Annotated in this window: 55 protein-coding genes (1 of these 55 running past the window's edge); 28 read left to right on the top strand and 27 right to left on the bottom strand. The window is 62.7% G+C overall.

The window, feature by feature from the left end:
- Positions 1-76: 76 nt before the first annotated feature.
- The 8 genes from M1L53_RS09770 to mqo all read right to left on the bottom strand — a co-directional run bounded on the left by M1L53_RS09770 (position 77) and on the right by mqo (position 9,423).
- Positions 77-1,573: an MFS transporter gene (locus tag M1L53_RS09770; RefSeq protein WP_050656470.1), complete on the bottom strand. Its 1,497-nt coding sequence runs from the start codon at positions 1,571-1,573 to the stop codon at positions 77-79.
- Between the two features lie 11 nt (positions 1,574-1,584).
- Complete coding sequence (cobA, locus tag M1L53_RS09775; RefSeq protein WP_007735001.1) at positions 1,585-2,811, bottom strand: uroporphyrinogen-III C-methyltransferase; 1,227 nt, start codon at positions 2,809-2,811, stop codon at positions 1,585-1,587.
- Positions 2,808-3,191, bottom strand: a complete 384-nt coding sequence (locus M1L53_RS09780; protein ID WP_003942729.1) for a cobalamin biosynthesis protein — start codon at positions 3,189-3,191, stop codon at positions 2,808-2,810. Before M1L53_RS09780 ends, cobA begins: the two co-directional genes overlap by 4 nt.
- Before the next feature lie 13 nt (positions 3,192-3,204).
- Positions 3,205-4,581 (bottom strand): cobyrinate a,c-diamide synthase, encoded by a 1,377-nt coding sequence (locus tag M1L53_RS09785; RefSeq protein ID WP_030535626.1) that lies wholly within the window; start codon positions 4,579-4,581, stop codon positions 3,205-3,207.
- Positions 4,575-5,189, bottom strand: a complete 615-nt coding sequence (gene cobO, locus M1L53_RS09790) for a cob(I)yrinic acid a,c-diamide adenosyltransferase (RefSeq protein WP_003942784.1) — start codon at positions 5,187-5,189, stop codon at positions 4,575-4,577. The genes M1L53_RS09785 and cobO overlap by 7 nt, the downstream gene beginning before the upstream one ends.
- 21 nt (positions 5,190-5,210) lie before the next feature.
- On the bottom strand, positions 5,211-7,172 hold the full coding sequence (locus M1L53_RS09795; protein WP_054188596.1) for a magnesium chelatase subunit D family protein: 1,962 nt from the start codon (positions 7,170-7,172) through the stop codon (positions 5,211-5,213).
- Positions 7,173-7,396: 224 nt separating this feature from the next.
- The gene (locus M1L53_RS09800) at positions 7,397-7,873 is read right to left on the bottom strand and encodes a GNAT family N-acetyltransferase (RefSeq protein ID WP_003942808.1); all 477 of its coding nucleotides are present in this window, start codon (positions 7,871-7,873) and stop codon (positions 7,397-7,399) included.
- A gap of 11 nt (positions 7,874-7,884) precedes the next feature.
- The gene (gene mqo, locus M1L53_RS09805; RefSeq protein WP_003942820.1) at positions 7,885-9,423 is read right to left on the bottom strand and encodes a malate dehydrogenase (quinone); all 1,539 of its coding nucleotides are present in this window, start codon (positions 9,421-9,423) and stop codon (positions 7,885-7,887) included.
- Between the two features lie 146 nt (positions 9,424-9,569).
- Between mqo and M1L53_RS09810 the strand changes: the two genes are divergently transcribed.
- Both M1L53_RS09810 and mtr read left to right on the top strand, forming a co-directional pair.
- Positions 9,570-10,619 (top strand): alpha/beta hydrolase, encoded by a 1,050-nt coding sequence (locus M1L53_RS09810; protein WP_054188577.1) that lies wholly within the window; start codon positions 9,570-9,572, stop codon positions 10,617-10,619.
- Positions 10,616-11,992 carry a mycothione reductase gene (mtr, locus tag M1L53_RS09815; protein WP_042925811.1) on the top strand — a complete coding sequence of 459 codons (1,377 nt, stop codon included), beginning with the start codon at positions 10,616-10,618 and terminating at the stop codon, positions 11,990-11,992. The genes M1L53_RS09810 and mtr overlap by 4 nt, the downstream gene beginning before the upstream one ends.
- A 77-nt stretch (positions 11,993-12,069) precedes the next feature.
- On the opposite strand, the gene M1L53_RS09820 is transcribed toward mtr, so the two are convergent.
- Together M1L53_RS09820 and M1L53_RS09825 are read right to left on the bottom strand one after the other, a co-directional pair.
- The gene (locus tag M1L53_RS09820; RefSeq protein ID WP_003942671.1) at positions 12,070-12,615 is read right to left on the bottom strand and encodes an alpha/beta fold hydrolase; all 546 of its coding nucleotides are present in this window, start codon (positions 12,613-12,615) and stop codon (positions 12,070-12,072) included.
- Positions 12,616-12,824: 209 nt separating this feature from the next.
- Entirely contained in the window at positions 12,825-13,286 is a 462-nt protein-coding gene (locus tag M1L53_RS09825) for a PPOX class F420-dependent oxidoreductase (RefSeq protein ID WP_054188578.1), read from the bottom strand.
- Between the two features lie 121 nt (positions 13,287-13,407).
- Here M1L53_RS09825 and M1L53_RS09830 point away from each other — a divergent pair, with 121 nt between their 5' ends.
- Together M1L53_RS09830 and M1L53_RS09835 are read left to right on the top strand one after the other, a co-directional pair.
- Complete coding sequence (locus M1L53_RS09830) at positions 13,408-14,277, top strand: PhzF family phenazine biosynthesis protein (protein ID WP_232319098.1); 870 nt, start codon at positions 13,408-13,410, stop codon at positions 14,275-14,277.
- 88 nt (positions 14,278-14,365) lie between these two features.
- Complete coding sequence (locus tag M1L53_RS09835) at positions 14,366-14,791, top strand: DUF6069 family protein (protein ID WP_054188580.1); 426 nt, start codon at positions 14,366-14,368, stop codon at positions 14,789-14,791.
- Here M1L53_RS09835 and M1L53_RS09840 read toward each other — a convergent pair.
- The 5 genes from M1L53_RS09840 to M1L53_RS09860 all read right to left on the bottom strand — a co-directional run bounded on the left by M1L53_RS09840 (position 14,788) and on the right by M1L53_RS09860 (position 19,478).
- Positions 14,788-15,621: a GAF and ANTAR domain-containing protein gene (locus tag M1L53_RS09840; RefSeq protein WP_054188597.1), complete on the bottom strand. Its 834-nt coding sequence runs from the start codon at positions 15,619-15,621 to the stop codon at positions 14,788-14,790. The genes M1L53_RS09835 and M1L53_RS09840 overlap by 4 nt on opposite strands.
- 76 nt (positions 15,622-15,697) lie before the next feature.
- A complete protein-coding gene (locus M1L53_RS09845) occupies positions 15,698-16,267 on the bottom strand; it encodes an RNA polymerase sigma factor (protein ID WP_007734974.1) in 570 nt (189 codons plus the stop codon).
- An 84-nt stretch (positions 16,268-16,351) separates the two neighbouring features.
- Entirely contained in the window at positions 16,352-17,863 is a 1,512-nt protein-coding gene (locus M1L53_RS09850; RefSeq protein WP_003942774.1) for a cobyric acid synthase, read from the bottom strand.
- Positions 17,864-17,871: 8 nt separating this feature from the next.
- Positions 17,872-18,729, bottom strand: a complete 858-nt coding sequence (gene map, locus M1L53_RS09855; RefSeq protein ID WP_007734970.1) for a type I methionyl aminopeptidase — start codon at positions 18,727-18,729, stop codon at positions 17,872-17,874.
- Between the two features lie 29 nt (positions 18,730-18,758).
- Positions 18,759-19,478 (bottom strand): hypothetical protein, encoded by a 720-nt coding sequence (locus tag M1L53_RS09860; protein ID WP_054187744.1) that lies wholly within the window; start codon positions 19,476-19,478, stop codon positions 18,759-18,761.
- Between the two features lie 53 nt (positions 19,479-19,531).
- Here M1L53_RS09860 and M1L53_RS09865 point away from each other — a divergent pair, with 53 nt between their 5' ends.
- The 4 genes from M1L53_RS09865 (at position 19,532) to M1L53_RS09880 (ending at position 22,316) form a co-directional block, all read left to right on the top strand.
- A complete protein-coding gene (locus M1L53_RS09865; protein WP_003942817.1) occupies positions 19,532-19,882 on the top strand; it encodes a multidrug efflux SMR transporter in 351 nt (116 codons plus the stop codon).
- Complete coding sequence (locus tag M1L53_RS09870; RefSeq protein WP_003942819.1) at positions 19,879-20,205, top strand: multidrug efflux SMR transporter; 327 nt, start codon at positions 19,879-19,881, stop codon at positions 20,203-20,205. The genes M1L53_RS09865 and M1L53_RS09870 overlap by 4 nt, the downstream gene beginning before the upstream one ends.
- A 55-nt stretch (positions 20,206-20,260) precedes the next feature.
- Positions 20,261-21,097 (top strand): AraC family transcriptional regulator, encoded by an 837-nt coding sequence (locus tag M1L53_RS09875; protein WP_030535637.1) that lies wholly within the window; start codon positions 20,261-20,263, stop codon positions 21,095-21,097.
- Between the two features lie 142 nt (positions 21,098-21,239).
- Positions 21,240-22,316, top strand: coding sequence for an iron-siderophore ABC transporter substrate-binding protein (locus tag M1L53_RS09880; RefSeq protein ID WP_223304443.1), 1,077 nt, complete (start codon positions 21,240-21,242; stop codon positions 22,314-22,316).
- 17 nt (positions 22,317-22,333) lie between these two features.
- Here M1L53_RS09880 and M1L53_RS09885 read toward each other — a convergent pair whose 3' ends face one another.
- Positions 22,334-22,927 (bottom strand): GNAT family N-acetyltransferase, encoded by a 594-nt coding sequence (locus M1L53_RS09885; RefSeq protein ID WP_050656477.1) that lies wholly within the window; start codon positions 22,925-22,927, stop codon positions 22,334-22,336.
- Between the two features lie 162 nt (positions 22,928-23,089).
- Here M1L53_RS09885 and M1L53_RS09890 point away from each other — a divergent pair, with 162 nt between their 5' ends.
- Entirely contained in the window at positions 23,090-23,488 is a 399-nt protein-coding gene (locus M1L53_RS09890) for a hypothetical protein (protein WP_007734954.1), read from the top strand.
- Positions 23,489-23,563: 75 nt separating this feature from the next.
- Complete coding sequence (locus M1L53_RS09895; RefSeq protein WP_007734950.1) at positions 23,564-25,009, top strand: hypothetical protein; 1,446 nt, start codon at positions 23,564-23,566, stop codon at positions 25,007-25,009.
- Here the strand turns inward: M1L53_RS09895 and M1L53_RS09900 are convergent.
- Both M1L53_RS09900 and M1L53_RS09905 read right to left on the bottom strand, forming a co-directional pair.
- Positions 24,987-25,364, bottom strand: coding sequence for an SHOCT domain-containing protein (locus tag M1L53_RS09900; protein WP_007734948.1), 378 nt, complete (start codon positions 25,362-25,364; stop codon positions 24,987-24,989). The genes M1L53_RS09895 and M1L53_RS09900 overlap by 23 nt on opposite strands.
- A 133-nt stretch (positions 25,365-25,497) precedes the next feature.
- A complete protein-coding gene (locus M1L53_RS09905) occupies positions 25,498-25,749 on the bottom strand; it encodes a three-helix bundle dimerization domain-containing protein (protein WP_007734945.1) in 252 nt (83 codons plus the stop codon).
- 191 nt (positions 25,750-25,940) lie between these two features.
- On the opposite strand from M1L53_RS09905, the gene ppk2 reads away from it, so the two are divergent.
- From ppk2 to M1L53_RS09925, 4 genes are read left to right on the top strand one after another with little or no spacing between them, the layout of a single operon-like run.
- Positions 25,941-26,771 carry a polyphosphate kinase 2 gene (gene ppk2, locus M1L53_RS09910; RefSeq protein WP_085989950.1) on the top strand — a complete coding sequence of 277 codons (831 nt, stop codon included), beginning with the start codon at positions 25,941-25,943 and terminating at the stop codon, positions 26,769-26,771.
- Positions 26,772-26,798: 27 nt separating this feature from the next.
- Positions 26,799-29,540: a cation-translocating P-type ATPase gene (locus M1L53_RS09915; RefSeq protein WP_054187745.1), complete on the top strand. Its 2,742-nt coding sequence runs from the start codon at positions 26,799-26,801 to the stop codon at positions 29,538-29,540.
- 17 nt (positions 29,541-29,557) lie between these two features.
- Positions 29,558-31,252, top strand: coding sequence for a SulP family inorganic anion transporter (locus M1L53_RS09920; RefSeq protein ID WP_050656482.1), 1,695 nt, complete (start codon positions 29,558-29,560; stop codon positions 31,250-31,252).
- A 48-nt stretch (positions 31,253-31,300) separates the two neighbouring features.
- Positions 31,301-32,266: an endonuclease/exonuclease/phosphatase family protein gene (locus M1L53_RS09925; RefSeq protein ID WP_054187746.1), complete on the top strand. Its 966-nt coding sequence runs from the start codon at positions 31,301-31,303 to the stop codon at positions 32,264-32,266.
- Between the two features lie 36 nt (positions 32,267-32,302).
- Here the strand turns inward: M1L53_RS09925 and M1L53_RS09930 are convergent, their stop codons facing one another.
- The gene (locus M1L53_RS09930) at positions 32,303-33,301 is read right to left on the bottom strand and encodes an Lrp/AsnC family transcriptional regulator (protein ID WP_232319036.1); all 999 of its coding nucleotides are present in this window, start codon (positions 33,299-33,301) and stop codon (positions 32,303-32,305) included.
- A gap of 136 nt (positions 33,302-33,437) precedes the next feature.
- On the opposite strand from M1L53_RS09930, the gene M1L53_RS09935 reads away from it, so the two are divergent.
- The 7 genes from M1L53_RS09935 (at position 33,438) to M1L53_RS09965 (ending at position 41,869) form a co-directional block, all read left to right on the top strand.
- Positions 33,438-34,781 carry a DUF3100 domain-containing protein gene (locus M1L53_RS09935; protein ID WP_054187748.1) on the top strand — a complete coding sequence of 448 codons (1,344 nt, stop codon included), beginning with the start codon at positions 33,438-33,440 and terminating at the stop codon, positions 34,779-34,781.
- Between the two features lie 84 nt (positions 34,782-34,865).
- Entirely contained in the window at positions 34,866-36,080 is a 1,215-nt protein-coding gene (locus M1L53_RS09940) for an amidohydrolase (protein WP_054187749.1), read from the top strand.
- Positions 36,077-37,435 (top strand): L-serine ammonia-lyase, encoded by a 1,359-nt coding sequence (locus M1L53_RS09945; protein ID WP_007734915.1) that lies wholly within the window; start codon positions 36,077-36,079, stop codon positions 37,433-37,435. Before M1L53_RS09940 ends, M1L53_RS09945 begins: the two co-directional genes overlap by 4 nt.
- 126 nt (positions 37,436-37,561) lie before the next feature.
- Positions 37,562-38,467: a hypothetical protein gene (locus tag M1L53_RS09950; protein WP_232319037.1), complete on the top strand. Its 906-nt coding sequence runs from the start codon at positions 37,562-37,564 to the stop codon at positions 38,465-38,467.
- A 126-nt stretch (positions 38,468-38,593) separates the two neighbouring features.
- On the top strand, positions 38,594-39,739 hold the full coding sequence (locus M1L53_RS09955; protein ID WP_054187750.1) for a serine hydrolase: 1,146 nt from the start codon (positions 38,594-38,596) through the stop codon (positions 39,737-39,739).
- A gap of 306 nt (positions 39,740-40,045) precedes the next feature.
- Positions 40,046-40,732: a TetR/AcrR family transcriptional regulator C-terminal domain-containing protein gene (locus M1L53_RS09960; RefSeq protein ID WP_039973466.1), complete on the top strand. Its 687-nt coding sequence runs from the start codon at positions 40,046-40,048 to the stop codon at positions 40,730-40,732.
- A 9-nt stretch (positions 40,733-40,741) separates the two neighbouring features.
- The gene (locus M1L53_RS09965; RefSeq protein ID WP_007734905.1) at positions 40,742-41,869 is read left to right on the top strand and encodes an NAD(P)/FAD-dependent oxidoreductase; all 1,128 of its coding nucleotides are present in this window, start codon (positions 40,742-40,744) and stop codon (positions 41,867-41,869) included.
- Positions 41,870-41,892: 23 nt separating this feature from the next.
- Here M1L53_RS09965 and M1L53_RS09970 read toward each other — a convergent pair whose 3' ends face one another.
- Positions 41,893-42,735 (bottom strand): SDR family oxidoreductase, encoded by an 843-nt coding sequence (locus M1L53_RS09970; RefSeq protein ID WP_007734902.1) that lies wholly within the window; start codon positions 42,733-42,735, stop codon positions 41,893-41,895.
- Positions 42,736-42,837: 102 nt separating this feature from the next.
- Positions 42,838-43,581, bottom strand: a complete 744-nt coding sequence (locus M1L53_RS09975) for a GntR family transcriptional regulator (RefSeq protein ID WP_007734901.1) — start codon at positions 43,579-43,581, stop codon at positions 42,838-42,840.
- A 96-nt stretch (positions 43,582-43,677) separates the two neighbouring features.
- On the opposite strand from M1L53_RS09975, the gene M1L53_RS09980 reads away from it, so the two are divergent.
- From M1L53_RS09980 to M1L53_RS10005, 6 genes are read left to right on the top strand one after another with little or no spacing between them, the layout of a single operon-like run.
- Complete coding sequence (locus M1L53_RS09980; RefSeq protein WP_054187751.1) at positions 43,678-44,805, top strand: TIGR03364 family FAD-dependent oxidoreductase; 1,128 nt, start codon at positions 43,678-43,680, stop codon at positions 44,803-44,805.
- A gap of 25 nt (positions 44,806-44,830) precedes the next feature.
- Entirely contained in the window at positions 44,831-45,508 is a 678-nt protein-coding gene (locus M1L53_RS09985) for a phosphonatase-like hydrolase (protein WP_050656492.1), read from the top strand.
- 25 nt (positions 45,509-45,533) lie between these two features.
- Positions 45,534-46,583 carry a 2-aminoethylphosphonate ABC transporter substrate-binding protein gene (locus M1L53_RS09990; RefSeq protein ID WP_054187752.1) on the top strand — a complete coding sequence of 350 codons (1,050 nt, stop codon included), beginning with the start codon at positions 45,534-45,536 and terminating at the stop codon, positions 46,581-46,583.
- A gap of 2 nt (positions 46,584-46,585) precedes the next feature.
- A complete protein-coding gene (locus M1L53_RS09995; protein ID WP_042924411.1) occupies positions 46,586-47,761 on the top strand; it encodes an ABC transporter ATP-binding protein in 1,176 nt (391 codons plus the stop codon).
- Complete coding sequence (locus M1L53_RS10000) at positions 47,758-48,660, top strand: 2-aminoethylphosphonate ABC transporter permease subunit (RefSeq protein ID WP_042924412.1); 903 nt, start codon at positions 47,758-47,760, stop codon at positions 48,658-48,660. The genes M1L53_RS09995 and M1L53_RS10000 overlap by 4 nt, the downstream gene beginning before the upstream one ends.
- Complete coding sequence (locus M1L53_RS10005) at positions 48,635-49,420, top strand: ABC transporter permease (RefSeq protein ID WP_003942733.1); 786 nt, start codon at positions 48,635-48,637, stop codon at positions 49,418-49,420. Before M1L53_RS10000 ends, M1L53_RS10005 begins: the two co-directional genes overlap by 26 nt.
- Positions 49,421-49,475: 55 nt before the next feature.
- Here M1L53_RS10005 and M1L53_RS10010 read toward each other — a convergent pair whose 3' ends face one another.
- Complete coding sequence (locus tag M1L53_RS10010; protein ID WP_042450797.1) at positions 49,476-51,098, bottom strand: AMP-binding protein; 1,623 nt, start codon at positions 51,096-51,098, stop codon at positions 49,476-49,478.
- Between the two features lie 178 nt (positions 51,099-51,276).
- Here M1L53_RS10010 and M1L53_RS10015 point away from each other — a divergent pair, with 178 nt between their 5' ends.
- A complete protein-coding gene (locus tag M1L53_RS10015) occupies positions 51,277-52,086 on the top strand; it encodes a LuxR C-terminal-related transcriptional regulator (RefSeq protein ID WP_042450799.1) in 810 nt (269 codons plus the stop codon).
- Between the two features lie 4 nt (positions 52,087-52,090).
- On the opposite strand, the gene M1L53_RS10020 is transcribed toward M1L53_RS10015, so the two are convergent.
- From M1L53_RS10020 to dxr, 5 genes are all read right to left on the bottom strand, one after another.
- Positions 52,091-53,905: a penicillin-binding transpeptidase domain-containing protein gene (locus M1L53_RS10020; RefSeq protein WP_054187753.1), complete on the bottom strand. Its 1,815-nt coding sequence runs from the start codon at positions 53,903-53,905 to the stop codon at positions 52,091-52,093.
- 69 nt (positions 53,906-53,974) lie between these two features.
- Positions 53,975-54,811, bottom strand: coding sequence for a GNAT family N-acetyltransferase (locus M1L53_RS10025; RefSeq protein WP_003942692.1), 837 nt, complete (start codon positions 54,809-54,811; stop codon positions 53,975-53,977).
- A 111-nt stretch (positions 54,812-54,922) separates the two neighbouring features.
- Positions 54,923-56,080: a flavodoxin-dependent (E)-4-hydroxy-3-methylbut-2-enyl-diphosphate synthase gene (gene ispG, locus M1L53_RS10030; protein ID WP_007734888.1), complete on the bottom strand. Its 1,158-nt coding sequence runs from the start codon at positions 56,078-56,080 to the stop codon at positions 54,923-54,925.
- A gap of 87 nt (positions 56,081-56,167) precedes the next feature.
- Complete coding sequence (locus tag M1L53_RS10035; RefSeq protein WP_003942672.1) at positions 56,168-57,388, bottom strand: RIP metalloprotease; 1,221 nt, start codon at positions 57,386-57,388, stop codon at positions 56,168-56,170.
- A gap of 7 nt (positions 57,389-57,395) precedes the next feature.
- On the bottom strand, positions 57,396-57,671 hold the end of the coding sequence (gene dxr, locus M1L53_RS10040) for a 1-deoxy-D-xylulose-5-phosphate reductoisomerase (RefSeq protein WP_054187754.1). It continues 882 nt past the right edge of the window; the window shows 276 of its 1,158 coding nt (coding positions 883-1,158); the start codon falls outside the window, past its right edge; the stop codon is at positions 57,396-57,398.

Below are 57,671 nucleotides of genomic sequence, written 5' to 3' on the forward strand. Positions count from 1 at the left end.
GCACCCCGATCCGTCGAGACTCTCGGCACGTCCTGCAACGATCGTATCGGCTAGCGAAGCGGAAAAACAGGACTGATCAGGCGATTCCCTGAGCTGCCTTCTCCGCAGCCTGAGCCTGGGCTACCTGAGAAGGTGTGAACCTGATGCACAGCGCCGCGATACCGGCGAACACGGCGCAGACCGCGCAGCCCACAAGTGCGAAGGTGTACCCCTCTCCGAGTGCGATCAATTGCGCCGGATTCATGTCCGCTGCCTTGCCCGAAGTGCCGCCGAGCGAGAGCGTCTTGGACGTCGCCATTGCACCGATCACCGACAGCGCCAATGGTCCACCGAGCGTCTGGGCAACTTGGGAGATTGCGGTCAGCGGGCCGATCTCGGTCTCCGGGACACCGGCGATCGCGCACAGTGGCAAGGGCACCATCGCGAGGCCGATACCGAATCCGATCCCGATCACGGGCACGAACAAGTTGGCCAGGTAGGTGGAGTCGGAATCGAGAGTAGAGCCGTAGAGGAGTCCGACGATCATGATCACGACGCCGGTGAGGACCAGCCAGCGGGGTTGAACCTTCACGGCGAGCTTGGAAGCAACCGACGCGGCGGCGCCCAATCCGAACGCGAACGGAATGAACGCGATACCGGCACGCAACGGCGAATACTGCATGATGTCCTGCACGAACAGTGCGACGAAGGCCGTCATGCTGAACATCGCGCCACCGACGAAGAAGATGGCGAGGAACGTCGCGACACGGTTGCGATCGGCGAACAACGAGAAGGGCAAGAGCGGGTTGTCTGCAGTTCGCTCGACAAAGAGGAAGGCGGCGAGGGCGACCAATCCGGCCGCCAATGCACCGATGACGGCGATGCTCCCCCATCCCATTTCCGGGCCTTCGGTGAGAGCAAAAACAACACCGGTACAACCGAGGGTCGCGAGGATCGCGCCCGGGACATCCAAAGCCAGACGCGTCTGATTCGTCTCGCGAAGGGCGCGGAACGCCATGCCGACGAGCGCGATGCCGATCGGGACGTTGATGAGGAAGATCAGACGCCACGACACCTCGGTCAATGCGCCGCCGATGATCAGACCGGCGATCGATCCGACGCCCGTCATGGCGGCAAAAATCGCGATGGCCTGATTACGAGCCGGACCCGCGGCGAAAGTCGTGGCAACAAGGGCGAAGGCAGTGGGCGACGCCACGGCTGCGCCGACACCTTGAAGCGCCCGCGCTGCGATCAACATGCCCTCGTTCAGGGCGAGACCACAGAGCAACGACGCCACCGTGAACAGCGAGACTCCCGCGATGAACATCTTCTTGCGCCCGTACGCGTCACCGAGGCGACCACCGAGGAGCATGAGCCCACCGAACGCAAGCGCGTACGAGGTCAACACCCAGTTGCGACCACTGTCGCTCAGCCCGAGGTCTGCCTGCAATGGCGCCAGCGCGAGGTTCGCGACGGTGCCGTCGAGCACCACCATCATCTGCAAACCACTCAGGACGATGATGGCGAGCCCGATGACTCGAGTCGCTACCGGGGCATTCGCCGAAGCGGTTTCAGATGTTGGGGAATCAGACACAAGACTTCACGTTACCCAGCGTCGACGGAAAAGCCCGCGACCGGCCCGATCACGATGATCGCCGGAGGCTTGATCTCCTCGTCCTTGACGCGCTGAGCAACGGTCGCCAGATCGGCCCGAAGTTCACGCTGAGTGCGCAGCGTGCCCTCTTGGATGACGGTGACCGGCGTGGTTGCCGGGCGTCCACCGTCGACGAGTGCCTTCGCGAACTGATCGATGCGCTCGACCGCCATGAGCAGCACGATCGTGCCGCGCAACTTGGCCAGCGCCGACCAGTCGACCAGCGAATCCGGATGATCCGGAGCCACGTGCCCACTGACGACGACGAACTCGTGGGTGACGCCGCGGTGGGTGACCGGGATGCCTGCGGCCGACGGGACCGAGATCGCGCTCGTGATTCCGGGCACTACGGTCACCGGAACGCCGGCAGCGGCACACGCTTCGAGTTCTTCGTATCCCCGTCCGAAGACGTACGGGTCCCCGCCCTTGAGGCGGACCACGAACTTGCCTGCCTTCGCGTTGTCGATCAGCGCGGCGTTGATGGCCTCCTGAGCCATGGCACGGCCGTACGGGATCTTCGCGGCGTCGATCACCTCTACGTCCGGACCCAGTTCGGCGAGCAACTCCGGCGGAGCCAATCGGTCGGCCACGACGACGTCGGCGCGTGCGAGCAAACGGCGTCCGCGCACGGTGATCAGATCGGGATCACCGGGGCCACCACCGACGAGAGCAACACCCGCAGCGGCAGGCTCGGCCGTATCGGCTAGCACGCCCGACTGAAGACCTTCGACGACGGCGGTGCGGACTGCTGCCGAACGACGGTGATCGCCGCCCGCCAGAATTCCGATGCTCATACCGTCGTACTCGGCGCTGGCGGGAGTGACGGCGGTGCCGTGCTTCGCGTTGTCGGCGCGCACGCAGAAGATATGGCGACGCTCCGCTTCGGCGACGATCGCCGCATTGGTTTCCGGCTCGTCGGTCGAGGCGATGGCGTACCACGCACCTTCGAGGTCGCCGTCGGCGTACGGACGCTCTTCGACCGTGATCTGACCGGCAGTGGCCATACCTTCGACGGCTGGAGTGAACGCGCGACTGATGACGTGAACGCGGGCACCAGAGGCGACCAGCAGTCCGAGTCGGCGCTGAGCCACAGTGCCGCCACCGAACACGACCACGCGTCGATCGGTCAGGTTGAGGCCGACCAGGTAGTTGGTCTCGTCTGCGGTGGACTCGCTCACTCGCACTCCGTTTCGTTGTCAGAATTGGTCAAGCTGGAGGGAACTTTACGGGCCGCGGCCACGGTCACTCCATCCCTGGCAGTCTTGGCCAGCACAAGTCGGCCGCCCCCGGACGCAAGGATCGCAGCCGCTTCCGCGACGCTTGCCGTTCCGACGGCGTTCTCGACGCGAGGCGATGGTGACGGAACTTGAACTCGCGCAAGTACGTCCGGGGCGAAACTCACAATCGGGACGTTCAGTTCATGGGCCGCTGTCAGAAGAGCCGAAGACTCAGCTTTTGCCGCCACAGTGGCGAGTACCACGATCTTCCCTTGCGCCGCGGGCACAGCCTTCACCGCAGCGACGATGTCCTTCGCGGTGACACTCGTCGTGAATCCCACGCCGATACAGAGGTCATCCCCGTGCGGCATCGACGAACTTCGCGATCGATTCGGGCTGCCCCACCGGATGAGTGTGGAGATACGACGCGTGGACGCCGCCGCGAACAAATCCTTCGCGGACACTGCCGCCGTCCCAGGGCCTCCACCCCCACGCACTTCCGCAACCGTCCGCGTCTGCCGAGACGAGAGACGTTCGGTGGAACTCGTGACCGGTGACGCGGGAGCCTGCTTCGAAGAGGCTGGAGTCGCTGATCGCCACTGCTTCGCGGTACCCGAGGGTCAGGCGTTTCCCGAACGTCGCATCCACCCCGACAACACCGGCCATGCTGTGACCGTCCAAGCTGCGAGCGAGGTAGAGCAGACCGGCACACTCGGCGTGGATCGGTGCGCCGCCGTCCGCCAGGTCACGAACCTGCTGCAGCAGAACGGTATTGGCCGCGAGGTCCACCGCATGCTCTTCCGGGAACCCGCCAGGAAGGACAAGAGCGGCAGTTCCCGCAGGAAGCTCGTCCCGCAACGGGTCGAACACCTGCACGTCCGCGCCGGCGGCGGTCAACAGCTCCCGGTGCTCGGCATAGCCGAAGGTGAAGGCAGGGCCGCCCGCCATGGCAACCACAGGCCGAGACTCTGCGTGTGCGCCGACCTCGGCAACCGGATCCCATGCAGCTGCACTCACGTTCGAGGCGGCGAGTGCGCGAACAGCACCCAGATCGACGTGCGAGGCAATCAAGTCGGACATCGCGTCCACTGCGGCCACAGCGGCGGCGCCGTGCTCGGCCGCCGGAATCAGGCCGAGGTGCCGGGAGGGAACTTCGAGTTCCGTCAACCGTGGCACAACTCCGAGCACTGCGACGCCGACCTTGTCGCACGCATGACGCAACACCTGCTCGTGACGAGCGCTCCCGACGCGATTGAGAATGACGCCGCCGATGCGCACACCTGCGTCGTAGGTCGCGAAGCCGTGGAGTACGGCGGCCAGACTCTGACTGTGCCCACGGGCGTCGATCACGAGGACTACCGGCGAACCGAGGATCGACGCGACCTGCGCCGTCGATCCCTCCGCCGACGGCTGCGAGTTTGCCTCGTCGATCTTCCCGTCGAACAGACCCATGACGCCTTCGACCACGGCGATGTCGCAACCAGCGGTTCCATGCCGGTAGAGCGGTCCGATGCGATCCGGGCCCACCAGAACAGTGTCGAGGTTGCGTCCGGGCCGCCCTGCCGCGAGTCCGTGATAACCCGGGTCGATGTAGTCCGGCCCCACCTTGAAGGGTGCAACGCTGCTACCGGACCGTCGCAGCGCGCCGATCAATCCCGTTGCCACCGTGGTCTTTCCGCTACCCGAGGCAGGAGCAGCGATCACCACGGCCGGAGTGGAAGGACTTACCATTCGATGCCCCGTTGGCCCTTTCGGCCGGCATCCATCGGGTGCTTGATCTTGGTCATCTCGGTCACGAGGTCGGCGGCGTCGATCAACGCCTGCGGGGCGTCGCGTCCCGTGATGACAACGTGCTGGTTGCCCGGACGATCGCGCAGTGTCTGCACGACCTCGTCGACGTCGACCCAGCCCCACTTGAGCGGATAGGTGAACTCGTCGAGGACATAGAATCGATGTTCCTCGCTCGCAAGCCTTCTCGCGATCTCCTGCCAACCCTCCGCAGCGGCAGCAGCATGATCTTCCTCGCTACCGGCCTTGCGTGTCCATGACCAACCTTCGCCCATCTTGTGCCACTGCACCGGCCCACCGACGCCGGTTTCGTCGTGCAGGTTTCCGAGCGCGCGGAACGCGGCTTCCTCTCCGACCTTCCACTTGGCACTCTTCACGAACTGGAACACGCCGATGTCGAACCCCTGATTCCAGGCACGCAGCGCCATGCCGAAAGCGGCGGTGGACTTACCCTTTCCCGGGCCGGTGTGCACGGCAAGTACCGGCGCGTTACGACGCTGACGCGTGGTCAGACCGTCGTCGGGAACTGTCTCGGGAACACCCTTGGGCATCGTGAACTCCTGAGCTGGGATCTAGGCTGCGGCGCGGACGACACCCGCGACCTGCTGCGCTGACAATTCGGCGAGGCGGACGTATCCGCCACGTAGTTCTCGCGCCAACTCGGCCGCCAGCCCCAGACGCACGAGGCCGGTCTCGCAGTCGACGACGATGGACGCGACGGACGCGTCGGCGAGAAGATGCGCGGCGACGCGGGCGCGGTGCAGCGCGTCCTTGCCGCCGGTTGCCCGGCCGTCGGTGAGTGTGACGACGAGGGCGCGACGCTGCGGGTCACGAAGTCGTTCACGCAGAACCACTTCGCGAGCACGCAGGAATCCCTCTGCGAGTGGGGATTTGCCGCCGGTACGCATCGACTGCAAGCGACGGACAGCGATGTCCACCGAAGATGTCGGCGGCAGTACGAGCTCCGCTTCACGACCACGGACAGTGATGACGGCGACCTTGTCGCGGCGCTGATAGGCGTCGCGGAGCAACGAGACAACCGCACCGGTGACCGCGGAGAGGCGGTCGCGTGCTGCCATCGACCCCGACGCGTCGACAACGAAAACGATCAGATTGCCTTCTCGCCCTTCACGTATCGCGCCGCGGAGGTCAGCCGGTGCCAGCCGCAACCGTCCAGCAGTGCGACCACGGGCAACTTGAGACTCGGCTGCGGCAAAGACCGTGCTCGTCAGATGCAATCCGTGCCCACGCTCCCGCGTGGACCGCACAACTCGTCCACGGGACGACATGGACCGCGAGCGTCGTCCCGGTGCACCTTCACCGACTCCCGGAACTTCGAGGAGCTTGGCCTTGAATTCGCCGGCCGGTGGAGCCGAGGGACGATCGGTGGCGCGCACTCCCCCACCAGGTCCGTCAGGGTCGTCCGGGCCGTCGTCGTCAGGCCCGTCGTCGTCCGGCCCTTCGTCTCCAGGACCGCCGTCATCGGAGCCGCCATCTTCCGGGCCACGGTCTTCGGGATTCTCGGGAGGTTCGGGCTCTCCGTCGCGCGCGTCGTCCTCTACCTGCGACTGAGCATCCTGATCGGCCTGCTCGAGCGCATCGTCCAACTGCTGCTGATCCAAGCCGGGCTCGTCGAACGGATCGCGGCGGCGGCGATGCGGCAGCGTCAGTTCCGCCGCTACTCGTACGTCCTCCGCAGTGACTTCACTGTCGCCGCGCCAGGCAGCGTGGGCCGTCGCGGTGCGCGCCAGCACCAAGTCCGCGCGCATACCGTCGACGTCGAACGACGCACACAGCGAGGCGATACGACGCAGTTCGCGGTTGCTCAGCTCGACCGAGTCCAATTTCTCACGCGCCGTGAGGATTTCGGACGCCAACTCCTCATCGGCGGATACGTACCGAGCGACAAATGCCTCGGGGTCACGCTCGTAGTCGAGTCGGCGACGCACCACTTCCATGCGAATGTCGACGTCGCGGGAAGCGGCGACGTCGACAGCCAGACCGAAACGGTCCAGAAGTTGCGGACGCAGTTCTCCCTCTTCGGGATTCATCGTGCCGACGAGTACGAACTTGGCCGGATGCGAATGGGAGATGCCGTCACGCTCGATGTGAACCCGGCCCATCGCCGCGGCGTCGAGAAGCACGTCGACCAGGTGGTCGTGAAGCAGATTCACCTCGTCGACGTACAGAACACCCTGGTGAGCGGCGGCGAGCAGTCCAGGTTGGAATGCGCGCTCACCGTCACGCAGAACCTTCTCCAGGTCGATCGAACCGATCACCCGGTCTTCGGTGGCGCCCACGGGCAGTTCGACCAAGCGGGCCGGTCGTGTCGTTCCGGCGTCGTCGACCGCGGGCAGCAGCGCAGTCAGCGCGCGCACGACCGTCGACTTGGCAGTTCCCTTCTCACCGCGGACCAAGACCCCGCCGATCCCTGGATGCACCGCACACAGGATCAGCGCCAATCGCAATTGATCCTGGCCGACCACAGCACTGAACGGGAAGCCCGCCACTGGTCGATCTTCTTCACTTCGCACGTCGATATCCCTCCACCTCTCGGTTTCCTCGCCGAGAATTTGGCTGCACTCGAATGTCGCGGCAACCTGGCTGAGATCTCCCGGTTTATCGGTAGAGGAGAGATCTTTCACAGTGGCGGGACCGCGCCTGGATCGAACAGGACTTCCCCGCGAACATTCGGTATCGAAAAAACCCTAGTCGGCTCGCTTTCCCACGAGCCGACCAGGGTCAATTCTCCGACAAACTAGCTGACGGCCACGAAAGGCTCTCCCCCACCACGACGCATCGGGGTGTGCGGGATGCCGTCTTCGATGAACTCTTCGCCGTCAGCCTTGAATCCGTGCTTGGCGTACATCTCGACCAAGTAGGTCTGGGCGTTGATCCGACACGGCGCTTCGCCGACCTCGGCCAGTGCGGCCTGCAGGAGGCGGGTCGTGTGGCCCTGGCCGCGAGCCTGACGCGACGTGCACAGGCGTCCGATTCGGAAGCTCTTGTTTCCGTCGTCGTGCTCTTCGAGCAGCCGGAGCGTGCACACCACCTGGCCGTCCTGCTCGAGCCAGAAGTGGCGTGTTTCCGTCAGCAGGTCCCGCCCGTCCAACTCGGGATACGGGCAAGCCTGCTCGACGACAAAGACCTCCACTCGAAGCTTCAACAACTCGTAGAACGTCTTGTTGTCGAGATCGAGTGCCCATGAACGCTTCAAAGCTGCTGTTGCCGTCATGGGTTGGACTATCACACAGTCGCGGCGGTATCCGCGACCGGAGCCGATTCGGAAGCACCGGCGGAATCGAGCTCGAGAACCTTCGAGGACCAATCCCAGACCTGGTTGAACAGGCCTTCGTTGTCGGTGAGCTTGACGCCGATGGACGGAACCATCTCGCGGAGCTTGCCCTTCCAACCCTGGAACTCGGTCGGGAAGCAGCGCTCGAGTACGTCCAGCATCGCCGGGACGGCCGTGGACGCACCGGGCGAAGCACCGAGCAGGCCGGCGATGGAACCGTCCTCAGCGGCGACCACAGCGGTACCGAATTCGAGGACACCACCCTTGCCCTTGGCACGGCGGATCACCTGGACGCGCTGGCCCGCGGTGATGAGTTCCCAGTCCTGGGCCTGCGCCTTGGGCGCGAACTCACGCAGATCCCAGATGCGACCGGCTTCGTTCTTGGCAAGCTCGCTGACCAGGTACTTGACCAGGCCGAGCTCGCTGACACCGACACCGAGCATCGAGAGGATGTTGTTCGGCTTGACCGAGCCGGGCAGGTCCGTGACGCGACCCTGCTTGAGGAACTTCGGCGACCAACCAGCGTAGGGACCGAACAGCAGACCCGGCTTGTTGCCGATGACACGGGTGTCCAGGTGAGGCACCGACATGGGCGGGGCGCCGACGGCAGCCTTGCCGTAGACCTTGGCGCTGTGCTGGTCGATGAGTTCGGGGTTGGTGCATCGCAGGAAGGCACCGCTGACCGGGAAGCCACCGAAGCCCTTGGCTTCCTTGATGCCCGACTTCTGCAGCAGGTGCAGGGCGCCGCCACCGGCACCGACGAACACGAAGCGCGAGCGAACGGTGCGCTTTTCACCGGTGCGACGGTTGGTGACCTTGACGGTCCAGGACTTGTCCGAGTTCTGGGTCAGGTTGGTGACCTCGTGGCCGAAGTACATCTTGCCGCCGGTCTTGCCGATGTAGCCGATGAGCTGCTTGGTGAGCGCTCCGAAATCGACGTCGGTGCCGTCCTGGCTCCAGTTCAGGGCGATGGGATCGGAGAAGTCGCGTCCCTTGGCCATGAGCGGCAAACGCTTGCTGAACTCGGCCGGATCGTCGATGTACTCCATACCGCGGAAGAGCGTGTGGCCGGCAAGTGCGTCGTAACGAGCACGGAGGTACTTGGCGTTGGCCTCACCGTGAACGAAGCTCACGTGCGCGATGGGGTTGATGAATTCCTTGGGCTGTGTCAGGACGCCCTGCTCTACCGCGTGTGCCCAGAACTGGCGTGACACCTGGAACTGCTCGTTGACGTTGACGGCCTTCTTGATGTCGACCGTGCCGTCCGAGTTCTCAGGTGTGTAATTGAGCTCACACAGGGCTGAGTGACCGGTTCCCGCGTTGTTCCAGGGGTCGCTGCTCTCGGCTGCGACGGCATCGAGCCGCTCGAAGGTCGAGATCGACCAATCGGGCTGCAGCTGGCGCAGCAATGCACCCAGCGTGGCGCTCATGATGCCTGCGCCCACGAGCACTACATCCGTCTTCGTCTCTACCGCGTTCTGATTCGACACTGGAGAATCGACTTCCTTGTCATTAGCCGTGCGCGCATCCGCCTGCTGTGTTACGCCGAATAGGTTACCCGTGCGTACACGCGCGGTTCACCACCCCCAATTGTGCTCTACAACGCGCACTCGAAACGACGATTAGATTGTGATTTGTGACTACTTGGGTTCCAGACGTCCTCGGTGACGGATATCAGCAGCTGACGATCCCGCTCGGAACGGATCCGGACGGCGAAGGCGAGGTGGACGCAACACTGGTCCGCTACCAACCGCAGAAGGAGGCGGTGAAGACACACCGTGCCGTTTTGTACGTGCACGGCTTCACCGATTACTTCTTCCAGAAGCACCTCGCCGAGCACTTTGCCGAGCAGGGTTACGCCTTCTTCGCACTCGACCTGCGTAAGTGCGGCCGCTCCCTCAAACCGGGGCACACAGCTCATTACGTCTCCGACCTTGCGCTCTACGACGCCGAACTGAACGAAGCGCTGCGCATCGTCCGCAGCGAGACCGAGGGCAGCGAGGTGCTGCTCATGGCGCACTCCACCGGCGGTCTGATCGTTCCGCTCTGGCTGAACCGTTTGCAGCGCAAGCCCGGTGGCAGCGACGGCGCCGGAATCTGCGGGCTGGTACTCAACAGCCCCTGGTTCGACCTTCAGGGTCCCTCAGTGGTGCGCAACGTCGGTACTACGGCGATCGATGCGCTCGGACGGGTATCGGCGAAGACGGTGATCCCGGGAACTGGATTACCGACTTACGGTTCCAGTCTTCATGTTTCGGCCAACGGCGTCTGGGATTACAACCTCGCCTGGAAGCCACTGGCCGGCTGCCCCGTTACCTTCGGCTGGATGCGGGCCGTCCGAGCGGGTCACGCAAAACTTCACCGCGGCCTCGACATCGGAGTGCCCGCGCTGATTCTGCGCTCGAAGAAGTCACAGTTCGCGAAGGCGTACAACCCGAGCGTCGACCTCGCCGATTCCGTGCTCGACGTCAAGCAGATCGCACGTTGGGCCGGTTGCCTCGGCGATCGCACCACCATAGTCCCGATCGACGGCGCCCGTCACGACGTGTTCCTTTCGACCGAGAAGCCCTTGGCCACAGCCTTTTCCGAACTCGACCTGTGGTTGGAGTGGCTCGACGGCCACCTCACGCCGGCCGCAGAAAATTCGGCAAGCACAGCAAGCAACACACAGGAGATCGCGCAGTGACGCACTACGACCTTGCAATCATCGGCAGCGGATCCGGAAACTCGCTGCCCGACGAGCGGTTCGACGGCAAGAAGATCGCAATCCTCGAAGAGGGCACCTTCGGCGGAACGTGCCTCAATGTCGGGTGTATCCCGACCAAGATGTTCGTCTACGCCGCCGAGGTGGCACGCACCGTCACCACTGCCGAGAAGTACGGCGTCGACGCCACGCTCGACGGCGTTCGTTGGTCCGACATCGTCAAGCGCGTCTTCGGCCGCATCGATCCCATTTCTGCAGGTGGTGAGCGGTACCGCAGCGAAGACAGTCCCAACACCACCGTCTACCGCGGCCACGCCACGTTCACCGGCGACAAGACGATCGACACCGGAACCGGCGAGACGATCACCGCTGACCAGGTGGTCATCGCAGCCGGTTCGCGTCCGATCATCCCGGACGAGATCGCGTCGAGTGGTGTGAAGTACTACACCAACGAAGACATCATGCGACTGCCCGAACTTCCCGAGCACCTCGTGATCGTCGGCTCCGGATTCATCGCCACCGAGTTCGCACACGTGTTCTCCGCGTTGGGTTCTCGCGTGTCGATCATCGGTCGCAGCCAGCGACTGCTGCGGCACCTCGACGACGAGATCTCCGAGCGCTTCACCGAGTTGGCCGAACAGAAGTGGGACGTCCATCTGGGCTCCCCCCTCACGTCGGTACGCGGCGATGGCGACAACATCGCCGTCGAACTGGCAAATGGCACAGTCGTTTCCGGTGACGTTCTCCTCGTCGCGGTGGGTCGTCAGCCGAACGGTGACCTACTCGGTCTCGACAAGGCCGGCGTCGAACTCGACGACAAGGGCTCGATCGTGGTCGACGAATACCAACGCACCACCGCCGAGGGCGTCTTCGCACTCGGTGACGTCTCCTCGCCGTACCAGCTCAAGCACGTCGCCAACCATGAAGCGCGCGTTGTTCAGCACAACCTGCTCCAGGACGCGTGGAAGGACACGTCCGGGCTTCGCAGCACCGATCACCGCTTCGTACCGGCAGCCGTGTTCACCGACCCGCAGATCGCCGACGTCGGAATGACGGAGAAGCAGGCTCGCGACGCCGGGCTCGACATCACCGTCAAGGTGCAGGCTTACGGCGACGTCGCGTACGGCTGGGCGATGGAGGATCAGGAGGGCATCTGCAAGGTGATCGCCGAGCGCGGCACCGGACGCATCCTCGGCGCCCACGTCATGGGTACGCAGGCTCCGACCGTCATCCAGCCGCTCATTCAGGCGATGAGCTTCGGTTTGTCAGCTCAGGACATGGCGCGCGGCCAGTACTGGATCCACCCGGCCCTGGCCGAAGTGGTCGAGAACGCGCTGCTCGGCCTCGACATCTGAGCCCCGCAGCCCTTATGACGCCGAAAAAGCGGGCACTCCTCGCAATGGGAGTGCCCGCCTTTTCGTCGGTCAGAGTTTCACCAGGGGCTGGTACGCAGCACGATCTCGGTTGCGAGTTCGGCCGGTGCCGACTTGACGACGTCGTCGACACCCGGAAGTTCCGTCACGCGGAAGTCGGAGTACACGAAACGACCGCTGGCGTCGGCGATGGCCCGACCTCCACTGCCCACGACTACGGTGGTCGGAACCTCGACCGGCGGTACGCCGGCAATATCGCTGGCCGACGGATGTCCACGGTCCACGGCGATCAAACTCGCGAAGCGGCCGAACTGACGTGCAGCCAACAGCCACGCGAGATCGGCGCCCTCCCGGTGACCGACCAGGTTCACCCAGGCGATGTTCAACTCGTCCAGAAGTACCACTGCCGAGGTCTCGTCGAGATTCTCGATCGATTCCACCGCGACGGTCCGCAGATCCGAATGGTGCAGTCGCTCACACACATCGTCGTACAAGTCGACGGGGTCGCCCTTGCCGGGAAGCAGGAGTACCGCATGCTTGCTGACCGGCCCGTCGATCCGAACGGTGCACGAACCACTGCCCACCGCTACTCGAGTCAATTCCATGTCTGGAAACGGTACGCGATCCACACAGTGGAGGACCCTGGAGTCGACAGAAGTATGACCACTCATACATTCACGCGCCGCTACGAGCCCGAATTGTTCGCTCTTGGCCCCCTCCCTTCCGAGCGAAAGTGGCTTTCGGCGCATCTGAGGCGACGGGCGTACCGTTCGCTCGAAAGTGGGGGTGGGCCGAACTCCAGTGGGGCGCGGGTCTAGGTACCGGACGGTTTGGGGAGCCTCGTCATTCCGTAGACGTGATCAGCGCGCACCGTGAGGATCTGTCGACGCTCTGCCACCATCGCTTCGCGGTACTCCTCCCAATCGGGATGCTCCTGGCCGCTGATGTCCCGGTACAGCTCGACCAGGGCGTCCGACACTTCGTCGTGAGGATTGGCCGCTGCGGGTGTCACCACAGCAAGTCCTTCGATCACGGCGTAGCTCCAGAAGTCGGGCGCGCTGACGTGGAGGGAAACCCGCGGATCACGGATCGCATTTTTACTCTTGGCGCGATCGGCTGTGATGGACACGGAAGCCGTCTTCGACTCGTCATCCCAGCGGTAAATGATGTTGGACAACTGTGGGCGGCCGTCACGCTTGACGGTTGCCAACACACCTTGTTTTCCCTCGGCCACGAGTGCGAACAACGCGTCGTCGGTGTCTGTGTCATTGCTCATGTCTGCACCAACGACGCCGTGCGGCCGGTTTGTTCCGGAGGCAGTCCAGTTCGAAGATCGCGGACCGCAATCGCGCAATGTCTCTTCCCCCGATGGACGACAGCGGACAAAGATGGTCGACATGGCAACTTCTCGCGACATCCTCCGGCTGACTGCGTTCAGTTCGGATCCGGCCGGCGGTAATCCGGCCGGCGTAGTGCTCGACGCGCGCGGACTCGACGACTCCGAATTACAATCTGTTGCAGCCGAAATCGGGTATGCCGAGACGGCGTTCCTCATCGAACCGGTGCTCGGAGGCAACCCGCGCCACAGCCGGATCCGGTACTTCTCCCCTATCGCCGAAGTACCGTTCTGCGGTCATGCCACTATTGCGACGGCCATCGCTCTCACCGAGCGAGACGGTGAGGGAACCTTCACATTCGAAACACCGATCGGACCGGTATCCATCGACACGGCGACCGACGAGGACGGAAGGTCCACCGCGACCTTCACCAGCGTCGAACCGTCGGTCTCGCCGATCGATCACGCCGTGCTGACAGCGCTGCTCGGGCTCATCGGCGTCGATTCGTCTGCGCTCGACGCGCGGTATCCCGCAATGCTTTCGTACGCCGGCAACACTCACCCGATCGTCGTACTTCGTGATCAGTCGACATTCGACGAGTTCACCTTCGATCCATCCGCAATGCGAATTCTGATGGACGCGCAGGGGTGGGCCGGCACGGTGACGATCCTGCATCCCCTCGACGACAACACCTTCGAAGCCCGAAATCTGTTTCCGGTAGGAAACATCGTCGAGGATCCCGCAACCGGGTCCGCAGCGGCATCGACCGGCGGTTACCTGCGCAAACTCGAACCCGCGGCCACTCCGCGGCGGATCACCATCCACCAGGGCCGACACGTCGGGCGTCCCAGTGTGCTCGAAGTCGACATCCCAGTCGACGGCGGTATCTCGGTCACCGGCACCGCAGTGCCCGTCGTCGACGGGCAATAGTCAACCTCAGCGATGAGTTTCTCCCCGCCGGCGGGTCTATTCACCAGAGCGACGTCACAAGACCATCGCATCGAGCCGGGAGAACACCATGTCTGCAATCACGTCAACCGCACACAACCTCCACCTCACCAAGCCACGTGCCGTACTCGGCGCCACGGTAATTGCTCTCGTCGTCAATCTGATCCTGTGGTTGATCGGCCTCGCATTGGGCGGATCCTTCGAGATGACAGATCAGGGAAAGCCGGCGAGCGTCGCGCCTGGTGGGGTCATCACATTGACGGTGGTGCCACTGCTGGTCGGTTTGTCGCTCGCAATGTTGATCTCACTGAAGTGGGAGCCGATCATCCGCATCGCCCAGATCGTGGGTGCAGTCGTGGCGCTCGGCACCATCGCTTTGACCATTGCCGCGGACTTCGACGCCGCCAGCACGGTCACGCTCGCGCTGATGCACGTGGTTGTCGCCGCGAGCGTGGTCGTCGCGCTCGAGGCCGTACGTCGGTCTCCGTCGAACTAGACCGCGGTGGGCGGCGCGGAATACGTCTCGACGATCTCGGCTGCCACGTCACGCAACTTGGTGTTCGTGGTCTGAGACTGCCTGCGCAGCATGTGAAATGCGGTGTCGGCATCGATCCGATGGATGGCCATCAGCATGCCTTTGGCCTGTTCGATCGGCGCCCGAGTCTCGAGCGCGCGTTGCAAGGCGTCAGCTACCGCCTTGGCAGATTTGAAACGGGAGAAGTCTCCGATCGCGCGTGAGACTGTTGTCGTGAGAATCTCCATGACTTCCGCATCGACGCTGTCGAAGGCCGCTGGGGCACGTCCGTACAGGTTGAACGAACCGAGTCGCTGATCCGGCGTGAAGAGCGGCGCCGCGAGAAAGGACTTGATCCCTTCGTCCTTCGCGGCAGCCGCGAACCGCGGCCAGCGTTCTGCGCTGGTCTCGGCATCGACGACTACGGTTTCACCGGTTCGAGCCGCGTGCAGACATGGTCCGTCGCCGGCGTCGTATTGCTCGATGTCGACGCGCAGGGTCCGCGAATCGGTATGAACGGCGGTGTAGGTCTGCCCGGCAAGATCGATGGTGACGCCGATGCTGTCGGCGCCGTCGATGGCGTCGTTCGCGATTTCGACGGCGCGCTGGAGCAGAACCACGAGTTCGTCCTCGTCGCCGATACTTCCCCCGAGCGCTGCCAGCAACTCTCTGACTGCACGTGCCGTCAGCCGAGTTTCCGCAGCCTCGACGGCGACGTCAGCACCCGTTGCCGTCGCATCGTCCGGCAGTACCGACGGCACCGAATCCTCGGTTCTCGGGTCGAAGCCTCTGGGGTCGAAAGCGGTATCCACGACGAAGCATTCTTCCAGCTTCACGAGCACCAAGGAGAGTGAGTTCGGTGACAGAACCCGGCAAACCGCCGAGTCGTCATCGCCATCGATCGAGTGCGACACCGAGATTCCGCCTCGCCCGAGTGTGCTGGCCACGAACCGCGTCCGGACTCAGTTCCAGGACAACAGCGATCTGTGGATACGTCATGCCCTCCACTTCTCGCAAGACCCAGGCAGCACGCTGACGCAGTGGCAGGCGATCGAGTTCGGATTCCAGGGCGTCGAGAAATGCTGTGCCGCAGACTTCTTCGCTCGGATCACGCAAACGGGGATCAGCTTCTTCCCGGAGTTCGTCCATATCGGCGGCGCAGGAGCCGACTTTTCGATAGAAATCCGAGATCTTGCGAGAACAGATCGCGAACAACCAGGTCTTGGTGCTCGAGCGCCGCTGAAACCCCGGAAGTTGGCGCCACGCAGCGACGCAGGTTTCCTGGACGATGTCGTCGACGTCACTCTCGCTCGCGAGCAGTCGACGGGCAAATCGATACAAGTGCGGGCCGTATCGGCGGACGATGACGTCGAAGGCCGCGTGATCGCCGAGCATTGCCGAGTCGACCAGCACCTCGTCACTGAAGTCGGTCAGCAAGCCGTCGAATTGATCTGTCACCGCGCACACTCCTACTAGGGAGCCGTCGCGGGAGTGAGGCCTGGCTATTCTACCGCGTCCACGTCGACACCCGCAGGAGCGCTCTCAGGCTTCGAGTGCGGAAGCAATGACGGGGAGCCCGATAGGCGCCCCACCGTTGATCAGTTTCTCGAGTAGATCCTGATCGAGGTGCTGCTCGACGAGATCAGCGAGAAGGTCGAGTTGTTGTTCTCGCACCGCGGCAACCGCGGTGTCGGGTGCAGCAACAAAACCGGGAACCGCGAGCTCACGCAGCAGGCTGCGCCGAAAGTCGTCACTTTCCAGGAGACCGTGCCAGTGTGTCCCTCGAACAGGCCCTCGCACACTGCCTTCCGGCATACCGCTCGAGTCCGCCAGCAATGGGTGGTCCCCGTTGCGCACGACGCGTCCGTGATGAATCTCGTACCCGGACACCGAGATACCGTCTGCCGTACCGGTCATCTGCGCCAGCACCTTGTCCGGAGCGAACTCGACATCGAGGTCCAGCAGACCCAGTCCCGCGGTGGTCCCTGATCCTGATTCGACGTCGTCGACGATGGAATTACCCAGCATCTGGTAACCGCCGCAGATTCCCAGGACTGCTTGCCCGCGACCTGCTCGCGCGACGATCTCGTCGGCCAGGCCGGTACTTCGCAACCACTCGAGGTCACTCACGGTGGACTTACTACCGGGGATCACCACGAGGTCCGCGTCGCGAATTCGCGACGGATCGGTCACCCACGAAACTGCCACGCCCGGTTCACATGCCAGTGCCTCGACGTCCGTGGAGTTGGAGATGCGCGGGAGCCGAACCGCAGCAACGGTGAGCCAGGCCGAACCGACGGGTGGGCCCGGGCGCCCTACCGGGGCATTGCCGGTGACGCCAAGCGAATCCTCGGCGTCGAGCCAAAGATCGTCGGCAAACGGGATCACTCCGAGAGTGGGTCGACCGGTGAGGCTGCGCAGTTGTTCCAGTCCGGGTTCCAACAGTGCAACGTCACCGCGGAATTTGTTGATCACAAATCCCGCGATCAATGCCTGGTCGCTCGGCGAGAGCACAGCAACGGTCCCGAACAGATGGGCCAGGACGCCGCCGCGATCGATGTCACCGACGACGACGACCGGAATCCGCGCAGCCTCAGCCAATCCCATGTTGGCAAGATCCGTTGCGCGCAAGTTGATTTCGGCCGGTGAACCGGCGCCTTCACAGATCACGACGTCGAACTCGGATCGAAGCGATTCGAGATCTTCGGCCACGACGGCGCGAAGCCACTGCCGATGCTGCATGTAGTCGCGAGCACCCACTGTGGTCATCGCCTTGCCCCGAACGACCAGTTGCGAAGTGCGGTCACTTCCAGGCTTGAGCAGCACGGGATTGAATCGAACACTCGGCTCCAGACCGCATGCCCGCGCCTGAAGTGCCTGCGCACGGCCGATCTCTCCGCCGTCCAGCGTGACCACGGAGTTGTTCGACATGTTCTGCGCCTTGAACGGCGCCACTCGGACGCCTCGACGCGCCAACATGCGACACAATCCGGCCACCAGAACGCTCTTGCCTGCGTCGGACGTTGTGCCGGCTACCAGCAGAGCGCCGCGCATCTCCGAACTCAAGGCAGGGTGAGAATCTCTGCACCGGTCTCGGTGACCACCAAGGTGTGCTCGAACTGCGCCGTCCACTTACGGTCCTTGGTGACGACGGTCCAGCCGTCCTCCCAGATCTCGTAGTCGATACCACCGAGGTTGATCATCGGTTCGATCGTGAAGACCATGCCCGGTTCGATGATCGTCTCGACCGCGGGCTCGTCGTAGTGCAGGATCACGAGGCCGTTGTGGAAGGTCTCGCCGATTCCGTGTCCGGTGAAGTCCCGGACGACGCCGTACCCGAACCGATGGGCGTAGGACTCGATGACACGTCCGATCACGTTGAGCGCGCGGCCGGGCTTGACGGCTTTGATGGCCCGCATCGTTGCCTCGTGTGTGCGCTCGACGAGCAAGCGGTTCTCTTCGGACACGTCACCGGCGAGGAATGTCGCATTGGTGTCGCCGTGTACCCCGTTGATGTACGCGGTGACGTCGATATTGACGATGTCGCCGTCCTGGATCACAGTCGAGTCGGGGATTCCGTGGCAGATCACCTCATTGAGAGACGTGCAGCACGACTTGGGAAAGCTCTTGTAGCCCAACGTCGACGGGTATGCACCGTGGTCGAGCATGAACTCGTGTGCGATGCGGTCGAGTTCGTCGGTCGTGACACCGGGAGCGACAGCCTTGCCGGCTTCCTGCAGCGCGCCTGCAGCGATCTTGCTGGCGATGCGCATCGCCTCGATCGTTTCCGGCGTCTGAACCCAGGGCTCGTTGCCCTCTTTGGCGGTCGGCTTCCACGCGTACTCGGGCCGCTCGATCTTCGAGGGCACAGCGAGGACGGGAGAGACGGTTCCAGGGACCAATGGGGTACGCACAGACATGCAGAACAGCCTAGACCTCGCGTCGCGCGTCAGCCGGATGCACTCCAGTTCCGGAAAACCGGGTCGACGAGAATTCTGACGGGGGTCGACATCGTCTGTCCGAATTCCTCGAAGAGCACGTCGCGAGATTCGAAGGTGCCCAGATCGCGGTCGACGAATTCGGAGAAGTCCAAGCAATCACACGAAACAGACTTGCCCCAACTGATCGGAGCGCGTCCGATCGCGTCGAACAGTGTCTCCTCGCCGGTATTCGTGAACGGTTCGAGCGCTGAGACCACCGCAGGTGAAACGATCTCGGAGATGTCCGGCCAGCGTCCGTCGACCAGAAATTCCGGCCACGCCAGCAGCACTGACTTCGGAATCACCGCATGTAGACGCCGAAATCTCGGGTACCAGAATTCCCCGCGTAGTACGAGACCGCGTACTCGGGTGGCGATACCTCGGCGGCGAGCCAACGCTTCGACGATAGCCAGTCTCTGACTGCAGGATCCGCGCTCTCGACTCAATGTCACCGAGACGGGTTGCCGGTCGTCGAGGCCGTACACCGGCCGAATATTTGCAACGACGCTGCGATGCGCCGACACCAGGAACTCCTGCGCCGACTGGATCGCACCTTCTGCAATGTCCTCGTAGAGGCGGGCCACGTCGTCGTGGCCCCAGTCGAGGATCGGAGTTGCGGCCACATCGCCACCCGACGCGTCGTGGCGGATGTCACCTTTGCGGATTCCACCGAGCAGTACGCACGTCATGTCTCAACCGTAGTGCGCGACCGGAATCGGTGGAGCCTGACAGAATCCCAACCGTGAAGAAATGGCTGTTGTTGATCACCGCGATCCTCACCGAGGTGTCTGCGACGCTGTCGTTGCGCGCCGCCCTCGATCACCCGGCTTGGTACATCGTGGTCGTCGGCGGATATCTCGCAGCATTCACCGCCTTGTCGTTCGTCCTGCGGGAGGGCATGGGACTCGGTGTTGCATACGGAATCTGGGGCGCAACCGGAGTTGTCCTGACCGCAGTATTCGCAACGGCCCTTTTCGGAGATCCTCTGACGGCCACCATGGGCGTCGGGATTGCACTGGTCATCGGCGGAGTGCTGTGCGTCGAACTCGGCTCCCAGGCTGCCGCCGACAGCGGGCCGGCGGACCCAGCATGACCTTCGTATTTCTGATCGCTGCAATTATTTCCGAGGTCACCGCGACGTTGTCACTACGGATGGCGTCGCAGGACGGCAGCGACAAACGATGGCTCGCGGTTGTCACCGTGGGGTATCTCGCCGCGTTCGCCTTCCTGACCCTCGCGCTCGACGCGGGCCTCACCATCGGCGTCGCCTACGGAATCTGGACCGCATGTGGAGTGGCGTTGACGGCAATCGCATCCCGCATTCTCTTTCGCGAACCGCTGACCAGGCTCATGATGGTCGGGATCGGCCTCATCGCGGCAGGCGTGCTTCTCATCGAACTCGGTGCGAGTCACTGATCGCTGCACACATCAGTGTAAGGTTTACCTAACTTTGCTCTGGAGGTAGTCCACGGTGCTGATCCCTGCCCTTCGTGAAATCGCCGACGGTCCACAGCTGGACGACGATTCCCACTTACGGGAATCCGACCGCCACACTCCGATGGCGCGCGCTGTCCCGGCGCCGTTCCAACTCACGACGTACATCGTCGAGACCGACCACATCACCCGGTGGCCAGAGCACGCTCACGTCGAGCACGAACTGATCTGGTCCGACCGCGGTGTCGTCAACATGATCATCGACAATCAACTCTGGACCGTCACGCCCGGCGTCGGCCTGTGGATCCCCCGCGGGGTCCTCCACGAAGGTCAGGCAAATCCCCACGTCGCATTCCGCGCCACGCTCTTCACCCCCGAGCTGTGGACTCCCGCCTGGAACGAACCGTGCATCGTGACACTGAGTGAGGCAGCCCGGGCACTGCTGATACACCTCGCCCACACCGGAATGCCTGCAGAACAACGCCTTCGGGCACAGCAGGTTTGTGTCGATCTCCTCACCCCGGCATCGGCACCTCACTTCGACGTACCGATCCCCCGAGATCCGCGGCTACGGATGCTCGTCGACAAAGTGCTGTCGGATCCCGCCGACGATCGATCACTCGATCAGTGGGCTCACGTTCTCAATCTCAGCCGACGTACGGTCACCCGGATTTTTGCCGCGGAACTCGCCTTGAGCTTTGCGCAGTGGCGCACTCTGGTTCGTATGAGCACGGCCCTCGGCATGCTCGGAACCGGAATGAGTGTGAACGCCGTCAGCCGCCGTGTCGGTTACGGGACGTCGAGTTCCTTCATCGCCGCTTTTCGCAAGACGGTCGGCTACACCCCCGGCAATGCGCTCGCCGCTGTCAACTGACTCGAGCCTGACCTGTTGTCGACATCGGCTGGCCCCTTCGCTACACGCACGCGCCCTACATTCACTTAGGTAAGCCTGCTCTCACGTGCGTACTGCGCTGAGTCGTGCAAGCACTTCCCTGATCAATCCCGAGGAGTTTCGCGTGTTCAGATCTGCCCGTCAGAGAATTCGTCCCCAGCGGAGGCGACGAATCGTTGTTGCGCTCATGCTGGCGGCGGCACTGCCTCTGACCGCCTGCACACAGTCGTCATCGGACGCCCAGGAAAACAATTCATCGGCATCCGCCGTCGAGGACGGCGCCTATCCCGTGACGATCAAGCACGCTTTCGGCGGGACCACCATCGACAAGGAGCCGACACGGATCCTCACCCTCGATTCCGCAGCGGCAGACACGGTCATCGCCCTGGGTGTCACTCCGATCGCGATGCAGAAGGACTCTTGGGCCGGCGACGCCGACGGGTTCCTGCCGTGGACCCGCGCCGAACTCGAAAAGTCGGGCCAGACGCTGCCCACGCCTGCGCCGTACTACTCCGACAGCGGCGAGCTACTGTTCGAGCAGATTCTCAATGCCGCGCCTGATCTGATTCTTGCCCCGTACTCGGGCTTCTCCGAGCAGGATTACCAGCGCCTGAGCTCGATCGCCCCGACCCTCCCGTACGACACCAAGCCGTATCAGCCCAGCTCGTGGCAAAACCTCGCCACCGATGTCGGCAAGGCACTCGGGCGTCCCGCTCAGACCGCGGCGCTGATCAAGTCGGTTGAGGAATCGGTCCAGGAATCGAAGGCGAGTCATCCCGAATTCAACGGAGTCACTTTCGCCTTCGGTTCCTACATCCGTGAAGGAGAAACCGAAACCGCCATCTACGGTCCGGACGATCCGCGCGTCAAGTTTGTCGAAAACCTCGGGCTCACAGTCGCTCCCGACGTGGTGAACGGCGCCAAGAACTTTGCCGGCGACTCGTTCCTTTTCGGCATCAGTATGGAAAAGCTCGACACGATCGACACCGACGTGTATCTCGGTTGGGCAAGCGATCAGTCGGAAGTCGACAGCACATTGGCCAACACTCTGTTCTCGCGGTGGCCGGTCATCGCCAACGGCAAGGACCTGTGGATCACCGACAATCGCCTGACTGCAGCGACAATGTACGTCAGCCTTCTGAGTGTTCCGTGGGCGACCGACGAACTCGTGCCACAGTTGACCGAACTGGTCGCAAAATAGCAGCCCGCTCGGTCTGATCAAGCAACTGAAGGCCACTCACCGCGAAGTGTCGCGAAAACCACGGTGTCGGTCCACTCGTTCTTGATCCACGCGTTCTGCCGAAAATGTCCCTCTCGCCTCATACCGATCCGCTGCGCGAGTCGCGCCGAGGATTCGTTTCTCGAATCCATTCGCGCGACCACGCGGCGCAATCGGGGTGTCGCGAACGCGAGGTCGATCAGAGCGGTCACTGCTTCCGTCGCGAATCCTCGGCCGCCGAACTCGGGCGAAAATGCCCACCCGAGTTCGGCGGTGTGCTCGACTTCGGCTGTGCAATCAGATTCTTCGACTCGCCAAGCACTCACGCTTCCGACAACCCGGCCCCCGTACTCGACAACAAGTGCCACCGCGCCCGATGCCAGGTCGCGGCGAGACATTCTGGTCTGCACGGCCTCTCGAGCCTCCGCGAGACTCCAGGGTTCGTTGAGCAAATACCGGCATACGTCGCTGCGCCCGTAGAAGGTGAGAAGATCCCGGTGATCGCCTGGGCGGTAGGTACGGAGCACCAGCCGGTCCGTCCGGATCACACCCGGTGCAGGCCTCATCGCCACACCTACGTCCGCCATATCCATGCCGTCACGGTAGGTTCTTTCGAATTCGTAGGCGAATGAATATCGCAATGCTGTGCAGCGCTCAATGTTTGATTTGCCCTCCGACGGGCTACTTCACCACCGTAAAAGGTCGGGACAGGGAAATATGCCAGGCTATTTCGCGCTTGAAATCTAGGGGCGGTCATGTCCGAGGATTCACTGGTAAAGCAGGGTGTGGCAAAAGGAAGCGCGCTGGGCGGAGCCGTTCTCCTCATCACAGTCGGCGTGCTCGAAATCCTCCAAGGCATCTCGGCGATATCGGAGGACGACGTGACAGTCGTCGGCCCGGAATACACGTACCAATTCGACCTCACTTCGTGGGGATGGATCCACCTCGTACTCGGTGTGCTCGTCACCGCTGTCGGAATCATGCTCTTCACCGGCGCGACGTGGGCACGGGTAGGCGCGATAGTCATCTGTTCTCTGTCGATCCTCGCGAATTTCCTGTGGCTACCCCACTCGCCGTGGTGGTCGATCATCATCATCGCGCTCGACGTATTCGTCATCTGGGCCGTCGCGACCTGGAATCCCGAGGTCATCTGAGGTCACCCGCCGAATCATCTTCGCAGTTCAGCATTTCAACTGTGCGCCAGTAGTTTCCGTCCCGGGAGGACCATCATGGCAAACGGCACGAGCGACGGACCACTCCAGGAGGACGAACGTGCCGAACTAGCCCGGTTGCGCGAAGAGGTAGCAACACTTCGCGAGCAGACTCCCAGCGCCCGCGAAACGACCGTCGAGAAAGTCTCCCGACCACCTCGACATGGGCTGCGGTGGACCGCGGTGACAATCCTGCTGGTGCTGGTCGCACTGCTCGCAGTCTTGTCGGTAACCACCCGCTTCGTACGTAGTCAGATCCTCGACACGGACCGCTACGTCAGCACGGTAGCGCCACTGGGTGAGAATCCAGCCGTGCAAGCGGAGATCACGAATCAAGTCACGGACGAGATCTTCGATCGCGTCGACGTCGAAGGGCTCACCACCGAGGCACTCACGGCATTGACGGATGTGTCGAATCTCGAAGCCAACGCGCCTCGCGTGGACCAGGCGTTGGTGGGTTTGGCACCGGTGATCGCCGGCCAGGCGAAGAGTTTCGTCCACGACACAGTGGCCTCGCTCGTTCGGACGCAGCAGTTCGAAGACCTTTGGATTCAGGCGAACCGAGCGGCGCACAACTCCCTCGTCGCCGTCATGACCGGAAACTACGGACCCGACTCGGTCGAGGTCGACCAGAGCGGAACGGTCAGCATTTCACTGAGCACGATCATCGACCGGGTGAAAACGGCGCTGACCGACCGCGGCTTCGCTTTCGCAGACAAAATCCCGTCCGTGGACAAGGAGTTTGTTCTCTTCCAGTCCCCCGAGCTGGTGAAGGCGCAGCGAGCCGTCTCGGCACTCGACAAGGTCTCGGCGGTGCTGCCGTGGTTGGGAATTGCTTGCGCAGCAGCCGCTGTCGCCGTTGCGCCAACCGGTCGCAGGCTTCGTACGCTGTCCCTGGTCGGACTGTCGATTGCGTTGGGAATGCTTGTTCTTGCGATCGGAATTCTGATCGGGCGCGCAATCTACCTCGACAGTGTCCCTACCGATATCCTCTCGCCAGACGCCGCCACCGCTGTCATCGACACAGTTCTGGTTCCGCTTCGGACGAGCCTTCGCGCGGTTGCGGTCCTCGGTGTGGTGGTGGGGCTCGGCGCCTACCTGATCGGTGGGTCGTCGTCGGCGATCGCCGTTCGTCGAGGCTACGGGCAGGCGTTGGACTTCGTCCGGCATTCTGCAAGCGGCCGAACGCCGAATCAGGTGGAGCGGTGGGCCAATCAGCTTCGTGTCCCACTGCGCTGTGCCATCATCGGCATCGCCGCCCTGTTGCTGCTCTTCTGGCGCTACCCCACCGGATTGGTCGTTGGTTGGATCGTCGTCATTGCGCTCGTTGCTCTCGTCGCACTGGAAGTATTGGTTCGTCCCGCACGCGCCGCCGCGCAGGACGCCGGGCCTGACGACGGCGGAACCGACGACGCCAGGCCCGGGGCAGAAGATACGAAAACTACGCCAGCGCCTTTGCCTTGATGGCCTGGAATTCCTCTTCGTTGATCGCGCCTGAGTCGAGAAGCTCTCTGGCGTCGGCGATCTGCTGAGTCGGCGATTTCCCGGCGACCTTTCGAATGTAATCACTCTGCGCGTGTATGTGCTCTTGAGCGGCTTCCATCGACCGCCTCGTCATTCCGTCATTCTTGACGACCACGTAGATCATCGCGGACAGGAATGGAATGACGAAGAGGAATATCATCCACAACGCCTTGGCCCAGCCCGAAGTCTCGTGATCACGGAACAAGTCGGTGATGATCGAGAACAACACGCTCAAGTACGCCACAAAGGCAAAGCAGACGAAGATGAACCAGAAGAATTCCCAGAAGCCTTCCATGTCAACGCTCCCTGTACTCGGTTTTACACATCAGGAGTTCGGGAGGCTGACGTTCCGCGCCTGAGCTCCTGCATTCGGCCAGAACTCCCTGGTCCAAGGTCATTTCAGTATGCGCCGACGATCCCCGTTCCGGCTACAGCTCGAGAGAGTTCAGACTCGCCGACCGCTCATCCATTATCGGAATCACGATTCTCCGATCCGAGATCTCTTGTCTGGCCGCTTTTTCGACCAGAAGAGGCACGAAGTCGCGGATCCGACATCCCGCAAAACGCTGGTGAATTGTTCGCACTCTGTTTTCGATCTCCGGTGGAGGAACGGCGGGATAGCGGGAAATGAGGCGAGTGATCACCCGCTCGACGTGGAGCAACTCTTCGTCGCCAGTCATCCATTAATGGTCGTCCGTCCAGCCGAGCACGTCAAGACTCGGAAAGGGTTCGAAAACAACACGATTCGGGTCTCGATTGCGAAGAGAATAGGTTCACCGAATATGGGGCATACACATAAGGGCGGACGGTTCCCCGCGCGCTCGCGTTGCGCTCATGATGCCAGGGAGTGGAAGTGGGAAAGAACGCTCGGATTCTTCACGACGACACCCCGTCGACCCTTACCGACGACGCGCCGCCCGTGGCAGAAAAGCCGATGAAGAACAAGGTGTACCGCCGCAAACTCAAGCCGTTGCACGGCGAACTCGTGGCTTTGCAGGAGTGGGTCAAATCGTCTGGAGCCAAGGTCTGCATCGTATTCGAAGGTCGAGATACCGCGGGGAAGGGCGGTGTCATCAAAGCCATCACCGAGCGAGTGAGTCCGCGAGTGTTCCGGGTCGTTGCGTTACCCGCCCCGACCGAGCGAGAGCATTCGCAGATGTATGTCCAGCGCTACGTCCCGCATCTTCCGGCTGGCGGTGAGATCGTCATCTTCGACCGAAGTTGGTACAACCGTGCCGGTGTAGAACGAGTAATGGGCTTTTGCACCGAAGAACAAGCACATCAATTTCTCCAGCTCATTCCGACCGTCGAACGCGCGATCGTCGAATCGGGAGTCATTCTGCTCAAGTACTGGCTCGAGGTCAGCGAAGAACAGCAGCTCTTACGTCTGCAGAGCCGGATCGACGACCCTCGAAAGATCTGGAAGCTGTCGAATCTCGATCTGAAGTCGTTCAGTCATTGGTACGACTACTCGCGTGCCCGCGACGAGATGTTTCGCTTCACCGACACCGGCTGGGCGCCATGGTATGTCGCAAACAACAATGACAAGAAACGCGGACGACTCAACATCATCAGCCACATTCTGAGTCAGATCCCCTACGAGCCCGTGCAATCCACGGACATCACCCTGCCGAAACGGCAGAAGGCTCACGGCTACCAGACGCCCAAACAACCGCTGCACTGGATTCCGACCCGGTATTGACGATCGCCAAGGAAAGGATGTGCGGTCATGAGCCCCACGCCGTGGCATGCGCAGAGTGGCGAATCAGTCGTGTCCGTACTGCAGTCGGACCCGGAGCGCGGACTGCAGTCGGATGAGGCCGACCAACGGCGACGACGCTACGGGTCGAACGAAATCACCTCGACGCCACCGCCGTCGACGTGGTCGATCGCGCTGTTGCAGCTGAAAGATCCGATGAACTTGATGCTCGTCGCCGTGGCCGCGGTCAGCATCGCCATCGGTGAAGTGCCGACAGCAATCGTGGTGGCGGTGCTCGTCGTGCTCAACATCGTCCTCGGAACTCGACAGGAGTTGAAGGCACGGGCCAGCGTCGACGCCCTCGCCAAGATGCAGACGCCCCAAGCACGGGTCATTCGTGACGGGAACCTGATTCAACTCGACGCTACCGAACTGGTGCCGGGTGACATCGTCCAAGTCGAGGCAGGAGACATCATCGCTGCCGACGGACGGTTGCTCGCCACCACCACCCTGGAGACGCAGGAAGCCGCATTGACCGGGGAAAGCGCGCCGATACCGAAGGACCCGAATACGCTGAACAACGAGGATATTCCGCTCGGAGACCGCAGCAATCTGGTCTTCCAGAACACCTCGGTCACCCGCGGCACGGCGACCATGGTGGTCACCGAGACCGGGATGCAGACGCAGATAGGCCGGATCGCGTCGATGTTGTCGGCGGTCGCCCCTGGCAAGTCGCCACTTCAACGTGAATTGGACTCTCTCACCAAACTTCTCGGAATCATCGCGTGGACGGCAGTGATCGTCATCGTCGTCATCGGGCTCCTTCGTGGGCAGGACCTGACTACGCTTCTGCTCCTTGGTATCGCAATGGGAGTGTCCGCGATTCCGACCGGCCTGCCAACATTCGTCCAGGCGATGCTGGCCTACGGTGCCCGTCAACTGGCCGACGCCAAGGCCGTCGTGAAGAACCTGACCGACGTCGAAACACTCGGCGCGACCAGTGCAATCAACTCGGACAAGACCGGCACGCTGACCATGAACCAGATGACCGTCCGATCGCTGTACGTCCACGGCCGTTGGTACACGGTCGAGGGCGAAGGCTATGCCAAAGCGGGAAGGATAACGCAGGTTGCCGGCGAGGCGCCGCCCGACTTCACCCTTCTCGCATACGGACTGTGTCTCGACAGCGATGCAACGGTTTCCGATTCCGGGGAAGTTGTCGGCGACCCGACCGAGGCCGCGCTCGTGGTGCTCGCGGCAAAGATCGGTGCCGACGCCCCACTCACCAGACGGACCTACCCGCGGGTGGCGACGGTTCCGTTCGATTCCGCGTACAAGTTCATGGCCACGTACCACCATCTCGAAGTCGACGGCGTAAGTCAGTTCGTCGGATTGGTCAAGGGCGGACCCGATGTCGTCCTCGCTCGGTGTTCTTCGGCCTTTCTCCCCGGCCGTCGGCAGGTCCCGATCGAGGAAGTCCGAGACGAACTCACGGCAGCAAATCAGTCCATGTCCGAAAAGGGTCTTCGGGTGCTGGCATTCGCGGTCAGACGCCTCGACGGACGGGAAGACGCTGTCGTGGCCGACCCCATGTCCTTTGTCGAGGACCTGACGTTTGTCGGTATGGCAGGCATCATCGACCCGCTGCGTCCGGAGGCGGTCGATTCGGTGCGCACCGCACACCGGGCCGGCATCGAGGTCCGCATGATCACCGGCGACCATGCCATCACCGCCGCAGCGATCGGTGCCGAACTCGGACTCGGCCCGGGCTCGGTGGGCGGAGGCGAGTTGCAAGCGATGACCGATGAAGAACTGTCGACCGCGTTGCCGAACCTGCACGTGTTCGGCCGCGTCACTCCGCAGGACAAACTTCGCTTGGTCGATGTCATGCAGAGCGGTGGCGCCGTCGTCGCGATGACCGGAGACGCGGTCAACGACGCCGCCGCGTTGAAGAAGGCAGACATCGGCGTCGCCATGGGCTCGGGCAGTGAGGTGACCAAACAGGCGGGCAAGATGGTGCTCACCGACGACAACTTCGGCACCCTCATCACCGCGATCACTTTGGGCCGCAACATCTACGGAAAAATCGTCTCGTACATCCGCTACCAGATGTCGAAACTCTTCTCCTTGGTTCTCCTCTTCCTCGCTGCGAGCATCTTCAACATCAACGAGGGTGTGGCACTGACGCCACTGATGGTGCTGTTCCAGCACTTCTTCATCACACTGTTCCCCGTCGCCGTGATCATGCTCGACCCGCCGCCACCGGATCTGATGAACAAGCCTCCGCGCGATCCCAAGATGCCGATCGCACATCGAAGCGCAGTCGCTCAGTGGCTCGCGTACGGTGTCCTGCAATTTGCCGTGACACTCGCGGCGATGCTTCTCGCACCCGGTGAAATGAGTACTTCCGATGCGAATGTTCCCATGACCACAGCATTCGTAGTGCTCTCTCTCGGTTCGATTCTCGCGGGGCTTACCATGCGGCGTGATCCCGAGTCCGGCGTGGTTCCACCGGTTCTCGGTGCCATCAAGATCTTGACGATCCCCACGGTCGTGACCGTATTCGCCGTCGAGGCGGGCGTCCTCCAGGACCTCCTCATGACAACCTCACTGACCGGCGCCCAGTGGCTCGCCTGCCTGGGTTGGTCGCTGATCATCCCGGTTGTCGTCGAGTTGGACAAGGCAATTCGACGCCGCCGCCTCGCACAGGCACCTGCGCCCCTCCCTGCGACCACCGCGGTTGCCCCCGAGCGCGCCCGTTCGCTCCACTGAGGGAGGACAATCAAACGATGATGTGGGCGGAGAGTCTAGGTCGGCTACCGGGCGTCGCGACTGCCCGTGGGTATCGCCGCGAGTGGTTGCGAACAGACGTCACTGCCGGACTCGTCTTGACTGCCCTGCTCATCCCGGCAGGCATGGGCTACGCCGAGGCCGCCGGGTTGCCTGCGTACGCCGGGCTGTACGCCACCATCGTGCCTTTGCTCGCCTACGCGGTAGTCGGGCCCTCGAAAATCCTTGTACTCGGACCTGATTCGTCACTGGCGCCGCTGATTGCCGCCGCGGTCATACCGCTGGCAGTGGTCGGCGATTCGGAGAATGCGCTTGCACTAGCCGGTGTTCTCGCCATTCTTGTCGGACTCATCCTCGTGATCGGCGGATTCCTTCGTCTCGGCTTCGTGACCGAACTCCTCTCGAAACCGATCCGCCTCGGCTACCTCAATGCCATTGCACTCGTCGTCGTAGTTGGTCAGATTCCCAAGCTGCTCGGATTCTCCGTCGACGCGTCCGGTCTACTCGGTGAAATCGGCGGGATCTCAAAGGCCCTGGTGGGTGGCGACGTCGACCCCCTCGCTGCCGCCATCGGTGTCGGTTCGCTAGTCGTCATAGTCGCCTTCCGGCTCTGGGTACCTGTTGTTCCCGGCGTTCTGGTGGCCGTTGTCGCGGCCATAGTCTTGTCCGCTGCCGCCGGTCTCACCGATGACATCGGCATGGTCGGCGCACTACCGGAAGGACTCCCCCTCCCTTCCGTCGGTGGAGTCACCTGGCAGGACGTCGGCCATCTGATCGGGCCCGCCGCCGGTATCGCATTGATTGCCTTCGCCGACACCGGCGTTCTCTCGCGCACCTTCGCCGCCCGCCACGGCGAGGACGTGAACGGCAGTACCGAAATGAAGGCGATCGGTGTCGCGAACGTGGCCGGCGGGCTGTTCGGCGGGTTTCCGATCTCGGCGAGCGGGTCACGAACTCCGGTAGCCGAACAGAGTGGGGCGCACACACAATTGGCCGGCGTCGTCGGGGCGCTCGCGGTCCTGGTGTTCGTCCTCGTCGCTCCCGGACTCACGGCATATCTGCCCGATGCAACACTGGCCGCCGTCGTCATCGTCGCCGCGTGTGCACTGATCGACGTGGGCGGCATGGTCCGCATGTGGCGCATGAGCACCGTGGAATTCGGCCTCGCCGTCGCGGCGTTTCTGGGCGTCGCCCTGGTCGGTGTGCTACAAGGCATCCTTGTAGCGATCGGACTGTCCTTCGCAGCGGTCATCGCGCAGGTATGGCAGCCACATCGAACCGAACTCGTCGAGACGGGCGAACCCGCCGGATTCCACGACATCGAACGCCATCCAGATGGGCATCGCATCCCCGGCCTGGTGTTGGTGAGGTTTGACGCGCCACTGTTTTTCGCGAACGGCGAGATCTTCGACGAGTACGTTCGCTCCGTCGTCGCCAAGGCGCCAGATCCGGTCGACTGGGTGGTTATAGCCGCCGAACCGATCACCGGACTCGATACAACGGCAGTCGACGAACTCGTCGATCTGGATACATTCCTCGAAGGCAAAGGAATTCGGTTGGCATTCGCAGAGATGAAAGGTCCGATCAAGGATCGACTCATCCGATTCGGAGTCGGGGATCGATTCGATTCGACGCACTTCTACCCGACCGTCGAAGCCGCCGTGAACGCATTCCGCACCCGAACCGACGACTGACAAACGCCAGGCAGTCGGGAGCCGTGGCTGCATTGGGTACCGTTTGGTATGGGATTCACGACGGACAATGTTCCGGCACGCCGTATCGCTCAGGTCGCCGGCGTGGGCGGTATCGCCGTCGGCGTTGTCTCGCTGATCGCGTTGTACTCCACCAAGCCGATCAACCCGTTGATCGCCGTGGCCTCCTTCGTCCCGATACTGCTTGCGGTCACACTCGCAGCGTCCCTGATATGCCTGGTCTTTCGCCGCTGGATCCTGCTGGCGATCTCGGTGGTACTGATTGCGGTGGGCGCGTCGGTGATCAGTCCACTGTATGTGGCAAACAGTTCCGAAATCGACGGGCCGACTCTGCGCGTAATGCAAGCAAACCTTCTCTTCGGGCAGGCAGATCCCGCCAGTTTGACTGCGACGGTGCGCGAGAAGGCAGTCGACGTCCTGACGGTTCAGGAACTGACCACATCACTCGAAGGCTCTCTCAGAGATCAAGGACTCGAGCAACTGCTGCCGCATCACTACTTGGTACCGGACGAGGCCGGCGGGGGTGGCGCCGGTATTTACAGCCGTTATCCGCTGACGGACACTCGGGAATTGAACGGATTCGGACCGACCAATCTTGTTGCCGAAGTGGGCTTCTCGACTCCGTTCACCCTTCTGGCGGTTCACCCCGGACCGGCGTACGTGACCCCGCCCGACGTGTGGACTGCCGAGCTGAGCACTTTGCGAAACGCGCTCGACGCTGCTGCCGCCGAGGAAACCGTCATCGTCAGTGGCGACTTCAACACCACATTCACGCACAAGCAATTCCGTGACCTCCTCGATGTCGGCTACTCCGATGCCGCAGACCAATTGGGAGTAGGCATCGTGCGCACCTATCCGGCGGACAAGAAATTTCCCGCGATCGTCGGCATCGACCATGTACTTCTGCGGGGCGGACAGGCGAAGTCACTCGAGCGGATCGACATCGAAGGTTCCGATCACTTCGGCTTGATCGTCGACGTGGCGATCCCCAACTAGTCGGAGAGCACCCGACCCGCGCGAACGCGTTGCGGATCACCCGTGCTTCGGCATGCTTCGACCCGACACATCGATCGTCCGATGCAGGTGATGCGGCGTACGCAGGACGATCGACCGGTCCACCACGGATACGCCCGGAAACTGGTCGGCGAGATAACCTTCCAGACGCTGCACGTCGTCGATCGAGCGCAGCCACACCGCCAATGCGATGTCGTAGCTGCCGATCGTAGAAGCAACAAGCCTCGCCTCACGCAGGTGCGAAAGGCGCTGAGCAATTGCCTCCTTTCGCCCGTCGAGACGTAAGAAGTACCAGGCGTAGACCGGCCAGCCGGAGTAGGGCCGAGCAATCTCCGTGCGGACGACCAGTCGCCCCGTCGACAGCTCGTGAGAAAGGAGCGCCCCAGCGCGAGCCGGCGTGACTCCGAGGGCCGCAGCGAGTGCCGAGACGGTGACACGTGGTTCGCGAGAAAGAATGTCGAACAGCTGCGACTGTTCCTCTTCGCCGGCGCGTACACCACGAATCTTTCCCGCCGGGGCCGACTCGAGCGCGGCGATTTCTTCCGCATCGAGAGCACGTAGACGCCAGTTCCTCGCGTCGGAGTTCGCCGAGGACACGATCTGAGTTCGCATCGCGGTGATCATCGGCAGGGATTGTGTTCGCTCCAACACGTACCTGGACAATTGATCGAGGTCAGTGCAGGTGAGCGTGACGAGCAGATCCCGATTGCCGGTTGTGAGATCGACTGTGAGAACTTCGGGATCGTGCGCGACCTGTTCGGCAACGCTCATGGTCTGTGCCGGTGCGCATTCGATCTCGAGAAGTGCGGTCGCCGACACGATGGGTCCACCACGGTACGCAGCGATCCACGCTATTCCTTGCGAGTGCAGACGCTCCCAACGCCTGGTCAGGGTGACCGGGTCGGAACCGATCGCGCGTGAAAGCTCGGACCACGACGCTCGCGGCCTGATCTGCAGTGCGTTCAACAGCCGAAGATCGTCGTCCTTGAGCACCTGATCCTGCACCGAGGACCTCACTTTCAAAAGAATGCTGCACCGAAACAGGATCGAAACGCGTCGATCCTAACTTCATCACATCAATAGTCCACCAAATCCTGAGCCTCGAGAACGCTTACATCTTGCGTTCGTTCGCCCCCTCGAGAAAGACACCGACATGACCGAAGCATTCCCTGTCTCGCATGACGATTCTCCGGTCAGCGATCAAACCACGACGCAAAAAGTCGTTTTCGCCATGCGGTCGCCACGCCTGTGGATCGTGGTGACTCTGCTCCTCGGGCTTGCGGCAGGCGCGCAACTGATCGGCCCCGCAGTGATTCCCGTCGGCGCTGCCGCCATCACGATCCTGCCCATGGTGTGGGGACTGATTGCCGGCGGTGTCGTCTCGAGCCAGAAGTGGAAACCACTCGGCCTCGACCTTCAGGCTGCAGCCTCGGCAATCATGGGCCTGGCTGTTCTCTTGCTTTGTGCAAGGTTGTCTTTCACCATCGGCCCGAACATCCAATTGTTGTTCGAGGCGGGCCCCGCACTGCTACTGCAGGAATTGGGGCACTTGTTCGGCACTATCGCTCTCGCACTCCCGCTGGCGGTACTCCTTCGGATGGGGCCGGCCACCGTCGGAGCAACCTTCTCCATCGACCGCGAGGGTTCCTTCGCGATGGTCAGCGAACGCTACGGCCCCGATTCCGACCAGTACCGTGGAGTCCTGTCGATGTACGTCTTCGGCACTCTGTTCGGTGCCGTGCTGATCAGCCTGATTGCGTCACTGGCTACATCCTTCAACATCTTCGACCCCCTCGCGTTGGCGATGGGTGCCGGCGTCGGATCCGGCTCGATGATGGCTGCCGCTGCCGCCAGCGTCGTTTCGGCGCACCCCGAGATGGCCGACCAGGTACTCGCCGTGGCGGCCACATCCAACATCATCACCGGCCTCCTCGGCGTGTATGTCGGCATGTATGTCGCACTCCCCCTTGCTGATCGAATCTACGGCGCACTCACCAAGCGCTCGAAGACGACCAGCGAACGGAAAGCCGACATTGCCCCACGAGCGGTTGCGCCGAGCGTCACCGTGCCGCTGACCACGATCGTTCCGATTCTGTTCGTCGGTGGGGTCATCGTCTCCTCGATCGCAGCGGGTGGCGTATCTCGATCGATCATCGTCGGTTACTTGATCCTCACCGGATTGTTGCTCCTGGGCGTCGGCGTGGCCCGCCTGACCCGCGGCAAGATCGCGGCGATGATCGCAATCATCACCATCGGCGCCTTGGCGACAACACCGTGGTCCCCCATCGGTGACTTCGTCTCGAGCACCGTCGGGACTGTCGACTTTCTCTCGATCTGCACCCTCACCTTGACTGTCGCAGGTCTCAGCCTCGGCAAGGACCTTCCCTTGCTCAAGACGATCGGCTGGAAGATCGTGCCCGTCGGAATCGTCGCGATCCTCGCCTCTTACCTACTTTCCGTGGTCGTCGCGGAGTTCGCGCTGGGCCTCTGGCACTAGAACTGCACCCGAAGACGCTGAGAACCGAAGACACCGCGATCCGAAGACACAGAGAACCAAAGATGTTGAAAGGAAACAATACCCATGTCCATCGCTGACACCCGCACCCGCACAGACTCGGTTTCGAGCACGATCGAGAAGTGGGCATCACGCCTCATCGACGTCAGCCACACCATCCATGCTCACCCAGAGTTGGCATTCGAAGAGCATCATGCGTCGGCCCTCTTGGCGGACGCCGCGCAGGAAGCCGGCTTCACGGTTACTCGCGCCGCCTACGGCCTCGAGACGGCATTCGAAGCGGTGCGGGGCTCCGGCCCTTTCCGCGTCGTCGTCTGCGCCGAGTACGACGCCCTTCCCGACATCGGTCATGCGTGTGGACACAATGTCATCGCCGCTGCCGGACTGGGAGCAGCTGTCGCGCTCGGAGAGGTCGCGGAGGAACACGGCCTGACCGTCGTCCTTCTCGGTACGCCGGCCGAAGAACATGGCGGCGGGAAAGTCTTGCTGCTCGAACGTGGCGCATGGGAGGGCGCGGCGATGTCGATCATGGTCCACGGCGCTGCAGGTGAAGACGTCAGTTGCACCGTCACCGGAACGCAGGCAGTCGACCGGTTCGACGTGACCTACACCGGACGAGCCGCACACGCGGCCGCTGCGCCACACAAGGGCATCAACGCAGGCGACGCCGCCACGATCGCCTTGGTCGCCATCGGACTCCTCCGTCAACAACTTCCCTCCGACGTCAGGCTGAACGCCTACGTCGAGCACGGCGGCGAAGCAACAAACATCATTCCGGCCTCGACGTTGGTGCGAGCGGAAGTTCGGGCCGCAGAACTCGACGTGCTGTTGGACGCCAAGCGTCGTATGCTCTCCTGCTTCGAGGGCGCAGCTGTGGCCAGCGACTGCTCCTGGTCGACCGAACGCGCCGAACCGCGCTACGAGGAGCTTGTTCAACATCGCGTGCTGGCGACGATCTGGGACGAGGAGATCGCGAGCCTGGGCCGCACCGCGGCCGCCCGAACTCCCCTGACCGGCGGCTCGACAGACATGGGCAACGTGTCGAAGGTGGTTCCCTCGATCCACCCGATGATCGCGTTACGCGGCGTTACCGGAGTTCCTCACACGATCGAGTTTGCCGCTGATGCCCGCTCCGCAGCGGGCGACGAAGCTGTTCTGCACGGAGCAATTGCAATGGCACGCACTGTGATCCGAGCCGCCACCGGGGACTCGCGCTCCAACCTCCTGACGATTGCGGCCCAGCGCGAGTCAGGAGCGACTACCGTCACGAGCGCCGAATGAGCACCACCGGCGTCTATGTTTCCGCGCTCGAATTCTTCTCCATCGGCATCGGGCCCTCCAGTTCACACACGGTCGGTCCGATGCGAGCCGCCCGCACTTTTGTCGGCGAGCTCTCCGACGCCGGCTTGACCGCGTCGGTCGACCGAATTCGCTGCAATCTGCACGGCTCTCTCGCCGCCACCGGAATAGGGCACTGCACTCCCGACGCGGTGATCGCGGGACTTCGTGGGTTGGATCCTGAAACGTGCGAGCCGAACGACGTTCACGGGCGTTGGGCCGAGCTCTCGGACGGCGGATCGGTGAAGCTCGTCGGCGGCTCACTCGGGCACGTTGTGTTCACTCACGAGGACATGGTGTTCGAGCCGCTCGTTCGCCGTCACGGGCACCCCAACTCGATGACACTGACCGCCTTCATCGGTCGCGAAATCGTCTGTACGAGTACATATCTGTCGATCGGTGGCGGATTCGTACTGCGCGCCGGAACGGAGACGCAAGCAAGCGCGCATTCGATCAACTCACGCTATCGAACCGCGAAAGAGCTACTGGCGGAATGCGGCTCCGTAACTATCGCCGAGTTGGCACTCTCGGACGAAATCGCGATGCACGGCCAGGATCGGGCATTCACCGGCATCGACGCGATTTGGTCCGCGATGCGCACATGCATCGAACGCGGCACCCAGACCGAAGGTGTATTGCCCGGGCGTCTCGGAGTTCGCCGAAGAGCACGGTCTGCGAACATTCAACTGGAACAACGTAACTGCGCCCCCTCCTCACGCGAGTGGCTGACCGTCTACGCCATGGCGGTCAACGAAGAAAATGCAGCAGGTGGCCGCGTGGTAACGGCTCCGACGAACGGCGCTGCGGGCATCGTGCCGGCGGTGCTCTATCACCACATACGCGCTACGGGCGCCGGCGTTCACGACGTTCGAACCTTTCTCCTCACCGCTGCCGCAATCGGATCGATCATCAAGGCGAATGCCTCGATCTCGGGTGCGGAGGCGGGGTGCCAGGGTGAAGTCGGAGCTGCCTGCGCGATGGCGGCAGCCGGCTTGTGCGCTGTCATGGGCGGATCACCACGACAAATCGAGAATGCAGCTGAGATTGCCATGGAACACCATCTGGGGCTGACCTGCGATCCGGTTGGTGGCCTGGTCCAAATCCCCTGCATCGAACGAAATGCCGTAGCCGCCTCGACTGCAGTCACCGCAGCTCAGCTCGCATACCTCGGTGACGGGACGCATGTGGTGAGCCTCGATACCGTCATCGAAACCATGCGCCAAACCGGAAACGACATGTCCGTGCGTTACAAGGAAACCAGTGAAGGCGGGCTCGCCGTCAATGTCGTCGAGTGCTGAGGAGGATGTCGACGGCAGCGGCGAGGGCGGGCGGACGCCGTCGCCGGAAATATCATCCTCTCGAACGATGAAGTCCGGTGTACCGATTTCTACACTCGGTGACATGACTTTGTGGACGGTGACCAGATGATCGCTCATCACGCTGGAGGAATCCCACTGCACAATTCTTCACGGCACAACACTGCGGGGCCGTCGCGCTCGACGCAGTCCTCAGGTCGCAAGATTGCCGCGTTGATCGCGTTGGTCGCCGGTTTCTCCGCTGCCTTCGTTCTCGCCCCGGGCATGCTGACGAGTAGGCCGGGTGATGGGTACGCAGACCAGGGAGAACTCGTCGAGACGGTCCGCGCCGCGTTCGTCGAATACTGGAGTTCCGGTGTCCAAGCCTTCTCGCCGAGCTTGGAGTCCGCTGTCGACTACTGGCTGCGGTACCACGTGGCCAAGGCCGTGATCGCGGTAATCCTGCTGACGGTTCTGCTCGCACTCGGCCGGATGCTCAAGGCGTCGTTCGTGAACGCCGGCCCTCTGACGGCTGGAAAGAAACTCGCATTCGTCTCGGCGGGAGGGCTGGTCACGCTCCTCGCGATGTTTTCCTCGGTACTCGTGATGGCAAATGTCCAAGGTGTCGTTGCACCCTTCTCTTCGCTGATCTCGATGTTGCCCGTGGCCCAGACGGATGGGGCACTCTCCGAAACTGTCGGGCAGGTCCGACAACAGCTCGCTCAGTCGACGGGCACCGGAAATCAGCAAAGTCCCGCCCTCGAACTGATGATCAGCGACTTCGCGCGGTATCACTTGGCCATGGCGGTGATCGCGCTGATCGCGGCAGCAATATCACTGGCCGTGACTGTGGTCGTGTGGGCACGCTTCGCGAGAACGGCACGATCCGAGCGACGGACGAGATTCATGTCGGGGTCGATAGGTCTTCTCACTGCACTGTTCACGCTGGGATTGATCGTTGTCGGCGTAGCAAATATGGGCACCGCGGCAGACCCCGCGCTGGCCCTGGCGGCGTTCTTCGACGGCGGGCTCTGACCCAAGTCAAGGGTTCAGGCCAGGGTTCCGTAGTCCCCCGGTACCGGTTGAGGAGGTACCTGGGGACTGCGTCTGCCGTACCCGGGGTCGATGTGTGAGTGCCCTCGGACGGGCAGAGTTCGACTCATGAAAACCGGAGCAAGACGCATCCAGCTTGTCTGCCTGTGCAGCGCCATGGTTGGAGCTGTAATCAGCTGCAGCACGGACAAATCCACAGACACATCCGACAAGATCATGGACTCGACCATCACCGACCAGCTCGATTCGATCGTCGACGCAGCGGTGAATTCGACCGGGATTCCCGGTGCGATGGTGGGCATTTGGGGGCCCGACGGCAACTACGTCAAGGTTGCAGGAGTCTCGGATACGGCAACCAAAGCGCCGATGGAAACCGACTTCTACCACCGGATCGGCAGCGTCACCAAAACATTTACCGTGACCGCCCTGCTGCAATTGGTCGACGAGGGAAAGATCGGTCTCGATGATCCGATCTCCAAGTACGTCGACGGCGTCATGGAAGGTGATGCGATCAGCTTGCGTCACCTGGCAGGAATGCGCAGCGGCCTCGTGGACTACACGACGTCCGAACAGTTTGTGATGGAATATCTTTCGGATCCCCGCCGAACTTTCACACCGGAGGAACTCGTCGGGTACGTCAAGGACCTCCCACTCCAACTTCGACCAGGGACCACCGTCGACTATTCGAACACCAACACTGTTCTGCTGGGCATGGTGATCGAAAAGGTCTCCGGCTCAAAACTGTCGGAAGTCATCGACACCAAGATCACGACACCACTCGGAATGGAGCACACCAGCTTTCCCACCACCAACGCGTTCCCGACACCACACGCTCAGGGGTACACCAACCAAACGCTCGACGAATCCGTGACCGCGGCGACGGACTGGAATCCGTCGTGGGGCGGCGCCGCGGGTGCAATGATCTCGTCGTTGGACGACATGCGCATCTGGGTTCCGGCGCTGGCCAAAGGCGATCTCCTGACCGACGCCACTCAGAAGCAGCGCCTGCAAACCGTGAGCTTGAGCGAAGGGGACGACAGCTCCGGCTACGGACTCGGTTTGTTCAACAGCGGCGGCTGGATCGGTCACAACGGAAGCCTGCCCGGCTACAAGACAGTCTCGGTCTACTTGCCCGAGAAGGACACAACCCTGGTCGTCTTCATCAACACCGACATCGACGGAGAGACCGACCTGACCAGTGCTTTGATGGTGCCGATCACCAAGTTGATCAGCCCGGGCAACGTCTACGGCTGATCACCTCGGGTCCGATCCACAATTCGGACGAAAGTGACATCTCGGGTTTCGATCTGTCGATAGGCTCGACCGTCGACAGATCGAAACCCGAAAGAGGCACTCATGGGATCGTTGAACGACTGGCTTCTCGACAGCGACAGCCCGCTCGTGGGGATTGTGGGTGGCATCCTACTGACGATCGCAATGCTCTCCGGCGGTACAGGCATGTAACCCACCGCTCCCGATATGGCTCCGCACAGCGGTGGACGTTCAGTGCGTGATCCAACGAACATGTTCGTTACGAACATGTTCGTGTACGGTGAAATCATGCCCACTCAGCCAACAAGTCCGTCGAGCCGTCGCAATCGTCCGGCCAAACCCGCTCTGACACGCGAGAGCATCGTCAGTACCGCGGTGGAAATCTTGCGGTCGGAGGGCTTGCAGAAATTGACGATGCGTCGACTCGCCCTCGAACTCGACACCGGGCCGGCATCGATGTACGTGTACGTGCGCAATACCGCCGAATTGCACGCCGCCGTTCTGGACACACTTCTCGGAGTGGTCGACCTCGCCGAAAATTCCTCCGGCACTTGGCAAGCTCGCCTTGAACGGGTGTTGACCTCGTACACGGCCGTGCTGTTCGATCATCCCGGCCTCGCCCAGTCGGCTCTCGTTTCCCGGCCCAGCGGAGTTCACTACGTGCGCCTGCTCGAGCGCCTGCTGGCATTGCTCGACGAAGGCGAAGTCCCTCCAGGTCAGGCCGCGTGGGGCGTGGACTTGCTACTGCAGTACGCGACGTCCACTGCCGCCGAACACTCTGCGCCGAACAATTCCGCCGACGCGGATGCCCAATGGAGCGCGCTGACCGACGCAATCCAGAACGCAAACCCGCAGACGCACCCACTCGTCGCAAGACATGCAACAGCTCTACTTGCCGGTGAACCCACCGCGCGCCTCTCCTGGGGATTCCGCACGCTCATCACGGGCATCGAGAACACCCCACTCACTTCTTAGGAACCCACCATGAACCACTACCCCATCGCAATCATCGGCGCCGGCCTCGGTGGCCTCACCCTCGCCCGAGTCCTCCATCTCCGCGGAATCGATTCGGCGGTATTCGATCTCGAATCCGGACCGACAGCCAGAACTCAAGGCGGGATGCTCGACATCCACGAAGACTCGGGTCAGATCGCGCTTCGTGCCGCCGGCCTCTATGAGGAGTTCCGCGCCCTCGTTCATCAAGGCGGGGAAGAGACACGCGTCCTCGATCGAAATGCCGTCGTGCACCTGAGCGAGCAGGACACCGGAGACGGCGACCGCCCGGAAATCGACCGCGGCCAGCTCCGTGACCTACTGCTCAGCTCAATTCCGAAGGAAACAATCCACTGGGGAGCCAAGGTCCGCAGTGCTCATCCGTTGCCGGATGGTCGACACGAAGTTCACCTCGCGGATGGCACCCACTTCACCACCGATCTCCTGGTCGGCGCCGACGGTGCGTGGTCGAAAATCCGTCCACTGGTTTCAAACGACACTCCTGCGTACACCGGAATATCTTTCGTGGAGTTCGACCTTCACGACGCCGACAACCAGCACGTGGATGCCGCTGAAACCGTCGGCGGCGGAATGATGTTCGCACTCAGTGCCGACAAGGGCTTCCTTGCCCACCGTGAGACCGACAACAGTCTGCACATCTATGCCGCCCTGCGAGTTCCCGAGAGCTGGGCAGCGAGTGTCGACTTCTCCGACGATCACATCGCGAAGAAGGTTCTGCTGGAACACTTCTCGGACTGGGACGAGTCACTGCGTTCACTGATCGTCGAAGCGGACAGCTCGCTGACCCCTCGCCCCATCCATGCTCTTCCCATCGGGCACCGTTGGAGCCGTACTCCCGGGGTCACTCTGCTCGGGGACGCAGCGCATGTCATGTCGCCGTTTGCCGGAGAGGGCGCGAACCTGGCAATGCTCGACGGCGCCGAGCTCGGCGAGGCGATCGCGTCACATAGCGGCACGGAGGAAGGACTTGCCGCCTACGAAGAACGACTCTTCCCGCGCAGCGCCGCATCGGCACAACAGTCGGCTGACGGTCTGGACATGTGCTTCGGCGAGAACGCACCCCAGGGGCTCCTGGACATGTTCAACTCACAACCGTGACCTGACGAATTCGGATCAGGTCGTCATGCCTCGAGGGCAAGCGACGAAGACAAACCACGGTGGGCTTCGACTTCATCGAGCAGTTGGTGGGCTTTCTGCTCGACCACGGACAGTGCATCGGCGCCGGCGACCCAACGACGCGGGGGTAGCGGCGAATCGACAAGGGCTACAAGTGCCGCTGCAAGTTTCACCGGATCCCCACCCTGGGCACCGTTCATGCTCTTCCACGCTTCGACGGTCTTGCCAGTCCGAGCGTCGTAGTCGTCTATCGACAATTCCGGCCAGATCGACGACGCACCCTCGACAAGCAGTTCGGTCCGGAAGAATCCCGGCTCCACGATCGTCGTCCCGATTCCGTACGGTTCGACGTCGAATCGCAATGATTCCATCCAGCCCTCCAGCGCAAATTTCGACGCGGCGTAGGCTGCGCAAAACTCCTGACCAACCAGGCCCGCAAGCGAACTGACAGTCACGACATGTCCACCCCGTTGCCTACGCATCACCGGCAACACCGCCCGTGTCACATTGATCGGCCCGAAAAAGTTGGTCTCCATCTGAGCGCGAAGTTGCGCCGGACTGACAACCTCGAAGAACCCGGCGTAGAAGTTTCCGGCGTTGTTCACCAGCACATCGATTCCACCGAATCGTGCAACTGCCGTGTCCACCGCAGCATGTGCGGCTTGTTCGTCGGTGATGTCCAAGGCAATCACCAACAGGTCGTCATGCTCACCGATCGCTGCAGAAACACGGTCCGCATCACGCCCCGTTGCCACCACCGCGTGCCCGCCGGCAAGAGCCGCCTGAGCAATGTCGACTCCCATGCCCCGGCCTGCGCCGGTTACGAACCAGACTTTCTTGTCACCCATGTTCACTGTCCTCCCGTTTGATGGAGTCCAGTACAGAACAGATTCCACGGGCCTGGGAGTGCCTATCGTTCCCGGTAACAGCAGACCCCCTCGACGCCCCTCCTACTCGCGAAGAGTCGTCAAGAAGGCAATACGGTCGCCGCGGTAGAGCGAGCGAACCCGCTCGATCGGCACACCATCCGGGTCGACAGACGTCCGGTGCAATAGAAGCATCGGCATCGAGGTGGTGGACTCGACGAGCGTTGCCTCCCGCGGTGAAGCGAGCACCGTCTCGATCCGTTCGGTTGCGGAGGCAAAGACCACGCCGATGGAACGGATAGCCGCGTACAGCGACGTCGTCGCATCGAAAGCGTCGAGCATCTCACCGAACCTGCTGTCCGGCAGGAACGTTGATTCGAGTCCGATCTTCTCTCCGTCGGCGAAGAGAACACGCTCGAGGTGAACGACGCTGTCACCTGGTTCGATACCCAATTCCGTGGCGAGACCGTCGTCGGCCGACATTCGTTCGAAGGTCACAACCTTACGACTGGGTACTCGCCCAGCGCTCAGAGCACCTTCGGTATAGGAACGAATCGATAGCGGCTGAACCAACTTCGGACTCGCGACGACAGTGCCCCGCCCCCGCCGCTCGATTCGCCCTTCGACAAGAAGATCACGAAGCGCTTGACGGACCGTCTCGCGAGCGACTGTGAACCGCGCCGCCAATTCCCGCTCGGACGGGACTGCGTCGCCCTCCTCGAGCCCACTGAGAATGGTCTCGATCTCGGTGCGCACCCGGTAGTACTTCAACTCCGGTTCGATCACGACGCTCGAGGTCCCCGGCCCGGTGGACGTCTGCTGATTCATGGCGCAAGCGTACAAGAATTCGGTCTATACCAATTGTTAACCTGGAGTTCGTCTCAATTCCCCCTATTGGTCTAGACCAAACGTCACTATCTCTACATGCGAATTTTGATTGTGGGCGGAGGAATCCTCGGAACGGCGCACGCCGACGAGGCAATCCGTCGGGGACACGACGTCATCCATCTCGAACGTGAGCCCGAAGCCCGCGGTGCCACGGTACGGAACTTCGGCCTCGTCTGGGTATCCGGGCGAGCCCCGCACGAACTCGAAGCTGCGCTGCGCTCGCGCGAACTGTGGGCAGACCTTGCCGCCCGTGTCCCCGGCGTCGGATACCGCCCAGCCGGCTCCATCACCCTCATGCGCACCGAGGAGGAGGTCGCGGTCGCGCAGGAAGCGTTCTCTCGGCCGGACGCCGACAACCGAGGGTTCGCGCTTCTGGATCCCGACGCCGTTCGCGTCGTCAACCCCGCGCTCCGGGGCAAGTTTCTCGGCGGACTGCACTGCACGCTGGACGCCGCTGTCGAGTCACGGCAAGCGCTCCCCGCCATCCGTTCTTACCTCGAATCCACCGGCCGTTACACCTTCCACGCCGGAACGGAAGCCCGCGAGATCACGACGACCACCTCCGGCGCACACATCCGCGACGACCACGGTCGCAGCTTCGACGCCGATCTCGTGATCGTCTGCCCCGGAGCAACACTCGGCGGATTGGCTCGCGATCTCGCCGGCGATCTCCCGTTGCGCCGTGTGCGCCTGCAGATGATGCAGACAGCCCCACTCGGCGAAAAGCTCACCACCGCAATCGCTGACGGTGACAGCTTCCGCTACTACCCGGGTTTCGCCGGATCTGCCCTCGGTCACCTCCGTACAGTACAGCCGCAGGAACCGACTGCCGAGGAGCACCGCATGCAACTCCTGTGCGTGCAGCGCTTGCACGGCGGTCTGACCATCGGCGACACCCACGAATACGAGGAGCCCTTCGACTTCGACGTCGACGAGGCGCCCTATCGCCATCTGTCCGGAGTCGTGGAAACACTTCTGGGACGCGATCTTCCGCCAATCGTCAAGCGTTGGGCGGGCGTCTACAGCCAGTGCATCGACCCCTCACAACTTGTTCACCGCGCACAAGCCGCCGACAACGTCTGGGTGGTTGCCGGCCCCGGTGGCCGCGGTATGACGCTCGGCCCGGCACTGGCGGAACAAACCGCCGACCAGCTCGGTCTCTGAATCTCTCCGACAAGAAAGACTTCTCATGTCTCCGATCACCCTCGCCGTTCTCGACATGGCCGGCACCACCGTCGCCGACGACGGACTGGTTCTTCGCGCCTTCGCTGCCGCCGCTGAAGCCGGCGGACTGCCCGCCGAAGGCCCGGAAGCCGACGCCGCTCGCCAGTACGTCCTCGACACGATGGGCCAGTCGAAGATCGTCGTGTTCCGGGCGATTTTCGGTGACGAAGACCGCGCCCAGGCCGCGAACGCCGCCTTCGAAACCACGTACGACTCCCTCATCGACCAGGGCCTGGCCGAGCCGATCCCCCGCGCCGAGAAAGCCATCACCACTTTGCGCGAGGCCGGCATCAAAGTTGCCTTGACCACCGGGTTCAGCCGATCGACGCAGGACAAACTCCTCGTCGCGCTCGGCTGGGAAACCCTCGCCGATCTCACCCTCTCCCCCGCCGAAGCCGGTCGCGGTCGACCGTACCCGGACCTGATTCTGACTGCCCTGCTCAAACTTTCGATCGACGACGTCCACCAGATCGCCGTACTCGGCGACACGTCCAACGACGTGCTCAGCGGCATTCGTTCCGGCGCATCCATCGTCGCCGGAACTCTGACCGGCGCACACGACGAGCAACAGCTTCGCGACGCCGGAGCCACCCACATCGTCCCGTCCGTGACGGAGTTCGCCGAACTCCTCACCCACTCCTGATCTCACCTCCGAAAAAGGAATCGTCATGCGTCTACGCCCGAGCATCGCTGCGGCCGCTCTCGCCGTGTCCGTCCTTTCGTTCACCACTGCCTGCGGTGGCACCGGCACTGCTGCCGGATCAGACACCGAGACCGTCACCGTATACAGCGCCGACGGCCTGTCCGGTTGGTACAAGGGAAGATTCGACGCCTTCACCGCGCAGACCGGTATCGCCGTCAACCTCGTGGAAGCCGGATCCGGCGAGGTCGTCTCCCGCGTCGAAAAGGAGCAGTCCAACCCACAGGCAGACGTGATCATCACGCTGCCCCCGTTCATCCAGAAGGCCGACGCCCAAGGTCTGCTCGAGCCCAGCGGAATCGACACCTCCGCCGTTCCTACCGACGAGAAGGACGACGCCGGCAAGTACGTACCCGTCGTCGAGAATTACCTCTCGTTCATCGCCAATCCGACTGCATCACCCGCCCCACAATCTTGGGACGATCTGCTCACTGACCAGTTCAAGGGCAAGTTGCAGTACTCCACGCCCGGCCAGGCCGGCGACGGCACCGCGGTGCTCTTGCTGCTCCAGCACCTGATGGGTAAGGAAGGAGCACTCGACTACCTCGGAAAGCTCCAGGCCAACAACGTCGGACCCTCGTCTTCCACCGGAAAGCTCCAGCCCAAGGTCAGTAACGGAGAGCTGCTGGTCGCCAACGGTGACGTCCAGATGAACCTCGCCTCCATCGCCGACGACGGATCGAAGTTCGACATCTTCTTCCCCGCTGGAGCCGACGGCACTCGCACCACCATTGCACTGCCCTACGTAATGGGCCTCGCCAAGAGCGCACCGAGCAGCGAACAAGCCAAGAAGTTGATGGAGTTCCTGCTCTCCGAAGAATCCCAGAAGACCGTCGCCACCGATGCACTCGGCGTATCGGTCCGCGAGGACGTCCGAAGCGCTGCCGGTGAATCCACCGACAAGAACACGCCTTCCGGAGTTCTGCAGGGCGTCAACGTGTGGACCCCGAACTGGAACGACGTCCTCAGCTCGCTCGACGCCGACATCGCCGCTTACCAGAAAGCCACCGGGAGCTGATCATGGCAAGAACCAGACTGGGGCGGACGCTCCCCGAGACCGTCGGTGTTCACGGAGCGATCGAACATTCTGCTCCGGCCATCACCTTCGATCGCGTCAACGTCGCCTACGGCCGCGGGAAGACCGCAACCCATGCACTCGTCGATTTCAATCTACGAGTGGCGCCGGGTGAAACTGTGGCACTGCTGGGGCCCAGTGGATCCGGCAAGTCGACCGCTCTGAAGGCCCTCGCGGGATTTGTCCGCCCCACGTCCGGTTCCGTCAAGCTCGGCACCCGAGACATCACCAATCTGCCTCCCGCACAACGCGGTATCGGCGTCGTCGTTCAGTCGTACGCTCTCTTCCCGCACATGCGAGTATCCGAAAACGTAGCCTTCGGACTCCGAGCCCATCGCGTGCCGCGGTCGGAGATCGGCCCTCGCGTGGCCGAAGCCCTCGACATGGTCGGGATGTCGGCGTACGGAAAGCGGCTTCCCCGTGAACTTTCCGGCGGTCAACAGCAGCGAATCGCCATTGCCCGAGCGTTGGCAATTCGCCCTGGAGTACTCCTCCTCGACGAACCACTGGCCGCCTTGGATGCTCAACTTCGCGAGAGCATGCTCGGCGAACTGGCGAGACTGCGCGCAGCACTACCTGACACAGCCATGCTCTATGTGACGCACGATCAGAGTGAAGCCCTGGCGCTGGCAGACCGAATCGCAGTGATGCGCAACGCCAGACTCGCGGACATCGACACCGCTGAGGCCTTGTGGAAACGTCCGCCGTCCAGCTTCACCGCGGCGTTCCTCGGGGGTGCCAACCTGCTGCCCTGCACCGTCACACGCGTCATCGGCACCTCCGCGCTGGTCTCGATCGGTGGCACGCCGTTCACTGCTCACGCCCCGCAGCCCGAGATCGGGCACATCGAATGGGAGTCCGACATGGACGCCTACCTGTGTGTTCGTCCACACGCGGTAGCCGTAACCGGTGTCGGCGCACGAGGATCATTCCCGGCGCGCATCGTCTCGAGCGTCTGGCGCGGTTCCACGACGCGTCTGACGCTGGCTGTACGTGGCCTCGACGACGTCCGCGTCGACGCGGATGTTCCAGGGCACGACGAACGACCGGTCGACACCGAAGTGGGCGTCGTCCTGCCCACGGACGGCAGTGTCCTGGTTCCGGCGGATCGCCACCCATGACGACAACCCTGGAACGCCCCGAAACCGCTGCGCCCCAGCACAAAGACCCGATCCCGTGGCGCCGGATCGGCTGGACGCTGCCACCACTGCTTCTTGTCCTCGTGTTTGCTGTCTATCCCACCGCACGTGTCCTCACGGAATCTCTGAGCACCGCAGATGGCACCGGGTTGTCCACGTGGTCTTCGGTGCTCGGTTCGGAACTGTTCAGAACCGCGCTCTGGCGGACCATCCAAATCGCCGTGGCGTCGACCCTGGGTTGCCTGATCCTGGGAACCTTCCTCGCCTTGGTGCTTGCCTTCGTTCCGTTCGCCGGATCCAAGGTGGTGGGGCGATTGATCGACACGGTGCTCGCCCTGCCGTCTTTCCTGATCACGCTGGCGTTCACGTTCCTGTACGGGACAGCCGGCGCCGTCAACGCCTTGATCGTCCGCATCACCGGCGATGCGAGCGGCCCACTGAATTTCCTCAACACTCCGTTCGGTGTGATCGCGGCCGAAATCACTTTCTTCACACCCTTTGTCGTGCGTCCGCTATTGGCAGCGTTCACCCAGATTCCGCGTGAACAACTCGACGTGGCAGCCAGTCTCGGCGCGTCACCCGTCCGAGTTCTGCGACAGGTGGTGATGCCGGAAGCGTGGCCGGCCCTCCTGGCCGGTGGATCGCTCGTGCTTCTGATGACGCTGAATGAATTCGGCATCGTGCTCTTCACCGGGGCTAAAGACGTCGTAACTCTGCCGGTCCTCATCTACACCCGCGGCATTGTCACCTTCGACTTGCCCGGCGCAGCAGTGATCGCGACGGTCCAGGTCGCACTCTCACTCGGCCTGTACTGCCTCTACCGATTCACCTTCAACAGATTGATGGGAGGCAGCCGTGCTGCTGTGGACACGAAGCTCTAGGGCCCTCGTACTCGGATTCTTCACCCTGGTCGTCGCGGTGGTTTTCGTCGCGCCCATCGCCACCGTCGTCGCGGCTGCCTTGGCCGGATCGTGGACCGGTCCACTCCCGTCGAATCTCGGCGGCAAGAACTTCTCCACGGCGCTGTCCGACGAGAACTTCGCCAGCCTGATCGTCAGTTTGCAGACTGCATTCATCGCGGGGGCATTGGCTTTGATCGTCGGAACGTGGGCCGCGCTGGCCTCGCGTGAGGCACCGATGTGGCTGCGGCGCATCACCGATGCCGTATTCCATTTACCGATTGCGGTTCCGTCGGTCGCGATCGGCTTGGGTCTGCTCATCACTTTCAACGAGCGCCCGCTACTGCTCGGCGGCACCAAGTGGATCGTGATTCTCGCTCACACGGTTTTGGTGCTCGCCTTTGCCTTCAGTTCCGTATCGGCCGCGCTCGAACGGCTCGATCCCGCCTACCGTCAAGCTGCCGAATCACTCGGCGCCGGCCCGGTGCGGGTGCTGACACGGGTAACGCTACCGCTGCTGCTCCCAGCGTTGGGTGCGGCCGCCGGGCTTTCCATCGCACTGTCGATGGGTGAGCTGGGCGCAACGGTCATGGTCTACCCGGCGACATGGAAGACCTTGCCGGTCAGCATCTTCGGACTCACCGACCGTGGCCAGGTATTTCTTGCCGCAGCAAATACGACACTGCTGCTTGCAGTCACCCTGGTCGCCCTCATGGTGGTCGGCAGAATTCGTCGGCGCTGACCTTGCTGTGCGCCTTTATTAAACGCCGGGGGGTAATAAAGGCGCACAGCAGGGTTTATCCCTTCCTCAGGATGTACCGCTGAACCTTGCCACTCGGGGTCTTGGGCAGGTTCGGAACAAAGTGCACTGTGCGCGGGTATGCGTGCGCTGCAAACTTCTTCTTCACCAGGGTTTGCAGTTCCTTCTCGAGTTCGTCGTCACCGTCGACACCTTCGCGAAGAACGACGAACGCCTCGAGAACCTCACCACGCAACTCGTCGGGCATGCCCACCACGGCGGCCTCGATGACGTGCTCGTGCATGACCAGCACGCTCTCGACGTCGAAGGGACCGATGCGGTAGCCCGCCATGATGATGACGTCGTCGTCGCGCGAGGAGAAGAAGAAGAATCCGTCCTCGTCCGTCATTCCCGCATCACCGGTGATGTACCAGCGGCCGTCTTCGCTGAATCGCTGCTTCGTCTTCTCCGGCGCATCGACGTACCCGGTGAACCACATCAACGGGCTGTTGTGAGTATCGATCGCCACGCGTCCCTGAGTGCGGGCCGGTGCAATGTCATCCGAATTGTCTTCCAGCACAGCGGCAGACCAACCCGGCAACGGACGGCCCATGGATCCGGGACGGACATCGTCGCGAAGTCCGTCGGCCCAGGCGTTGACGATGAACATGCCGTGCTCGGTCTGGCCGTAGTGATCACGGACCTCGACGCCCAACGAGTTCTTCGACCACGCAACAACATCCGGAGTCAAGGGCTCACCGGCCGAGGAAGCGCGGCGCAGCGAGATGCCTTCCGGAACGGGAGCCTTGTCGGCACGCAGACTGCGGTAGACGGTCGGAGCGGCGGCAAAATTGGTGACACCGAACTTCTCGATGATCTGCCACGTCAGCGGCGCGGAGAATCCGGCGTGCAGCAGAAGGCTTCGCGTGCCGGCGGCAAGCGGGCCGAGCAACGCGTAGTACAGCCCGTACGCCCAGCCCGGGTCTGCGGCGTTCCAGAACACGTCGTCCTCTCGGACGTCGAGGCCGAACTCCTGGTAGGCGTGGAACGAGGCGAGCGCGCGCACCGGAACCGGCACGCCCTTGGGTGTTCCCGTGGTGCCACTGGTGAACAACTGCACCATCGGTGCGTTGCCGCCGACTGCCTGAGCAGCGCCCTTCGCGTCTTCGGCATCCTGAGCTGCGACAAGTGCGTCGAAGTCCAACTCGTCACCGGCCGCGCCGCCCGCGACGATGACCTGCCACGCTGCGTCGGCGGGGATGTCCTCTCCCGGCGCGAGCTTCTCGAGCTGATTGGCGTCGGAAATGACCACCTTCGCGCCGCTGGCCGTCAAGCGGAAAGCGATGGCCGGCGAAGCGAACGCCGTGAACAAGGGCACGTGGACTGCTCCGCGGCGCCAGATTCCGAGGAGCGCGACCACCAGGTCCGCAGACTTACCCATCAAGGTCGCGACGTTGTCACCCGGCTCGACTCCGAGGTCGGCCAGAGCTGCCGCGAAACGCGCCGACTGCTCACGTAGATGACCGTAAGTGAGGTCCACCGAGCTAAGGTCTGCCTCGACGACGGTGAATGCAACGCCATCCGCGGGATGCCGATCGCAGAGCAATTCTGCGGCGCTGGCATGCGGGGTGTCGTACTGGTCCAGCAGCTCGCGCACCCGTGCGGTGGGATCGGTGCTCATCAACTTGCTCCTTATCGATCGTCGTATGGTTGGCCCGACCGGTTACGTTGGCGGCTCGTCATACGTACTGTTCACCCCCTATGATCTAGCTCACAAGAGAACTTCACTACCCCCAGAAAGGGGTACCTGCGTGAACCGACATGCTTCGTCACTTCTGCGCCCCCGCGACGGGGACGCAATGCGAGGTGAACTCCGAACAATCGCAGCTCAGGGCGTTGTTCCCGTGCTGTTCGGAGGCGAGGTCCAGGACGGAACCCTGCACCTGAGCGAATTCGTCGGCACCCGCACCAACAACCTCAAGGGCTTGGCCATCCCGCCGCGCTCGGGCATGGGCGGACGCGTCGTAGCCCAGGGTTCACCGATCACCGTCAACGATTACGGCAATTCGCAGTCCATCACTCATCACTTCGACCGTCCTGTTCTCAGCGAGGGCCTGCATTCGATCATCGCCGTTCCGGTCATGGTTTCGGGAAAATCGCGCGCTGTGCTCTACGCCGCGATCCGCGATTCCGCTCCGTTGGGTGACCGAACAGCAGACGTCATGGTCGGCGCATCCCGGCGTCTCGGGATGGAGTTCGCCATCCGCGACGAAGTCGATCGTCGCCTGCAACTACTGCAGGCCGCCGCCGCGACTACCGCCGACGGTATGTCTTCGGAAGAGATCCGCGGAGTCCACGCCGAACTACGCAGTGTCGCCCAGACCGTCACCGACACCGACTTGCAGACCAAACTCCGCGGACTCTCCCAGCGTTTGGCCAACCTGCTGCGTCCTACCGCCGACGCCGAATCCGACGTCACGCTCACCCCGCGTGAAGTGGACGTTCTCTCTCAGGTCGCACTCGGCTGCACCAACATCGAAGCCGGCCAACGGCTTTCCCTTCGCCCGGAAACAGTCAAGAGCTATCTGCGAAGCGCGATGGGAAAGCTGGACGCGAGCTCACGCCACGAAGCCGTGGTGACCGCCCGGAGGTTGGGACTGCTCCCCTGACGGGTCAGTAGCCTTCAGGCAGGGCGGTGAGCATGTCGCGGGTGACTGCGACGGCGTTGTCCGAACTTCCGCCCCGCACAACCAGAGTCGCGAATGCTAGGTTCCCGCGATAGCCGACGAACCACGCGTGCGATCCCCCTTCGACCTCGGCTTCACCGGTCTTGCCGTACACCTCACCCTGATCTTCGACGCGTTCTGCAGTACCGCTGGTGACCACGAGTCGCATCATGCCGCGCAGGCCGTCGACCATGGCGGGCGAGATCGCCGGGCGCTCACCGTCGATGGTGGTTTCGCGCCCTGAAATCAGTTGCGGCACCGGAGTCGAACCGTTCGCGACCGTCGCCGCTGCCATCGCCATTCCGAACGGACTGACCACGACCTTTCCCTGACCGAACCCGTCTTCGGTCCGCTGCACCAGGTCCGACGCCGGCGGCACCGAACCGGAATCGATGGGCAATCCCACCACGTTGTAGTCCTGGCCGATGCCGAACTGCGCTGCGGCAGTGGTCAACGTGTCTGGTTGCATCTCGCTGGCCAGCTTGGCGAAGGACGTGTTGCACGAACGCGCGAAGGCCGTTGCCATCGGCACCGTGCCGAGTGAGAACTCGTTGTAGTTGGGGACGCTGCGCTCACCGATCTCGATCCGGCCAGGACATGGCACCATCGTGTCGGGGGTCGCCTGACCGGTCGAAATTGCGGCGCCTGCCGTGATGATCTTGAACGTCGAACCGGGCGGGTACTGACCCATCGTCGCGACCGGTCCGTCGCGGTCTGCTGCCTTGTTCTGTGCGACAGCCAGGATCGCCCCACTCGACGGTTCGATGACCACCATCATCGCCTGATCCTTGTTCACGTTCACGGCACGCTGAGCAGCGATCTGAATGTTGCGATCCAAACTGATACTGAACGACGGAACAGGTTGCGGCGCAGTCTCGGTCAGCACATCGGTGTCGACGCCGTTCTGGTTGACCGTGACGACACTCCAGCCGGCTTTGCCGTCGACCTCGTCGATGATCGTCTTCTTGATCTGCCCGAGAAGGTCGGGCGCGAACTCCGGGTCCGTCGAGACGAGATCCGATTCGTCCGAGACAGATACTCCCGAGATGGCTCCCAGTTGCGCCGATACCTGGTCGTAGTCGTCACTGCGCAGGCGGGTCACCAGATAGTCGCCCTTGACGGCCGTCGAGGATTCGGCGATCGATTGACCCGTCAGCGAAGAATCGAACCGACCGAGAACACTTGCGAGACTGTTCGCGGAACCGATGATGTCGTTGCTCTTGGAGCGATCGAACTTCACTCGGTAGACAATTCCCGGCACCAGGACATCCGTGCCCGAATGCTCGTTGACCCGCGCTCGCGGCGCCGCGGTTGCCCGCAACGAGATCGTCTGCTTGTCACCGAGGCGCGGATGAACGTCCGTCGAACTCCACCGGACGGACCAGTCACCGTCCTTGCGTCCCATCTGCAGCTCGCCGTCGTACGTCCACACGCGGTCTTTCGGAAGGTGCCACTCGTAGGTGTAGCCGACCGTCGCAGTGTCACCGTTCATCTTCACCGACGTGGTCTCGGCAGTCATCGACTCGGCCTGGAGCGCATCCCAGGTGTCACTCAATACAGGACCCGCGGAGTCAGGCCGGTCCGTCAGTTTTGCTGCCTCGTCGATATCCCTGTCACCGAACGCACTCAGGAACTGCTGCGCGACGGGCTCGGGGCCGGCGGGTTTCGGAGTACACGAACTGATCCCCACCGCCAAGAGAATCACGGTGCAGGAGGCCAACAGTTGGGCCGAGCGACTACGAGAGAAATGCCGAGTGTTCATCGAGCCCCATAGTAGGGCGACAAATGCTCCACCCAGCGTAGGCGCGACCATTGCACGCAGCTTGTACGGTCAGTCGAGCAGCACCGTCGAGAAGGTCGCGACCTGTCGGAACCCCACCCGCGAATAGGTCGACCGCGCAATCGTATTGAAGCTGTTGACGTACAGGCTCGCAATGCGACCGGTCGCCATGATCGACTCCGCTACAGCCGCTGTACCGGTCACGCCGAAGCCCTGCCCACGAAATTCCGGGTTGACCCACACACCCTGGATCTGGCCACAGCGAGCAGACATCGAACCGACCTCCGCCTTGAAAACGACCTGGCCGTCCTCGATGTGCGCCCACGCTCGACCAGCGGCGATCAGGCTAGCGACACGGTGCCGGTATCCGCGCCCACCGTCGTTGGCACGCGGGTCGACTCCGACCTCTTCGATGAACATCGCGATCGCGGCAGGCAGATAGATCTCGAGTTCGTCCGAGCGAACCTGCCGGACCAGTGGATCCGACGGGCACGCCAGCGGCTCGGAAACCGCGAGCAACGGCTGTTCGGGGCGCACCTCCCGCGCAGTTCCCCAGTCGAGCTCGAGCATCTCCCACAGCGGCAACGCCAGTTCGGCGCGGCCGACCACCGACGAGCACATGCGCGGAATCCGACAGGCACGGTCGGCGAATGCCCGAATGTCATCCGGATCGCCTCGAAGCGGAACCAGGTTCGCCCCGGCAAAGCACAGTGAGGACAACGGCCCGCCTCGACTCCACAGCTCGCCGTGAATCATTCGTGGGTCGACGCCGCATTCTTCGACGCGCGCGGCAATCATGCAGGCCGCCACCGGATCGGCGTCGAGTACCCGTCGGACGTCTTCGAGATCTCGACTTCCGACCTGCTTGGCTCCGAGGAGTTTGAGCATCCGTCAACCCCCTCGACTCGACTGCGCGTCCACGAATATCACTACCCGATCATGATGCACTCAGATTGCCACGAACCTGACACCGACGGGGAAGATTCATCCGGCAATCACTCAACTCACGGTGACGACCGGCGCACCCTCCGAGGCGTCACCCTCCATGCTTTCGGCAATTTTCATCGCCTCTTCGATCAACGTCTCGACGATCTGCGCCTCGGGCACCGTCTTGATGACCTTGCCCTTGACGAAGATCTGGCCCTTGCCGTTGCCGGACGCCACACCGAGGTCGGCCTCACGCGCTTCGCCCGGTCCGTTCACGACGCAACCCATGACTGCCACGCGCAGCGGGATCTCCATGCCTTCGAGGCCGGCGGAGACCTCGTCGGCAAGTGTGTAGACATCGACCTGTGCGCGGCCACACGAGGGGCATGAGACGATCTCGAGCTTGCGGGGACGCAGGTTCAGAGACTGCAGAATCTGGTTACCGACCTTGATTTCCTCGGCCGGCGGGGCCGAGAGCGAAACCCGGATCGTGTCGCCGATCCCCTCCGCGAGCAGCGCACCGAAGGCGACCGCGGACTTGATCGTGCCCTGAAACGCCGGCCCTGCCTCCGTGACGCCGAGGTGCAACGGGTAATCGCATTTGGCGGCGAGTTGGCGGTAAGCCTCGACCATGATCACCGGATCGTTGTGCTTGACGGAGATCTTGATGTCACCGAAGCCGTGCTCTTCGAACAACCCGGCCTCCCACAGCGCGGACTCGACCAACGCTTCGGGCGTCGCCTTGCCGTACTTCTCCATCAACCGAGGATCGAGCGATCCCGCGTTGACACCGATACGGATCGGAATGCCTGCGTCACCGGCAGCCTTGGCCACCTCTTTGACACGGCCGTCGAATTCCTTGATGTTGCCCGGATTGACGCGCACCGCAGCGCATCCCGCATCGATTGCCGCGAAGATGTAGCGCGGCTGGAAGTGGATGTCGGCGATAACCGGGATCTGGCTCTTCTTCGCAATGATCGACAACGCGTCCGCGTCTTCCTGACGCGGGCAGGCGACACGAACGATGTCGCAACCGGACGCGGTCAGTTCCGCGATCTGCTGCAGCGTTGCATTGACGTCGTGCGTCTTCGTGGTGCACATGGACTGCACCGAGATGGGGAAATCGCTGCCCACACCTACCGTGCCGACCTGCAGCTGCCGTGTCTTGCGTCGAGGAGCAAGAATCGCTGCGGGTGCCGAGGGCATTCCCAGTCCGATAGGGATGGTCACGTCTGTGCCTTCTTTCATAGCTTCACTGCAAGTTTAGCCGGGCGATCGCCGCACTACCGCGCGGCAACCGTCACCCTTCTCACACGGTCAGAAGATCTTGATCGGATTGACGATGTCAGCCGTGAGTGTCAGCAACATGAACGCGCCACCGATCACGATGAATACGTAAGTAATCGGAAGGAGTCTGGTGTAGTCGACCGGGCCGCCGGGAATCAAGCCTCGGCGGGCGCGGAACCAATCACGGATCTTCTCGTAGAAGACCACCGCGATGTGACCGCCGTCGAGCGGCAACAGCGGCAGGATGTTGAAAACACCGAGGAAGAAGTTGATCGATGCGAGCAGTCCGACGAACGTCGCCCACTGTGCACGGTCCGCCGCTTCACCGCCGATAACGCTTGCACCGACCACGCTGATAGGTGTGTCCTGGGCGCGTTCGCCGCCTGTCACCGATTCCCACAACGCACCGACCTTTGCCGGCAGATCAGCCATGGCCTTGACCGATTCGACCAGAGTGAAGCCGGTGAAACTCAGGGTGCCCGGAACTGCGCTGAAAGCGTTGAACTGGAGCAGGGGTGGCGACACGGTACCCAGGCTCATTCCGACCGCGCCCACAGTCGCCGAACGCAAATCACCTGTTGCCGGATCCGTCACCCACCGCTGCGCTTGTTCTACGACGACTGGAATCGTTAGATCCTGCCCGTCGCGTTCGACGCTGAGCACTGCAGTACCGGTGACCGGCTGCAGTTTGGCCACCACATCGGCCGATGTCGACACCGGTTGCCCATCAACGGCTGTGATCACATCCGACGGCTCCAACCCAGCCCGTTGCGCCGGACCGTCACCGGAGCAGGTCGCCAGAGTTCCGTCTTCGGACTGCGTCGGTGCGACGCACGACAGACTGCCCACCTTCGCCAACGTATCCCCGCTGCGATCCGGCAGGCCCCAGCCGAGAGCCAGCCCGTACAGCAGCGCAAACCCGAGAATGAAGTTCATCGCGATACCGCCGGACATGACGACGACGCGCTTCCACGCCGCCTTCTTGTACATCGCGTGCGGCTCTTCTTCAGGCGTCATCTCGTCGAGGGCCGTCATGCCCGCGATGTCGCAGAATCCGCCCAGCGGCAGCGCCTTGAGGCCGTACTCGGTCTCACCTCGACGGAACGAGAAGATTTTCGGTCCGAAGCCGATGTAGTAGCGGCGAACCTTCATTCCCAAAGCCTTGGCCGTCCACATGTGACCGGCTTCGTGCAGGGCGATGGACACGCCGATGCCGAGGGCAAACAGCACTACGCCCAGTGCAAAAACCATGAAAGCTCTAGCCCTCCTGCTTCACGAGCTGACGCGCTCGTGTGCGTGCCCAGCCGTCTGCGGCCAGAACGTCGTCCACGGTAACCGGTTCCGCGGACCATTGACCTGCATCGTCGAGAACAGCAGCCACCGTGCGGACGATCGCCGGGAAGGAAATGACACCGTCGAGGAATGCCTGAGCCGCCACTTCGTTGGCCGCGTTGTAGATCGCGGTGAAGCAACCTCCGGATTTGCCTGCGCTTCGCGCCAGATCGACGGCGGGGAACACCGACGAATCGAGCGG

This window comes from Rhodococcus sp. T9N, from assembly GCF_024436645.1.
GTDB lineage: Bacteria > Actinomycetota > Actinomycetes > Mycobacteriales > Mycobacteriaceae > Rhodococcus_F > Rhodococcus_F qingshengii.

Coding starts and splice junctions, on each gene's coding strand:
- M1L53_RS09900 (WP_007734948.1), bottom strand. CDS start 25,364: ATGGAAGGCTTCTGGGAATTCTTCTGGTTCATCTTCGTCTGCTTTGCC.
- M1L53_RS09960 (WP_039973466.1), top strand. CDS start 40,046: ATGCCCACTCAGCCAACAAGTCCGTCGAGCCGTCGCAATCGTCCGGCC.
- M1L53_RS10020 (WP_054187753.1), bottom strand. CDS start 53,905: ATGAACACTCGGCATTTCTCTCGTAGTCGCTCGGCCCAACTGTTGGCC.
- M1L53_RS09995 (WP_042924411.1), top strand. CDS start 46,586: ATGGCAAGAACCAGACTGGGGCGGACGCTCCCCGAGACCGTCGGTGTT.
- M1L53_RS10025 (WP_003942692.1), bottom strand. CDS start 54,811: ATGCTCAAACTCCTCGGAGCCAAGCAGGTCGGAAGTCGAGATCTCGAA.
- cobO (WP_003942784.1), bottom strand. CDS start 5,189: ATGCCCAAGGGTGTTCCCGAGACAGTTCCCGACGACGGTCTGACCACG.
- M1L53_RS09830 (WP_232319098.1), top strand. CDS start 13,408: ATGGCAACTTCTCGCGACATCCTCCGGCTGACTGCGTTCAGTTCGGAT.
- M1L53_RS09975 (WP_007734901.1), bottom strand. CDS start 43,581: ATGAATCAGCAGACGTCCACCGGGCCGGGGACCTCGAGCGTCGTGATC.
- M1L53_RS09870 (WP_003942819.1), top strand. CDS start 19,879: ATGACCTTCGTATTTCTGATCGCTGCAATTATTTCCGAGGTCACCGCG.
- M1L53_RS10010 (WP_042450797.1), bottom strand. CDS start 51,098: ATGAGCACCGATCCCACCGCACGGGTGCGCGAGCTGCTGGACCAGTAC.
- M1L53_RS09920 (WP_050656482.1), top strand. CDS start 29,558: ATGATGTGGGCGGAGAGTCTAGGTCGGCTACCGGGCGTCGCGACTGCC.
- M1L53_RS09820 (WP_003942671.1), bottom strand. CDS start 12,615: ATGGAATTGACTCGAGTAGCGGTGGGCAGTGGTTCGTGCACCGTTCGG.
- M1L53_RS10015 (WP_042450799.1), top strand. CDS start 51,277: ATGCGAGGTGAACTCCGAACAATCGCAGCTCAGGGCGTTGTTCCCGTG.
- M1L53_RS09860 (WP_054187744.1), bottom strand. CDS start 19,478: ATGACGTGCGTACTGCTCGGTGGAATCCGCAAAGGTGACATCCGCCAC.
- M1L53_RS09895 (WP_007734950.1), top strand. CDS start 23,564: ATGGCAAACGGCACGAGCGACGGACCACTCCAGGAGGACGAACGTGCC.
- M1L53_RS09955 (WP_054187750.1), top strand. CDS start 38,594: ATGAAAACCGGAGCAAGACGCATCCAGCTTGTCTGCCTGTGCAGCGCC.
- M1L53_RS09890 (WP_007734954.1), top strand. CDS start 23,090: ATGTCCGAGGATTCACTGGTAAAGCAGGGTGTGGCAAAAGGAAGCGCG.
- M1L53_RS09885 (WP_050656477.1), bottom strand. CDS start 22,927: ATGGATATGGCGGACGTAGGTGTGGCGATGAGGCCTGCACCGGGTGTG.
- M1L53_RS09835 (WP_054188580.1), top strand. CDS start 14,366: ATGTCTGCAATCACGTCAACCGCACACAACCTCCACCTCACCAAGCCA.
- M1L53_RS09825 (WP_054188578.1), bottom strand. CDS start 13,286: ATGAGCAATGACACAGACACCGACGACGCGTTGTTCGCACTCGTGGCC.
- M1L53_RS09985 (WP_050656492.1), top strand. CDS start 44,831: ATGTCTCCGATCACCCTCGCCGTTCTCGACATGGCCGGCACCACCGTC.
- M1L53_RS09950 (WP_232319037.1), top strand. CDS start 37,562: ATGATCGCTCATCACGCTGGAGGAATCCCACTGCACAATTCTTCACGG.
- M1L53_RS09915 (WP_054187745.1), top strand. CDS start 26,799: ATGAGCCCCACGCCGTGGCATGCGCAGAGTGGCGAATCAGTCGTGTCC.
- M1L53_RS09940 (WP_054187749.1), top strand. CDS start 34,866: ATGTCCATCGCTGACACCCGCACCCGCACAGACTCGGTTTCGAGCACG.
- M1L53_RS09925 (WP_054187746.1), top strand. CDS start 31,301: ATGGGATTCACGACGGACAATGTTCCGGCACGCCGTATCGCTCAGGTC.
- M1L53_RS09980 (WP_054187751.1), top strand. CDS start 43,678: ATGCGAATTTTGATTGTGGGCGGAGGAATCCTCGGAACGGCGCACGCC.
- M1L53_RS09850 (WP_003942774.1), bottom strand. CDS start 17,863: ATGCGCGGCGCTCTGCTGGTAGCCGGCACAACGTCCGACGCAGGCAAG.
- M1L53_RS09935 (WP_054187748.1), top strand. CDS start 33,438: ATGACCGAAGCATTCCCTGTCTCGCATGACGATTCTCCGGTCAGCGAT.
- M1L53_RS10000 (WP_042924412.1), top strand. CDS start 47,758: ATGACGACAACCCTGGAACGCCCCGAAACCGCTGCGCCCCAGCACAAA.
- M1L53_RS09990 (WP_054187752.1), top strand. CDS start 45,534: ATGCGTCTACGCCCGAGCATCGCTGCGGCCGCTCTCGCCGTGTCCGTC.
- M1L53_RS09905 (WP_007734945.1), bottom strand. CDS start 25,749: ATGACTGGCGACGAAGAGTTGCTCCACGTCGAGCGGGTGATCACTCGC.
- M1L53_RS09965 (WP_007734905.1), top strand. CDS start 40,742: ATGAACCACTACCCCATCGCAATCATCGGCGCCGGCCTCGGTGGCCTC.
- M1L53_RS09945 (WP_007734915.1), top strand. CDS start 36,077: ATGAGCACCACCGGCGTCTATGTTTCCGCGCTCGAATTCTTCTCCATC.
- M1L53_RS09800 (WP_003942808.1), bottom strand. CDS start 7,873: ATGACGGCAACAGCAGCTTTGAAGCGTTCATGGGCACTCGATCTCGAC.
- map (WP_007734970.1), bottom strand. CDS start 18,729: ATGTCTGTGCGTACCCCATTGGTCCCTGGAACCGTCTCTCCCGTCCTC.
- M1L53_RS09970 (WP_007734902.1), bottom strand. CDS start 42,735: ATGGGTGACAAGAAAGTCTGGTTCGTAACCGGCGCAGGCCGGGGCATG.
- M1L53_RS10035 (WP_003942672.1), bottom strand. CDS start 57,388: ATGGTTTTTGCACTGGGCGTAGTGCTGTTTGCCCTCGGCATCGGCGTG.
- M1L53_RS09785 (WP_030535626.1), bottom strand. CDS start 4,581: ATGGTAAGTCCTTCCACTCCGGCCGTGGTGATCGCTGCTCCTGCCTCG.